Raw genomic sequence first — 50,684 nt, forward strand, 5'->3', positions numbered from 1 at the left:
CCTCGACTTCGCCGAGCCGCGAGGTGCGGTCAGGATCGAGGTGCAGGCCATGACGTTTCGCCGTGCGCACCGCCTTCGGGTGCACCCGCGGCGCGGGCTGCGTCCCGGCCGACGCGGCCGGGACCGTGCTGGCCGCCGACCACAACGCCGCCGCCAGCTGCGACCGGGCCGAGTTCGCAGTGCACACAAAGACCACCCGCCGCGGCGCGGACAACGCCGGGGAACGCAACGCCGACAGCGCTTGCGGGCGCAGCCGCACATACGTGCGCCGCCGGTCGGCCTCCGACCGTGACCGGCCGATCACCCCTGCGTCTTCGAGGACCTTGAGGTGATGGGCGACCAGGTTGGTCGGCAGCTCCAGCCGTGCGCCGATCTCGCCTGGGGACGCGTCCCCGGCAGCCAGGATGTCGGCGATGGCCAGGCGGGCCGGATCCCCCAGCGCCGCATGGATCCGCGCCCGCGCCGTCAACGAAAGCTCAGTACTCATTGAGTCAAAATGTATTGAGGTGATGCTCTACGGTCAAATGAACAACCACTGAACTATAGGTAGCATTACTACGTATCGGGTTGCTACGCTTTCCAGTGAGCGCTCGCGTCCACAGGGGGAGCCGATGAACACCATCACGATCTTCGGGTTGGAGATCCCGGACGCCGGGCCGGTGTTCCTGACCGCGCTGGCGTTTCATATCGCTGCTGGGCTGACCTGCGTGACCAGTGGGGCGCTTGCCGCCAGCGCACGTAAGCACCCCGGCCGTCATCCGAAGGCGGGCAAGGTCTACCTGTGGGGTATCGGCGTGGTGTTCGTGACGGCGTCGGTGATGTCGGTGATCCGGTGGCGGGAGAACTGGCACCTGTTCCTGGTCGCGCTTGTCGCGGCAGGGCTGGCGTGGTTCGGGTGGCGCTCGCGGGTGCACCGGCGGCCGGGCTGGCCGGTGCGGCATGCGATCGGGATGGGCGGCTCCTACATCGCGCTGCTGACAGGGTTCTATGTGGACAACGGGCCGCAGTTGCCGTTGTGGAAACGTCTGCCGCACTGGGCTTTCTGGGTGCTGCCCGCCGCCGTCGGCATTCCGCTGATCTGGTGGGCGCTGCGCCGGTTCAAGGCCGGGATCAGTACCCGGCCACGCGCAAGCGCCACAGGCGCCGCCACGCGGTAGCCGCAGCAGTCAGGCGCATCGCGCTCAGCAGCGCCGCGATGGCGACGATCGGCGTGCCGGCGAGCTGGCCGGCAGCCGCTGTCAGCAGGACCGCATCAGCCACCACACAACCCGCCGCCGCCAGCCGCGCCGCCCGCCAGGCCCAGACCACCGGCAGGACAGCCCGCAGCCTCCTGCGCCCGGCGGCAATCGCGAACACCGCGCAGGCGATGGTGAAAGCCAGCAGCAGCGGCAGCACCGGCGCCATGTCCAGCACCGAGACGATCCGGGCAGGCAGCCCCGGCCCGTGCCCGGCCGCGGCGAGCCATACGCCGCCGATCAGTGGCCCGGAAATGATCAGGCCCAGTCCGGTGCGGCGCGCCATCCCCGGCATGATCGCCGCGGCGAACTGCCCGGCCAGCAGCCGCGGTGTCCCGAACCGGGATACCGCGTCATGCGCGGCCAGCGCCGGTGAATGCCCTGCGGCTACAGCGGTTTCGACCTCGCAGGCCAGAGTGTCGGCGGTTTCGGTGAGGATGCGGGTGCGTTCCCGGCGTGGCAGCCGCAGCGCCGCGTCCAGTGTGGACAGATAGTCGGCCATCACCGATGTGGCTTCGGCGGGCAGGCCCAGTGTGGCGGTCAGTTCGCGGGAACCCATGACGTCTCACCGGCCAGAACCGCGGTGACCGCGCCAGAGAACCGCTGCCACCCCTGCCGGTGTGTGGCAAGAGCGGTTCGCCCGGGGGCGGTCAGCTGGTAGACGCGGCGTTTACGTTCCCCCGGTGGCTGGTCCCACGCGCTGGCCACCAGCCCGTCTTCCTCCAGCCGGCGCAGCGCCGGGTAAACAGTCCCGGTGGGCAGGTCGAAGGTACCGCCGCTGACTGATCGCAACACCTCGATCACCGCATACCCGTGTGCCGGGCCGGACTCCAGGACGGCCAGCAGCAGCCCGTCCAGATGCCCTTTCAGCGCCTCGGCCCTCATAGGTAGCAACACTACCCCTGGTGTGGGCGGTGCGGCAGGCTACGACCCTGACCTGGCCCACCGCCCAGCAGGGTCAGGCGGGTTTGACCGCGCGGACTATCGCGGCGTGCATGCCGTCGGCGACCTCGTGGGTGTATGTGATCTCCACGGCGGTGAACCCGGCCGCTTCCAGGTGCTGGCGGTATTCGGCCACCGACAGGGCTCCGGCGATGCAGCCGACCCAGCCGCCGCGTTCGGCGCGTTGTTCGGGGGTGAGGTGGTCGGCGGCGACGACGTCGGAGACGCCGAACCGCCCGCCGGGGCGCAGCACCCGGAAGGTGGAGGCGAACACGGCGGGTTTGTCGACCGACAGGTTGATCACACAGTTGGAGATCACCACATCGACGGCTGCGTCCGGCAGCGGGATGTCTTCGATCTGGCCTTCCAGGAACTCTACATTGGACACCTGCGCTTCGGTGGCGTTGCGGCGGGACAGTTCCAGCATCTCCGGCACCGCGTCCAGACCGTAGGCCTTGCCGCCGGGAGCGACCCGGCGCGCTGACAGCAGCACGTCGATACCGCCGCCGGAGCCCAGGTCCAGCACGATCTCCCCCGGGTGCAGATCGGCGACCGTCAGGGGGTTGCCACAGCCGAGGCTGGCCTCCAGTGCGGCAGCGGGAAGCCCCGTGGTGTCGGTGCCGCCGTAGAGGCCGGCACCGAAAACCGGTTCACTGCAACAACTCCCGGCCTCGTCCGCCGAGGATGGGTGAGTCGCGGGTTCGCAGCAGCCGGACGTGCCGCAGCAGGAACTCGTGGCATTTCCGGACAGCACGGTGCGGGCGGTAGCGGCGTAGGTGTCTCTGACCTGAGTGGCGATCTCTTGCGCGGTCGCAGCCGCCAGGACAAGCGGCGGATGGTTCGAGTCGGTGCCAGTGCTCATGATGGTCAACTCCCAGAACATGAGGGGAACCCGGCATCATGGATGCCAGGCAAGGGACCAGCGCGCTAGCACAACTATTACACAAACTCGTGTATTAGTGTAGGAGTGTGGGGATGGGCAAGGCAGACCAGCAGGAAAACGGCACACGAGCCGCCCGCAGGGCGCTGACCGTGCTGGATCAGCCGACGGGCAATCCGCCACTGGCCGAACGCCCCGTCATGGACCCCGCACGGGCCATCGGGATCGCTGCGCTGTTCAAGATCCTGGGAAACGACACCCGGCTGCGGCTGTTGCACGTCATCGCCCGCGAAGGCGAAGTCCGCGTCAGCGACATCGCCGCCCAGCTCGGCATGACCCAGCAAGCCGTCTCCAACCAGTTGCAGCGCTTGGCCGACCAGCGCATCATCGCCGCCCGCCGCGACGGCAACAGCGTCTTCTATCGCATCGTCGACTCCTGCGTCCCCGCGCTGCTTGACCTCGGCTGGTGCCTGCACGAGGCTACCTCCAGCAAACAGCACTAGGGCACGGCACCTGAGAAGGCTCAGTCAGGCAGCCCGCACAAAGGGCTGCTACTGCAGAATGCGGCAACCAGATCCCGCCTAACTCTGTGCCCGGCCCTCTCCCCGCCGGGCACAAACCCTTCACCTTTCATCCAGGCCTGATGGCTGGCCGCGCAGCACGCGCAGGCGCCGCTGATACTCCTCGTCATCGATCTCACCCGCAGCGTATCGGCGAGCCAGAATCTGTTGTGCCACATCCGGCATCACGGGGTTGGCGTGGCTGGTGGAGCGGACGGCCCACACCACGATCGCTGCCACGGCGGCGATAACCACAAGAATGCCCAGGCCCGTCCAAAACATCATGAGCATTCCGGTGCCGTGCATCATCATCTGGCACCTCCATCGAGGTTGGGAATGTTGAACCAGGCAAGCGGCTCGACGGTCAGGTTGCGCAGCACCACCGCGTACAGCAGGAAAAGGCCGACGTAGACAGCGATGGCTTTGCCGCCCGGTCTCCACAACGGCAGACGCCGGCCGCCGTAGGCCGCGGCAGTCCAGGCGATCAACGCGTAGAGGCCGTACAGGATGCCGATCAGGGCGGCGAGGTGGTGGCGTGCGGCCTGGATCAGGTTGCCGTGCAACAGATACCAGAACATACGGGTACCGCCGCACGTCGGTCCGTTGATGCCGGTGAGGGCATGCCATAGGCACGGCCCGGTGGGGTCGGCGATGCGGTCGGTGGGGTTGAACGCCAGCACCCACGCGCTGGCTGCGGCCAGCAGCAGCCATATCGCGGCGGGGCCGAGCCGCCACCACCACGGCCTGCGCGTCACGGGTTGCGCGTGCCAGGCAGTGTTCATGAGGTGGCCTCCAGCCTCGCCTGGTAGCCGACTTGTGCGATCGCGGCCACGATCGTGTCCACCTGCACGTGTTCGGCGGCGGTCACGGTGGTCTGTCCTTTGCGGACACTGGTTTCCGAGCGGGTGACGCCGTCGATGTCGTCTTCGAGGGTTTCGTCGATGAGCATGCCGCAGGAGGCGCAATGCATTCCGGTCACGGTGAACAGGTAGGTGGTCATGATGCCGCCTTGGTGGTGACGGTGAGTTTGCCGGTGTACATGCCCATGCCGCACGAGTAGGCGAGCCGGCCGGGTTTCAGGATGCCGAGGTCGATGCTGGTGTCGCCGTTGACCGGCAGGATCTTCTCCACTCCCAGGCTGGGGATGACAAACGAACGGATGCAGCCTTGTGCTTTCTGCGATCGCACGATCAGGGTGGTGGGCAATCCTGCTGCCACGTCAAGTTCTCCCGGTGCATAGGAGCCTTCGGTGGCTGTCACGATCACGGTCTGTTTCCCGTCGGCGACGGTGACGCGTTCGCGGGTTTCCGGTGTGTTGGCTGCGGCGGCGTCGTCGCCGGTCAGGCCGAGGGTGGAGGCGAGCTGGCTGGCGGCCAGTGGTGAGCCGGTCAGTTCCAGGCCTCCGTTGAACGTGTACGCCCCGAGTGTGAGCACGACCAGGCCGGTGGCCACGGCGAGGCGTTGACGCCACGGGCCCTGAGTACGGCGGGCGCGGGCAGCGGCATACCCGAGGAGGGTGAACAGTGGCGCGGTGCCGATGACGAAAACGGCCAGGATGAGCGCGCCCTGCCAGGGTGATCCGGACGCGACTGCCAGGGCCATCACCGACAGCGTGACCCCGCACGGGATCAGAATGCTCGACACCCCCAGCACCGCTGGGGCCAAAGCGGACTGGGACCGGGCCCGGCCACGCACCAGCCGGGTCCAGGAGGCGGGTGGGGTGAACACCAGGCCGGTGAAGCCGCGTACCCCGAGCTGCCCGAGCCCCATCACGATGATCAAAACTCCGGCGCCGAGTTGCACCATCGCCCGGATGTGCGCCGACAGTTGCACCGCCGTGCCGGCCAGGCCCAGCAGCGCACCGAGCAGGGTGTGGGAGACGAGTTTCCCGGCCAGGAACCCGCCGACCGGGGCCAGGTCATCGCCGAAACTCGCCGGCGGTGCTGGTGGTGTGCCTTTCCTGGCCCGGGGCCGTTTGCCCGAAACCGCGGTGGCGGGGGTGGGTTGCTGCCGGGACACCAGCCCGGCGAGGAGACCGCCTTGGACCGCGGCGCAGGAGACGCCGCCGGCCAGCAGGCCGAGCAGCAGAACAGAGATCAGACTCGTAGACACGTTTCAAGAAGCCTTTCGCACGAAGAGAAACAACCACACACAAAATCCATCCACAGTCGTGGATTAATCGGGGCGGTTTTCCCTCACGTGCGCGAAATACACAACTGCGCCAGCACCGGAGCCCGCACAGGCATCTCGATGGGGCGCAACAGCACCTGGCCCAGCCGGCGCAGCAGCCCGAGCAGCCTCAACGGGGAAGCCAGCACGATCAGCGCCGCGGCGAAGCTGGCCAGCACGCTGATACACAAGGCCGCCATCCCGGCGGGCATGCCCGGGTCAGGCTGGTCCGGGCTCGCATTTGCGGGCTGGGCGCCGTGACCGGTGGGCAGGTCGTGAGCCGTCATCGTGGCGGACATGGTGGTGGCGGCCATCGGGGAGGTCATCATCCCGTCGGTGCACTGCCATGCCTGCCACAGACCGAACCCAGTCAGCAGCAGCGCCACGATCAGGGCACGCAGCGGCATGCCCGCTGGTGTCCGCATCGTGGAGCGCATACCGGCCAGGATACGACACCAGCACGCGCCAAGGCCCAGCCGCGACCGCGACCCCGCAGCGAGGAACCCACCTACCCTTGGGCCTCCACTGGACCTGCCGCACAGATCTTGAATAGTTCAGCGATATCTGTATCATCGTGTTCGTGCTGAAAGCTGCGACACATCTTGACGCGATGGGACGGGTCGGCCGGGCGCTGGCCGACGAGACCCGCTGCCGCATCCTGGTCGAGCTCACCGCCCGGCCCGCCTATCCCAGTGAGCTGGCAGACCGGCTCGGCGAGTCCCGGTCGAAGATCTCCAACCACCTGTCGTGCCTGCGTGGCTGCGGCCTGGTCGTGGCGATATGGGAAGGCAAGAAGGTCCGCTACGAGATCGCCGATCCCCGCCTGACCCACGCCCTGGCGGATCTGCTCGGCATCGTTCTGGCGGTCGACTCGGATGCCGAGTGCGTCGAGGACCACGTGGAGCAGCCGGCATGAGCACCCCGACCGTTCTGACGCCGCAGCGCCGCCAGCAGCTCAACCGCCGTAGCCTGCATCTGGCGTATGCCACCGCCGGATACAACACCCTTGAGGGCATTGTCGCGATCGCCGCCGGTGCCGCCGCGTCTTCCACGGCGCTGATCGGGTTCGGGCTGGACTCGTTCATCGAGGTGTCCTCGGCGCTGGTGGTGATCTGGCAGTTCCGTTCGCGGCTGCCCGAAGCCCGCGAACGGCTGGCGCTGCGGCTGATCGCGCTGTCGTTCTTCCTCCTGGCCGCGTACATCGTGTTCGGATCGGGGCGGGCGCTGCTGTTGGGCGCCGAAGCCGAAACCTCCACCGTCGGGATCATCCTGGCCGCCGTGAGCGTGGTGGTGATGCCGCTGCTGGTGTGGGCCAAACGCCGCACCGGCCGCGAGCTCGGTTCGGCCACCGTGGTGGCCGACTCGACGCAAACCCTGCTGTGCACCTATCTGTCGGCGATCCTGCTGGTCGGGCTGGGATTGAACGCGTTGTTCGGCTGGTCGTGGGCCGACCCGGTGGCAGCGCTGGTGATCGCCGGTGTCGCGGTGAAGGAAGGCGTCGAAGCGTGGCGGGGTGAGCATTGCGCCGACTGCGCCCCGATCACCGGCGGGGACGGTGACAGCGGCTGCGCAGATGGCTGCTGCGACAACGCCCCCTCCCCCGCATCGTCTGCTGTGGACGGTGCCCGGTGAACCTGGCCGCATTCGCCCTGTATCTGGTGTTTCTGCTGGTGGCGTTCGGCTACCGCACCTTGGTGCAGTGGCGGCGCACCCGCGACACCGGGCTGCGCCTGGACGCCGGACCCGTCGGCGGACTGCGCTGGTGGGCCAAAATCGGCTTCCTGGGCGCGGTCGGCTTGTGCGCCGCCGCACCCGTGGCCGGGCTGGCCGGGCTCCAACCGTTGCCGCCACTGGACTTTCCCGTTCTGCGGTGGGCAGGGGTCGTGCTCGCCGTAGCCGGGATCGCAGCGACGCTGGCGGCGCAGCTGGCGATGGGTGACTCATGGCGTATCGGTGTCGATCCCGCCGAACGCACCGCCCTAGTGACCGGGGGCCCGTTCTCGGTCGTCCGTAACCCGATCTTCACCGCGTTCCTGGCCGGATGCGCCGGGCTGACCCTGATGACAGGAAACGTTGTTGCGGTGCTGGGTTTCGCGGCACTCCTGGCCGCGATCGAAGTGCAGGTCCGTGTGGTCGAGGAACCCTACCTGCACCGCACCCACGGCAGCGCCTACACCGCGTACACGACCCGCACCGGCCGGTTCATCCCCGGACTCGGACTGCTGCGCCACCGCTAAACGTCGAACAAGACTTCACCCCACGCGACGGCAGGGCTGGTCTGCCACGCCCAGAACCTGGAAGGACACAGCTGTGGGAGCCGGACACGGCCACGATCACGGCCATACACACGCGGTCACCACGACCGGGCAGCACCGCAAACTACTCGTCGCCGCGATCGCCATCAGCGGCACCATCTTCGCCGTCCAGCTGGCCGGGGCGTTCATCACCGGTTCGCTGGCCCTGCTCGCCGACGCCGGCCACGTTCTGGCCGACGCCGGCGGGGTCGCCTTAGCCCTGGGTGCGGCCCTGCTGGCCGCCCGCCCCGCAAAGGGAAAACGCACCTTCGGCTGGGCCCGCGCCGAAATCCTCGCCGTCGCGATCAACGGCCTGATCCTCACCGGCATGGGGGTCTACATCTTCACTGAAGGCATCCGCCGCCTCATCACCCCATCCGCCGTGCAGCCCGGCGGGATGGCCGTGTTCGCCCTCATCGGCCTTGTCGGCAACCTCGCCGCGGTCGCCCTGCTCTACCGCGCCCGTGACGCCAGCCTGAACATGAAAGGCGCCTTCCTCGAAGTCGCCACCGACACCGTCACCTCACTGGGCGTGCTGGCCGCAGCGATCATCATCGCCGCCACCGGCTACACCCGCGCCGACGCAATCGTGTCCATCCTCATCGGACTGATCATCGTCCCGCGTGCCATCAAACTGCTCCGCGAAGCCACCAACATCCTGCTCGAGGCAGCACCGGAAAACCTTGACCTGCAACACCTGCGCAACCACATCACACAACTCGACCACGTGCTGGACGTCCACGACCTGCACGTGCACACCGTCACCTCCGGCATGCCCGTGCTCTCCGCCCACGTCGTGGTCGAAGACGAATGTTTCCACGACGGCCACGCACCCCAGCTCCTCGACGCACTGCAAGCCGGGATCGCCGGGCACTTCGACGTCGAACACTCCACCTTCCAGCTCGAACCAGCCGGGCACGCCAGCCACGAACACCCCACCCACCCATGACCAGACACCTGGAAAGTCAAGCGCCCATAGGGTTTACCGCCGGGTGAGCCAGTCGACGATCACGCGGGTGGTCTGCTCGGGATGGGTCATCAGCCCGGCATGAGCCGCGCCGCCGATGACGGCGAACTCGCCTGCGGGCAGCAGCTCGGCCGCCTGCCGGCAGATGTGCGGCGGGAAATACAGGTCATGTTCAAACGAAGCCACCAGCACCGGCACCGTGATGTCCTTCAACGCCGGCATCCGGTCCGGGTCATGCAGCCAACCGTAAGACGCCGCCGACTGCCCGTTCTCCCCATCAACCGACGCCCACACATGTTCCTGCATGTCCAGCATTCCCAGCCACTGCGACACCGTGCCCGGATCGTCACGCAACATGGTGGGAGGCAGACCGGTCAGCAGTGTTTGCAGCTTGGCCGCCGCCGCCGGGATCCTCCCATATTCTCCGATGAGATCAGCCTCAATCTGCACCACCGCTGAAAGCAGCGGCGACATCGGCCCGGCACCGGCCAGCAACACCATCCGCGACACCAAGTCCGGACGCGTCCGGACCAGCCATTCGGCGGTGAAACTCCCCAGCGAATACCCGACAACCGTCACCTCGCCCAGGCACAACGCGTCGAGAATCCCCGCAGCGTCACCGGCCAGCTGCACAATCGTGTACGGGCCAGGTGGGGCCGCAGACGGCGCGACCCCACGGGCTGCATACGACACCACCTGAAACCTTTGCGCGGCAAGGGCGTCAACCAGGCCGCACATCTGCCACGCGATCGGCGGCATACCGGTCCCGCCCAACAGCAGCACCGCAGGACCGTCTCCCGTTCGCTCAACCCCCAACGTGATCCCGTTGACTTCCATGACCTGCACTGCGAACCCCCGAACATCGCGCAAATGGTGATCCGCACGGTAACCACCTCTGTCCAGCCACCACCCCAGGGCGGTTCGGGCGCTCCTCAGTCCCGACCTGGCGGATGCCTGCACCGCGAATATCGAAGGATCCTGTCGCACCCGGCTGCGAACATTGACCGGTGACCCTCGTCGTGCCAACGCCGACCCCCAACCCCACGCTCGACCGCATCCGGGCGTTGCAGCCACTCGCCCACCAGCACGTGGGCAAGCAGCACGTGGTCACCAAGGCCATCCTGAAGCGCTTCGGCAACCCTGTTCCTGTTGCGGGCGCCGCCAGGGGCCATCTGGCGGATTTCAACCTGGACTGGCCAGAGGCCACGATCAGATTCAAAGGACCCAAGGGGTGCGGCTACGTCAGCGACTTCGTGCGCTACGCCTCCGCCTCAATGGAGCAGGTATGGAAGGAAACTGAGGACCGGCTGCCCGCAGCCATCGACGCCTGCTTGACCCAGACCGCGTTGGCCGATCCCGCCACCGTCGAGGTGCTCAAGAATGCGATCGTCATGCATCACGTGCGCAGCGTGCACATCCGCGCCTACCTTGACGGGATCTGGGATGTACGGGTCACGCAGTTGCGCCACTCATTCCTGCACGAGCAACGAGCGGTCACCGAACGCGCCTTCGTCACACAGTTCCATGGGCTTGTCCCCGGCCCCGGGTGTCTGGAAGCCCTCATCGATGAGGCAATGGCCCCGCACCTCGCCCTGAAGGAACAGGACGCCTACTTCCGGGAGAGCCTGGAGCGTCTCTATCGTCTCGCCTCATCTGCGGTGACCGCCCACGGGCTCGAAATCAGCACCACCGACACCGGCGACTTCCTGATCTCCGACGCACCCGCACTGGCCATCGCCGAACACGGCCGCCTCGGCCTGCGCGATGGAGTCGGGTTGAAGGAGGCCATCACGGTCGCACTGCCGCTCACCCCGCAATGCCTGATCTCACTAGGCGACAACGACACCTACCTGACCCTGGATCGCCAACAAACCGACGCGATGAACTGGCACCAGATCCGCAGCGCCGCCCACCACGTGTACTTCAGGCCCGGCAGCGGGCTAGAGACTTTCATCCGCGCCAACCTTCCCGCACGGAGGTAGCCCGCCGTCCCTTGCGCCCAGCCCACGTCATGCCATCGGCCGAGGCCAGTCCAGAAGGTATGAGCTCGTTACTCACCTGACCGGCAACCCATCGCCCACCTGCCCACTGAGATCACCTTCGAGCAGTACGCGCTGCACGTGTGGCTGCCCAACCACGTCATCGAGGCCACCACCCGGCAGGGCTACACCTACCAGCTCCACGCCCACCTGATCCCCGTCTTCGGCCCGATCCTCATCCCCGAGATCCGCCGCCTGGACATCCGTCTGTGGGTCGCGGCCAGCACCAAAGCCGGCATCGCCCCCGCAACCCTGCGCGGGCTGAAGAATCTTCTGAGCGCCGTCCTGCAAGCCGCGGTGCTCGATGAGTTGATCGACCTCAACCCCTGCCGAGGACTGCGCACCCCGTTTGCTGGACCACCACCACTGCAGGTCCTCACCCCGCAGCAGTTCGACACCCTGGCCGCAGCCTTCACCAACCCCGTCGCCCGCCTGATGGCCGAAACCGCCGTGTCCACCGGACTGCGCTGGGGCGAACTCACCGAACTACGAGTCTGCGACTTCAACCCCGCCACCCGGATGCTGGCCATCGACCGCACCGTGGTCGTCGTAGCCCGCCAGTTCCACCCCGACGGCCAACGGTTCCTGATCAAGAACCACACCAAGAACCGGACCCGCCACCGCGTGAAGATCAGCGCGGATCTCGCCGGGAAACTTACCGAGCACATCCTCGCCCACCGGCTGCGTCGCAAGGACCTGCTCTTCCACGCCGACATGCTTATCATCACCCGGCCGAGACGCCGGAAAGAGCCAGGTCCACGCTTGGCCGACATACGGCGGCATGGCACCACCAGCGCCTACAGCTCCGGCTGCCGCTGCGACGACTGCCGCGACGCGATGTCCGCCTACCGCAGACGACGCCGGCAACTACGCCACGACCGGCCGACGAAGCCAACCAGCAGCGACGGGCACATCGAGGTCACGATCTTCCGCATCAACCACTGGCTTCCAGCACTACGGCGGGCCGGGCTGCCGTTCCCGGTCCGGTTCCACGACCTGCGGCACGCCCACGCCACCTGGCTGCTCGTCGGCGGCGCCACCGTCGCCGACGTCAAGAAGCGGCTCAACCAGGCCAGCATCCAGGCCGCCGAACGTTACCTGCACAACCTGCCCGACGCCGACGACCAGATCGTCGAGGCATTCGAGCGGGTCAGGACCCGAATCTCGCCCACAGGCGATCAAGCGTGGCAAAGATCTTGAAGGCGACGTCATCGGCGCGCCACAGACGATCGTCAATATGGCGTGTCCCGAAGATATTCGGAGGGATTGACAGTAGTGCCCACTCCAGCTCAGAGAAGAGAAGTCAAAGGTTTCCGAAGAGATCGAGACTTCTCGCTCAATGGTGCATCAAATGTGGAACATAGGTGGCAATGGATACCCCGCTGACACCCCGCCAACGATCAAGGGCACTTACCCAAGTGAATGGATAAGTGCCCTTGACCTGCAATTCCTTTGTAGCGGGGACAGGATTTGAACCTGCGACCTCTGGGTTATGAGCCCAGCGAGCTACCGAGCTGCTCCACCCCGCGTCGGCTTGTAAACCGTAGCCTGGCGCGGGGTGAAACCGCAAATCGAATCGCGCGCGTTTTGCGTCACCCGCCCGGGGAGGGTGTGGCGCTAGGGGCTGGTGTGGCCGCGGCGGCAGCCGCCTGAGCTGCTTGGAATTCCTTTATCGCCTCATCAAGCGCCTTCAGCGCCCGGCCCTGTGCCTCAAAATCACCAGACTTTTGAGCGGCCCGCAGATCCTCGATGGCCTTGTTCACCTTTTCAGCGGCAGCGGCCAGCGCATTACTGGAAGCGGGCGGAGGCGTTGTCGTTGGTGGTTTTTCCGTCACCGGAGGCGGCGGCGCGTTTCCTGTGAGCTGCGCTATGCCGTCGGCGATGGTGGTGGCAAAGGCCACGCGGTCGCCGTAGTTCATGAGCAGCCGCTGGAACTGTGGGAACGCCTGGTCGTTTGAGCTCTTGGTGTAGATGGGCTCGATGTAAAGCATTCCGCCGCCGTAGGGCAGCGACAGCAGGTTGCCCTTCACTAGACCCTGATCTCGCCAGAGTCCCAGCTGCGTCTTCACATCATTTGGCGAGCCCTCGATTTTCGCCGTGTTGTTTTCCATCCGCTCCTGAGCTTGGCCCGGCCCAGGAATGGGACTGTCCTTGCCCAGCTCCAAAACTTCCAGGACTTGCTTTCCGTCCACATAGGATCCGGAGATGATGGCCGCGAGGTTTCGCTTGTCCTTCGGGTTCACGGCGGCCACGAGCTGGAACCGCACCGAATCCTGCTCGGGGAGTTTCGTCAGCAGGTAATAGGGCGGCTGCTTGACGTTGCCCTTGGCCGGGTCATCGGGCACGGCCCAGAAGTCAGCCTCGGTGAAGAACTCGCCCGGGTTCGTCACGTGGAACTGTGCCAGCAGGTCACGCTGCACCTTGAAAAGGTCGGCCGGGTAACGGAAGTGGCTTTCGAGCTCAGACGGGATCGAACTCTTGGGCTTGACGAGGTCGCCACCAAAAGCCTTATTCCAAGCCTTGAGCACGGGGTCCTTGTCGTCGAACTCATAAAGCGTCACTGAGCCGTCATAGGCGTCGACCGTGGCCTTCACCGAGTTGCGGATGTAGTTGATTTGCTGGCGCGCGAGCTGGAACGTGCCGTCGCCGGTGAGCGCGTCGTTCGTCACCTCACGCAGGTCGACCCGCTTCGAATAAGGGAAGTTGGCTGACGTGGTGAAGCCGTCGATGATCCAGACGATCCGTCCACCTACGACAGCCGGATATGGGTCGCCGTCAAGGGTGAGGAACGGCGCGACTTTTTGCACCCGCGTACGCGGATCGCGCTCGTACAAAATCTTGGAGTTGTCGTTAATCGCGTCGGCGAGCAAGAAGTTGGACTCGGCGAACTTGATCGAGTAGAGCAGCCGCCGCCAGGTCGAGCCGATGTCCACACCGCCGGTGCCCTCGTAGGTGTGGTGGGCGTCGGTAGTTTCGCCCACGGGACGGTCATACTCCACATCCGGACCGCCGGGCACCTTGCCCACGATGGCGTATTCCTTCATTTGCTCGCCGTAATACACCCGTGGCTGCTTCTGCTCCGGCATCTCACCGGTGGCCGAGGCGCAACCGCCCAAAGTGGACCCTTCAGAGAAGAACCCTGACACGAACTTCGGCAGACCGTTGCCCGCGCAAACCTCGTTGGCAGGTGCGGCCACCAGACCGTACCCGTGGGTGTAAATGGTGTGCCGGTTGATCCAGTTGTTCTGCGTGCCCGTGAGCGCCTCGTAGGACAGTTCGCGCAACCCGACGACGTAGTCGCGGACCTTGCCGTCCTTGAGCGTGTAGCGGTCGATGTCGAGCTTGTCGCCGAAGTGGTAGAAGCTGCGCACCTGGGCTAGCTGCGTGTAGGCCTCGGACACCACGGCCGGGTCAAGCTGGCGGATGTTCGGCACGACGGTCTGATCGGTGGCGAGACTCGCCGGCGGAACAGTCACGCCAGAGGTGTAGTCCCGTTTTTGCGCGTCATCGATGCCGAAGCCGAGACGAGTTTGCCCGATGGCACGGGATATGTAATCGGCTTCCTTGGTGTTGCGGCTCGGGTCCACCTCGAACGTTTGCACGCCCCAGGGATAGATGCCGCCGATGGCGATCGCCGACACGAGCAGCAGTCCAAGCGCGACGGCAGGCCCGGTCAGGTTACGCATCACCGCGTTGGAGAAGATCAAGATAGCGATGGCCACGATAATGGAGATGTACATGAGCATCTCTTTGGCGGGCAGCAACGCGTTGATGTCGGTGTATCCGGCGCCGGTCAGCTTCGTCCCCGTGATGGTGTCTAGGAGCAAAGCGCGCTGATCGAACCAGTACGCGATCGCCTTGAGGATGACGAAGAACGCGACCAGGCTGGTCAGGTGAGCCCGTCCCGCGGTGGTCAGCCGCTCCCCCGGCCCGGACAGCCGCAGGCCACCGAAGAGGTAGTGCACCGCGAGCGATCCCAGCAGCGCCAGCACCACCACGGTGAAACCTGTGCTCAGCAGGTATTGCCAGAACGGAAGCCGGAACACGTAGAAACCGATGTCGATGCCGAACTCTGGATCGACCTCGCCGAAATCCACCGCGTTGCTAAACAGCATCCAGTCTTGCCAGTGGCCTTGTGCCGCGAGCCCGGCGAACAGCCCGATCACGGAAGACACGATGATGAACCAGCGGTTGAGCCGCGGCCCGAGCAGATACCGATACCGCTCTAACGCTTCCTGAGAATGTCCTGTGGGCGGCAAGAAAGGCCGCACGCGATAGGCGAGATAGAGGTTGCCGAAAATGAAGCCGCCGACGGCGAGCCCGGCGACGGCGAAGAGCGTGAGCCTGGTGCCCAGCTGCCCGGTGAAGACAGGCGTGGCCTTGAGTTCTTCGAACCAAAGCCATTCGGTCCAGGCCTCAACTACCCAGCCAAGGGTCGCGAAGAGGACGAGCAATCCGGTCAGGACGATGAGCCAGGCCCGGCTGCGACGGCTCATCCGGGGAAGCTGACTTGATCTGGTCACCACGGTGGTCCAGCCTACAGTCGAAATGAGCGCTCGGAGATGTCGCGCCTTCGGCCCACCACACACGACCGCTCACATCGATCGCTCCGCCGGCCATCAGCAGGACGGCAGCGGTGCTCCTGACGGCAAGGCGGCTAACGCGGCCATCGCGTCATCCAAGGTGGACACTTTGACGACCCGCAGACCGTCGGGCACGTTGCCGACGGTTTCGGCACAGTTGGCGGCAGGAGCGAGGAACACTGTCGCGCCCGCGGCCCTGGCGCCGTGGAGTTTCTGGGCGATCCCGCCGATCGGCCCGACCCGGCCTTCGTCGTCGATCGTGCCGGTGCCGGCGATGACCATGCCGTGGGTCAGATCCTCGGCCTTGATCTTGTCGATGATGCCGAGAGCGAACATCATGCCCGCGCTAGGCCCGCCGATTTTGTCCAGCTTGATTTTCAGCTGGTACGGATTCGGCTGTGTCGTCTTGATCGAGATGCCAAGTTTCGGGTTGCCGTCCTGGCCAGCCTTGGTGGTGATGTCCACTGTGGACTTCACTCCGTCACGGGTGTAGCCGACCTGGCGGACCGCTCCGGCCGGCTTTTCCGTCACGAGCTGGAGCAGCTTTTGCACCGAGCTGACCTCGACGCCATCGACGGTCTCGACGATGTCACCGGCCTGGAGTTTGCCGGCGGAGGCACCGTCAGCGGGGACTTCGGAGACAGCGACCTTGACGGGAAAGCCGAGATAACGCAGGGCGGCGGTTTCCGCGCTCGTCTGCGACGCCTCGAACTCTTGCCGGTTTTCTTCCTCGACCTGCTTCTCGTCTTTGTCCTCGGGATAGATCAGCGTGCGGGGAACAACCGCGTCCTCATCGGAGAACCAGCCCTTGATCGCCTCAAGCAGCGAGACGCTCGACGAGACCGAAACGGTCGTCATCCGCAGCTGGCCTTTGCTGGCAGACGTTTCGCCTCCGGTGATTTGAATCACCTCTTGGCACGAGTCAGAAAGCTCGGTGCAGGCCTGCCCGGACCCGTCAACCGCACCCAGCGTATTGACGGTTGGCCCTGGACTGAGCTCGACATAGGGCACCTCGGCGGTGCCCGCGAGCACAGCTAACACCAGCGTGATCGCGAAGCCGAGCATGACGGTCAGGCCACGGCGCCGGATTCCGAATGAACGCTTCGGGGGCGGCGGGACAAAAACCGGCTCGGTCATGGACCAAAGCGTAACGGTGAGCCCTGACATGAGTCAGGTCGGCTCAAGTTAGCGTAACGTGGAGTGGTGCCTGACACCCCGTTCGGCTTTGCCCTCCCGGGCGGCCAACCACCAGATCCCAATGACCCACAGCAAATGCAGCAATTCCTGGCCGGGTTGCAGCAACTCATGGCCCAGTCGCAAGGCGGCAGCGGTCCCGTGAACTGGGATCTTGCCCGGCAGGTCGCGACGACTTCACTCAACAGCGAAGGCGGCGACCCAGCGGTGACGCCTGCCGACAAGGCGGCCATTCAGGAGGCTCTGCGTCTGGCCGACCTGTGGCTGGAGCCGGTGACCGCGCTGCCCAGTGGCGTCGTCGTGGCCACCGCGTGGAACCGCAATGAGTGGATCTACAACACCATGGACGTGTGGAAGAAGCTCGCCGACCCGGTCGCCGAGCACATGGTCGCCGCTATGAGCGACCTGATTCCACCGGAGGCGCGCGCACAACTCGGGCCGATGTCCACCATGATCACCGCGCTTGGCGGCGCGCTGTTTGGCGGGCAGTTCGGTCAGGCTCTGGCCAAACTGGCGACGGAGGTCCTTTCCGCCGGCGAGATCGGCCTGCCGCTAGGACCGGCTGGCACGGCCGCGCTCATCCCCGCAAACCTCCGGGTGTACGGCGAAGGCCTCGACGTTGACCCCAACGAGCTGCGGCTATTCGTCGCTCTGCGCGAGGCCGCGCACCAGCGGCTCTTCGGGCACGTCCCGTGGCTGCGTGGGCACATCCTCAACACCGTCGATACCTATGCGCGGGGCATCCGCGTCGACCGGGAGGCGATCGAGGAAGCCATGCGGCAAATCGATCCGCAGGATCCGCAGTCGATGCAGGGCTTGCAGCTCGAAGGAGTCTTCGCCCAAGACGACACCGAGCAGCAGCGCGCGGCGCTGCGACGGCTGGAAACAGCTTTGGCGCTCGTGGAGGGCTGGGTCTGTCACGTCGTGGAGACGTCGGCCGAAGGCCGCTTGCCACAGGTTCAGAAGCTCGCTGAGGCGTTCCGGCGCCGTCGCGCGGCTGGCGGGCCCGCCGAGTCGACCTTCGCCGCTCTCGTCGGCTTGGAGCTGCGTCCCCGCAAACTTCGCGAGGCGGCCACGTTGTGGGCTGCGCTAACCGAGCATCGTGGCGTCGCCGGCCGCGACGCGCTCTGGGGTCACCCCGACTTGCTTCCGTCCGAAGAGGACTTCGCCGACCCGGCTGGATACGCACAGTCGCAGTTGGACTTAAGCGAGCTCGAAGGCTTCGGCGACCTCGACGCGAACGGCGGTTTCAAAACCGACCGTGATGAGAAGCCGGGGCCGGAGCAAGCCGAGCCGGGCGAGGACGACGGCGGCACTAGCCGACCGTGATCTGGGCCGCCGCGGCGATCCCTTCGAGGTAGCCGCGGGCCCGCTCCGTCTTGGGGTAACGCCCGACCAGCTCCCAGAAGCGAGCATTGTGGCCGGGCACGATAAGGTGCACCAGCTCGTGCAGCAGCACGTAGTCAGCCACCCAGCGCGGCATCTCGCGCACCTTGTCGGAAAGGCGGATCGTGCGGTCCGACGGCGTGCAGGAGCCCCAGCGGCCGTTCTGGTTGTGCACCCACCGAACGCTGGCCGGGATCGCGACATCGCCATATTCGGGCAGGTATCGAGACGCCAGCTGACGTGCCCGCTGCGCAAGATCAGCATCACTTCGGTGAATGCGCTGATCGCGGGCGGCTAGCCGGGCGAGCATCCGGTCGACCCATTCCGTCTCCTCGGCTCGCGAGAATTGGTTGGGGATCAGGACGACAACGCGTTCTCCGTCGCGGTAGGCGGACACCGTGCGGCGGCGGCGCTCACTGCGCCGCACTTCAACCACGGGCTTGCGCCCCGCACCGCTCACGGGAAGGACGCTAGCTTGCCCTGGCCAGGGGTCCGCAAGAGCCAATTTTCTGATCATCGCTAGATTTACAGCGATAAGTGGCTTTTGGCATATAAATTCAACGAGTCAGGGTGACCCGAATCTCTCTCATATCCGATACGCACGATAGCTCCGGCGTGTCCCGGCTTACCTGACTTGTCTGCTGAGTTCGGGCAGGCAGACTTCCACCGTCCACGGCGACAGTCGACGGCATCGAATTGACCATTGAGGAGGAATCGTGGCTAAGACCGAGACGTACAACGGCTACTGCGTGAAGTGCAAGGAGAAGCGGGACTTCGAAGGGACCGTGACCATCTCCAAGACCAACATGCGGATGGCCAAGGGACCCTGCCCGGTGTGCGGCACCACCGTGAACCGCATCCTCGGGAAGGCCGAAGCCAAAGCCTGAGCGCAGGCCGGGCTGGCCGGGGTTATTCGCGGCCCCGGCCAGCTAGATAACTAGATCGCTGATGTGGATAACTTGGGGATAACCCCGGTGATCATCGGGGATAGCCTGTGGATAACTCTGGGGATAGCTTTCTGATCACGCATTATTTGAAGCTGTGACCACGCTTTCCCGGCCCACCCTGCTCCCTGGCCTTCGCCCGCTCTGGCGTCATCAGCACGCCGTTCAGCTGGGCACCGACCCGGCCCAGGCGGTCGTGTTGGAGCTGCCTCACCCGGCCGCCGCCAAGCTGCTCGACCTGCTCGACGGGTCGCGCACGGAGCGGGTGATCATCGGGGAGATGAGCCGGATCGGGATGGCGGAACAAGACGTTGTCTCGACCCTCGCCAGCTTGGCCGAGGCAGGGCTCGTCGTGCCGGCGAACACGCTCTTGCCAACAGCCCTGGCGGCTGAGGAACGGCGGCGGATCATCCCGGAAGCCGCCGCCATCGCGGTCCGGTTCCGGGACCGGCCCGCCAGTCCTGCGGTCATCTTGAGGCGCCGCCAGCGGGCCAAAATCATCATCACGGGTGACGGAAGCATCGCCGATCACGTGACGACCGCCTTGCGCGACGCGGGAGTTGGCATCGTGACGAAGGCGACCGTGGCCGAAGCGACAGCAGCCCGTGGCGAGCACGTTTTCGTCGTCCACATTGGACTCGTGCGCCCGGTCCGCAGCAAGCTGCCGCACCTGGCGGTGAGTGTGCGCGACGGTGTCGCCATCGTCGGCCCATTGGTGCCAGCGGCGGCAGGCCCGTGCCTGTGCTGTCTGGACCTGCACCGCACGGACCGCGATCCGGTCTGGCCCCGGCTGGCCGAGCAGCTTTCTAGCGACGGGCCAGCACACGCCCCATGTCCATCGGCGACAGCGATGACCGCGGCAGGGTTCGCCGCCGCTGAGATTCTGGCCTATCTAGACGGTGCCCAGCCCTCCGCGATCGGCGTGACCGTCGAGATCAGCGGCACCGCGCCGTGGCGCAGACGCACCTGGACACCGCATCCCCAATGCGGCTGCACGCGCCGGCGCCGCCGAACCTTCACGCCTTCACCTCCGGAAAGGCCGCTCGGTCAGTAACAATGAGCCAGTGACCGACATCCCGCGGCGAGCCGTCGCACGCAGCGCCAAGCTGGCTTCGCTTCCCCTGAGCTTCGCCGGCCGCACGGTCCTGGGCTTTTCCAAGCGGATGACCGGTTTCGCTTCGGAAGTGATCTCGGCCGAGATCCAGGAACGCACCGCTGAGCAGCTTTTCAGCGTCCTCGGGCAGCTCAAGGGCGGCGCGATGAAACTGGGCCAGGCCTTGAGTGTGTTCGAAGCAGCGCTGCCAGAAGCCCTCGCGCAGCCCTATCGCGACGCACTGACGAAGCTTCAGGAAGCGGCTCCACCCATGCCGTCGGCGACTGTCCACAAAGTCCTGGCCGAGCAGCTCGGCCCCGACTGGCGCAAGCTGTTCAAGGAATTCGACGACACTCCCGCGGCGGCGGCCAGCATCGGCCAGGTGCACAAGGCGGAGTGGAAGGTGCCCCGCAAACGCACCGGTGTCCCCGTCGCGGTAAAGATCCAGTACCCGGGAGCGGGCGACGCCCTCATCGCCGACCTCGGTCAGCTGTCCCGCATGGCGGCACTGTTCAAGGTGATTCAGCCCGGGCTCGACGTCAAACCCCTCGTCGCCGAGTTACGCGAACGGGTCGTCGAGGAACTGGACTATCTCCTTGAGGCCGAAAGCCAGACCGCGTTCGCGAAGGCCTACGAGGACGATCCGCAGATCTTTGTCCCGCAAGTGCTCAAGGCGGGCAGCCGGGTTCTGGTGACCGAGTGGGTTCAGGGCACTCCACTGTCGACAGTCATCGGCTCAGGCACGGTCGCCCAACGAGACCGGGCCGGAGCGCTGATGGCCACGCTTCACTTTTCGGCCCCGCAACGGGCTGGGCTCCTGCACGCCGATCCGCATCCAGGCAACTACCGCTTGATGGAAGACGGCCGGCTCGCCGTGATCGATTTCGGTGCGGTGGCACGGCTTCCTGACGGTCTGCCCGAACCGGTCGGCCGGCTGACGCGGCTTGCCTTGGAGGGCAAGGCACAAGACGTCCTTGCGGGTTTACGCGAAGAGGGATTCGTCAAGCCAGACTTGGAAATCGACGCTGACGCCGTCTTGGAATACCTTCTGCCGATGCTCGATCCGCTCAAAGTGGACGAGTTCCGGTTCACCCGTGCTTGGCTGCGTGCTGAGGCGGCTCGGATCGCTAGTCCACGCAGCCCTGCGTACCAGCTGGGAAGGCAATTGAACCTGCCACCGTCCTACCTGATGATCCAGCGCGTGACGCTCGGGTCGATCGGGGTGCTGTGTCAGCTGGAGGCGAAGGCGCACTACCGCGCCATTGTCGAGGAATGGGTTCCAGGTTTCGCGCCATAGCAAGGCGAAAGCCGGGAGCTGGGGGGCTCCCGGCTTTCGCTATTGAAGTTTTCTACCGGCCGGAGCGAAGACGGCTCGCCATGCGGCGTGCGCGGACAGCGATCTGGCGTGCGGAACGGGAAGCCTCAGAGGAGATGGTCTGAGGCTCGTGCATTCGCGCTCGGCTCATAGCTTCATGGATGGTATACATCTCGATCAATCCGTTCTGTTCGATGTTCATTAGGTTTGTCCTTTGTGGTGGTACCTGCCGAAAGATCGGCTGGTGATTGGTTTACGGAACTTACGCTGCCAGCTGGACAGTGTCGCGGCCGATAACGGTCGCGGCCACCCGAGCCTCTGCCTCAGCCGCTAGAGCGGCCTCACGGGCAAGGTCGTCCTTACGTGGCCGGCCCCGAGGACGCTTACGTGCCACGACGGCACCACGCTCGAAGATCTCGCCACCCCAGACGCCCCAGGGCTCTTCACGGTCAAGAGCACCTGCAAGGCACTCAACCCGAAGCGGGCAGTCCCCACAGAGGGACTTTGCGAGCTCCAGTTCGGCTGGAGCGTCGGCGAACCACAGGTCCGGGTCGAACTTACGACAGGGCAGTTCCGCACCCAGTTCGAGGCTTACACCTACTGGGTCCAATACCAGAGTCATCTCCCGGTCACCTCTCTTTCGTTTCTCGATCTTGTGGATCGGTCTTCTGGTGCTGCCCGAATGGGGGTTCGGGCAAATAAGTAAGGCCGCGGATCCCGGTTTGCGGGTTCCGCGGCCTCGAAGGTGAGCCGGTGGTCTGGATCTAGTCCTAGACCGGCCTTCTTCGAGGCGGTTTTCCGCGGAATCCACCGAGCTTGTTGCTCGGACGGGTCTCAACGCCCATGTAGCCCCGCTTGACGCCAGACGCCAGAATTTGGGCCTGGTGCACCTGCGGCAGCTGAGCCACCACTGGCGTGGTGACGGCCGGAGAAGCCACGGCGAAGCGCGGATCCGGCGAAACAGTGCAAACGCCAGCGGCGGCGAATGCCGACACCGGCGTGTTGTTCTTCAACGTCATCTCCATCGGACTCGCCTCCTTCCGGCGCTTTAGTACGACCCCCAGCAAGGGTTCTTGCGGGTGTGACCAGAGGCTATGTCGGCCCCCGGCGAGAGCGCAAACGAATTACGCCTCTGTTGCCAAATCTTTTTCAAGATTTTTTTGCGCGGGTGTTTCATCGGCCCATTTTTCGACCGAATCCCCTGCTAGCAAGCCCCGCACCGCTTCACCATAGAGCTCAAGTTTCCGGCTGCCAATTCCCGCAATGGCCAAAAGTCCGGCATTGTCAGATGGCCGCCGCTCCGCCAGAGCGGTCAGTGTCGCGTCAGTGAACACCACATAGGCCGGCACTTTCGCCGCCGTCGCGGTGCGCACACGCCACTCTCGCAGGCGCTCGAAGAGGTCTTCGTCCATAGTGGACGGACACGTGGCGCAGCGGCCCAGTTTGCGGTCTATCCCAGCGAATAGTGTCGTGCCACACACTCGGCAGCTGACGATGACGGTCTTGCGACGGTCACTGCGCGCCTTGGGCGTTTGCTTGGACGGTGCAGACGGATTGCTGTTGAGCGCCGGCAGGAAGCGGCACGGGCGGCGCGCTCTGCCGCCCGGCGAGCGGGCCTCCCCAAGGCTGAGCCACAGCCACTGGCGCGCCCGCGTGATGCCGACATAGAGCAAGCGCCGTTCCTCTTCGAGTGCCTCGAAGGAGCGGGCATAACTGGTCGGCAAGGTGCCTTCGGCTAGCCCGACCAAGAAGACCGCGTCCCACTCCAGGCCCTTGGCCGAATGCAGGCTCGCCAGCGTGACCCCGGCCACGGTCGGCACGTGCTGCTGCTCGGCCCGCCGGGCGAGGTCGGCCACGAAACCTTCCAGCGACGCGGGCTGGAACGCGGACGCGAGGCGCACCAGCGAAGCGAGCGCCTCCCAGCGTTCGCGAGCCGCACCACCGGGCGGTGGGCGCTCGGGTTGCCAGCCGAGCCCGCTCAGCACCGAGCTAACGGTGCCGGGCAAGTCCTCGTCTTCGTCGCCGGACTCGGCTCGCGTCGCCGCCCGCAGCGAAGCCATGGCTTGCCGGATCTCAGCCCGCTCGAAGAACCTTTCGCCGCCGCGCAACACATAAGGCACCCCAGCATCTGCCAAGGCTTCCTCGTACGTCTCGGACTGTGCGTTGGCACGAAACAAAATCGCGATCTCTTGCGCGGGCGTCCCGGAGGCGATCAGCTCGGCACAACGCCGGGCCACGGCAACAGCTTCGGTCACCTCGTCGGGAAAGACGCGGATCTCGGGGTCGGGCCCAGGCGGCCGCTGCCCCACGAGATCGAGCCGCAGCCGCGACTCGGCGCCCCGCGCCTGCCCGATCACGGCGTTGGCCAGCCCCACGATCTGTGGCGTGGAGCGGTAGTCGCGCACGAGCCGCACAACAGTGGCGTCTCTGTAGCGGCGAGCGAAGTCGACCAAATAGGAGGAGGTGGCACCCGTGAACGAATAGATGGTCTGCGCCGCGTCACCAACGACGGTCAGATCACGGCGGCCGCCGAGCCAGGCATCGAGCAGCCGCTGCTGCAAAGGGTTGACGTCTTGGTATTCGTCGACGACCAAGTGGCGGTATTGCGCACGGATCTGCTCGGCGACGTCAGAGTGCTCTTCGATGCCCCAGCACATCGCGCGCAGCAGATCCTCAAAGTCGATCACACCGGCTGACCGCTTGGCCTTCTCGTAGGCGACGTAGACCGCCACGACCTGCTCTGGATCGAGCGGGGTTTCCCGGTTGGCCTTGGCCGCGGCCACCACATATTCGCCGGGCTCTACTAAGGACGATTTGGCCCACTCGATCTCCGAGGCGAGGTCTCGCGCGATGGTGCGGTCAGCGCGGACGCTCGCCTTGGTGGCGGCGAGCATGATGAGCCGGGTCTTGCTCTCGACCAGCTCGGGCACATCGCGCCCACTGAGCAACCGCGGGCCGAAGAAGCGCAGCTGACGCAAAGCCGCCGCATGGAACGTGCGGGCCTGAACCCCATGCGCCTCAAGGGAACCGAGCCGCTCTCGCAATTGCGCGGCGGCCCGTGAAGTGAACGTCACCGCGAGCACATGACGGGCTTGCACCTGGCCGGTGACGACACGATGCGCGATGCGGTGCGTGATCGCCCGGGTCTTGCCCGTGCCCGCACCAGCAAGGATGCAGACAGGACCGGGCGCGGCGGTGACCGCCGCCGTTTGCTCCTCGTCTAGCCCTCGCAAGATTGAGCCGCCCATCACAAAGCGACATCATTCCAGTAGCCACCGACGTTCACCGCAATAGAGTTACCGCGCGCCGTCCCGTAAAAGGAGCCACAAGCATGCTGACCATGTATTCGACGACCTGGTGTGGTTACTGTCACCGGCTTAAAAGCCAGTTTGACCGCGAAGGAATCGCTTACACGGTGGTCGACATCGAGCAGGATCTAGCCGCGGCTGAATACGTCATGAGTGTCAACGGTGGCAACCAGACCGTCCCGACCGTCCGCTTCCCGGACGGTAGCGCGATGACGAACCCCAGCATCATCGACGTGAAGCAAAAGCTCAGCTAAGCCACTTCGGGGCGTCAAGCCGGACGACTTTTACCCGCTGGCGCCCTGATCGCACCGCCCCCACAGACGCGAGAGCCCGGGCTAGCTGCAACGCTGAATCGAGATTATCGGCTTCGGCGACTTGGCGGCGCTGCTCCGGGCTCGTGCTCTCATCGCGCAGAGGGGCGTCGTCCAAAAAGGACGCTGCGACCTCCTCCGGCGCAAACGGCCGGACCTCGGTCCGGACGATGAGAAAACGCATGAGCAACCCGCTTCGCATGAGGTGTTGAAGCCACTCTGGGTCACAGCACACGGTGGAATCAAGAAAGTACCAACGAACGGACAACAGCCCCGCCTAAACGGGTGACTCAGCGTAATAGCAGTCCAATGATGCCGTAAGCGGTCGATTACTCACGGTGCCAGACTTGACGAAAGAGTTCTTTCGAAAGGTATGCTTCGACATGTGACCGAGATTCCGACCCGGAAAGTGACTGACCCGCTCATGCTGCGGGCCATGGCTCACCCCGTGCGGCTAAAGCTGATCAACGCGTTGATCCTGCTCGGCCCGTCGACGGCGACCGAGCTCGGCGAGCATCTCGGCGAAACGCCCGCCAACTGCTCGTGGCACCTGCGGCAGCTGTCGAAATACGGGTTCATCGAAGAGGCGACCGAGCTTCCCGCACACGGGCGCAACCGGCCGTGGCGATGGGTGCCCAAGGGAACGCAATGGGGCAGCCCAGAAGACTCGGCAGAGATGGCGATCGCCGGGCGTGAAGTCTCCGACGCGATGCTCGCCTTCGAGCTGTCGGAGCGAAACGCTTGGGAGGAACGCAAATCCGCCGAGCCGCTGGATTGGCAGACCGCTCCGTTCACCAATCAGAGCATCGCCTGGCTGACCACCGAAGAGCTGCAGGCTATCGACGACACGATCCGTGCGCTTTACCTGGACAACGCGGAACGGCTGACCGACCCTTCCACCCGTCCCGAAGGCGCCCGGCCGGTTCGGCTCGTGGCGTGGGGTGTCCCGGCCCGCTGACCCTCCAAAGGAGACTTCCGATGCGCAAGGTGATGCGCCGCCCCGAATTTCGCTGGCTGTTCGCTGGCATGACCTTCAGCATGATCGCTGAATCCATTCTGCTGCTTGCCCTCGCGGTCTGGGTGAAGACGCTGACCGGCTCAGATGGCATGGCCGGCGCGACGATTTTCGCGGTCGTCGCTCCCATGACGCTCGCGCCGTTCGTCGGTTACTTCGTGGATCGCTTCCCGCGCAAGCCTTTCCTCGTCTCGGCGCTGCTCGCTTCCGCCGTTCTGCTCACTCCGCTATTTCTGGTACGCGAACGCGACGACGTCTGGATCGTCTATGCGGTCTCGGTCGGTTACGGACTTTCCTACATCTCGGTCAGCTCCGCGCTCAACGCGCTGATCAAAGAAACGATCCCGGAAGATCTGCTGGCCGAAGCCAACGGCGCCCTGCAAACGGTCCGTCAAGGGCTGCGGCTCATTGCCCCGTTAGTCGGTGCGACCCTTTACGTGGCGACAAAAGGCTGGGGCCTCGCGCTCGCCGGCATCGGCTGCTTCCTGCTGGCCGCTTTGGTTACTTCATTTTTGACGGTACCCCGTAAGCCCGCCCCCACCATGGAAATGCACTGGCTGCGCGAGGTTGGTGCCGGGGTGAGCCACATCGTGCGCACGCCAGCGTTGCGCCGCATGACGATCGGCGTTACCGCGGCTCTCATCATGTTCGGCATGAGTGAGTCCGCTTCTTTTGCGCTCGTGGACAAAGGCTTGCACCGGCCACCGGAGTTCCTTGCCTGGTTCCTTAGCCTGCAAGGCATTGGCGGCATCATTGGCGGACTGACCGCCGCCAAAGTCGTCGCCAAGATTGGCGAGATCGCGACCGCCGCATTGGGGCTAGCGCTCTTCCTGCCACTGACGGTCGCCGCGCTCTGGCCGCAGCTGTGGGTGTTGCTGGCGACGTCGCTGATCGCCGGGATCGGATTGCCCTACATCATCGTTGGCTTGATGACGCTCATGCAGCGCCTGACGCCACACGAGATTCTCGGCCGCGCCTCGTCGGCTATGGACGCGATGCTCAGCGGCCCCCAGGCGCTATCGATCGGCCTGGGAGCCGTGCTGGTGGGGCTGGTGTCCTTCAAGACGTTGTTCGCCATCATGGCCGTCGTGGTTGGACTGTCCGCCCTCTACCTGTTTGCCGCTCGTGGGCTAAGCCCCCGCCGCCCAGCGGGTGACGAGGCGATAGGCGATGCTGCTGCGGTTCGGGAGCCGGAAGTCGTCTGAAACTCCCGCGATCACCGCATTGACTTCGGCCCGGGTGAACCAGCGTGCGTCGGCCAGCTCGGCTGGATCGGCGACTACCGGTTCGGCCGGGTCGGCTAGTGCGGTGAACCCGAGCATGAGCGAGCGGGGATAAGGATGCGGTTGACTGCCCACATAGGACACCTGGTGCACGTGCACTCCGGCTTCCTCAAGCACTTCCCGGGCGACAGCCGCTTCGGCCGTCTCCCCCGGCTCGATGAAGCCGGCGAGCGTGGAGTAGCGGCGGACGCCTTGACTGGGCGGCCACAGAGCTCCTGAGCCCATCAAGGCCTTGCCCTGCGGTCCGCTCACACCATCGTGGACGAGCATGATGACGGCCGGATCGGTGCGTGGGAAGTGCAACTCCCCGTTGGGTTCCCGGCGCACCCAGCCGCCTTGCTCCAGCACCGTGGGCTCACCGGTCATCGGCGAGAAGGTGTAATCCTTGTGCCATTGCACCAATCCGAGCGCCTGAGCGAACAGTTTCGCGTCACGCACGTTCAGGTCGGCGCCGGTTTCCCAGAGGTGCTTAAGCTCGGCGCCAGGTGCGGATCGCGGCGTGCCCGCGACGGCGAAATAGGGCGTGCCCGCCTCATCGACGCCTAGGAAAAGGCGGTCTCCAGCGAGGTCTTCAGGCGTGCTCAGCACCAGGCAGTCATCGGCGACCATGGCCCGGCCATCGGGCGCGATCACCACGACAAGGGCGCGTTCCCAAGCTTCTTCGAGCCATTGCGGGTCACCGCGCCGAAACGCCGCCCGGTCCAGCGGTGGATAGAGGGTGGTAGCGGCACCGGCCAGACCTCCCTGACCGGTGCCGGGGTGACCATTCGTCATGACGCGACCGGCAGGATCGCCGCCACTTCATCGCGGATCTTCGACGCGTCGCCGAGCACGACGACGGCTCCACGAGCCGGGGCAAGGTGATCGCGTGCCACGCGCCGCACATCGTCGAGCGTCGCCGCCTGCAACCGCGCCGCATGCTCGGCCAGGTAGTTCAGCCGCAGCCCGAATCCGGCGTAGGTGCTCGCGAGGCCAGCCAGACCAGCTTGTGTGGACATTCCTAATTGGAGTGTCCCCAGCGCGTATTGGCGCGCCTGCTCCAGCTCGGCTTCAGCCGGCGGCAGCGAGGCGAGACGGCCCAGCTCGTAGAGCGTCTCGACGAGCGCGGGAGCGGTCACCTCGGTGGCCACTTCCGCTGACACCACGAGCGACGATCCGGCGACCGAGTGCTCGATGCTTGAGTGCGGGCCGTAGGTGTATCCCTTGTCCTCACGGATGTTTTCGACCCAGCGCGACGAGAAGTAGCCGCCGAACACGAGGTTAGCCAGCTGCAGCGCCGCGTGATCGGGGTCGGTCCGCCGCACGGCCGGCAGGGCTATCCGCAACGAGGACTGAACCGCCCCCGGACGGTCCGCCAAAACCAGTGGCCCAGGCACCAGAGCAGGGGCGTCGGGCAGAACGAGCGGTGAGCCACCGCCATCCCAGGCGCCGAGGTGACGTTCCGCTGCCGCCAACGCTTCCTCTGGGTCGAGGTCGCCCACGATCACCAGCGTGGCACCGGCCGCCTTGACCCGCTGCGCGTGCAGGTTGCGCAGGTCTTGCGGCGAGACCGCCCGAACCTCTTCCACTGACGGCGTTTGCACCGCATAGGGGTGCGTGCCATACATCCGCTTGAGCAGCGCCACCCGTGCCAGGTGCGACGGCTGGCTTAGCGCCACCTGGATCCGGTCGGCGAGGCGGTCGCGTTCCGTGTCGACCTCGTGGTCGGGATAGGACGCTTCGAACAGCACCTCGGCGAGCAGCTCCAGTAGCCGGTCCACCCCGGTCACCAGCGCGTTGCCGCTGACCAGCAGCCGGTCGGGGTCTGCCGCCGCGTTCAGACCGCCACCGACAGTCTGCAACTCAGCGGCTATCTCGACGGTGGACTTCTTACTAGTACCAGAAAGAAGTGTTTGGGATATAAGAGAACTCGGCGCCAATGGTGTTTCGGCGAACGGAACCCGGAGCCGGACTTCAGCCAGTGGCACCGAACGCCGCTGGATCGCGATGATCGTCAGCCCGTTGGGCAAAGTCACTTCGGCTTGCAACGGCAGCGTGAGCGGACGGTTCTCGTCCAGATCCGGAAGAGTCGTTGTCATGACTGTCCGCCTCCTGGCATGACTTCGATGGAAGCCCGGCGGTTCGGGCGGAGCGCGGCCGCGGCCTGGCGGATCTGCTCCTCGGTGACCTCGGACAGCTGGTGCGGCAAATCGTTGAGCAGACCCGGATTTCCGCGCTGGAGTTCGAGAACGGCCATGCGCAGGGCGCGGCCGAGCACGGCATCGGTTTCCCGCAACAGGTGCGTGGCCATGCGGGCTTGCGTGCGGGCGAGTTCACCCGGGGCGAGTCCGTCGTTGGCGAGCCGGTCGAGCTCTTCGTCAAACGTCGCTAGCACCTTGTCAGCGCTGCCCTGCGGCGGCATGTGCGCTTGCAGCAACAGCGCGGTGGGGTCGCGTACCTCGAAGGGCTCACCCATGAAACCGAGGTAACCGCCGACGCTCGTGACCGACCGGTCTTTGAGGACCATCCGCTCGACGAGCCGTGAGGCTTCGCCATCGGTCAGGACTTCGGCCAGCACGACGTAAGGCAGGTACTCACCGAACTTCGTGATGGGGTTAGGCACCCGCCAAGCGGCCGCGATGGCCGGCAGGGGCGCCAGTGCGTCCACATAGGACTCACGGCGTTCCTCAGACAGATCCGGCTCGTCGAAATCAGGGCGCTGCGGAGCGGGCCGTGAGGGCACATCGCCGAAGTGCTTTTCAATCAGTTTCCGGGTCTCGTCAAGGTCGAGGTCGCCCGAGACGCTCAACGTCGCGTTGCCGCAGGCGTAGTAGCGGTCGAAGAACTCGGCGGCGTCACTAACCGTAGCGGCTTCAAGATCGGTGAACGAGCCGTAGCCATCGTGCGCGTTGGGGAAGGTATCGAACATGACCGGCGGGAGCTTCAGCCACGGGAACCCGCCGTAAGGACGGTTCAGGACATTTACCCTGATCTCTTCCTTAACGACATCGATCTGGTTTTGCAGATTCTCCTCGGTGAGCCGTGGCCCGCGCATGCGGTCGGCTTCCAGGAACAGCATCCGCTCCAGGGCGTTGCTCGGCACGGTCTCGAAATAGTCGGTGTAGTCGAGGTGGGTCGAACCGTTGAATGTCCCGCCAGCTCCCTGGACGTGCCGGAAGTGCGCCAGCTTCTCCAGATTGGTGGAGCCCTGGAACATCAAGTGCTCGAATAGGTGGGCGAAACCGGTGCGGCCCTCCGGCTCGGACCGGATGCCAACGTCATAGACAACCGCTACGCCGACAACCGGTGCACTGCGGTCCGGGCTAAGCACCACCCGAAGCCCGTTGGGGAGCGTAAATCGCTCAACCTGGTAATGGGTACGCGGAATCTGCACGGGACCACCCTAGCGCTCCGCCGGCGGACCGGCCCACAGGAACGAGGTGCTGGGCGAGTGCTCGCGCCTGTGCCCTGATCTCCGGTACGGCCGTCGTCTCCCACAGCGTGCCGCGCCGCGCCGGCCCCAAGGTGTAGATCTGTGCTGGTCGATGGGTACGGCCGAGGAGCGCACCGTGCTCGTCAGTGTCCAGGCCGAGGCCGTGCGGCCCCGAGCGCGCGAGCCCATCGGCGATCAGTGACCGGACGAGTTGATTCGTCGTCACGGGACCGGGGCCGGTGCAGTTGATGACCGCCGCGTAGTGGCCCGTGCTGATCCCTTCCGGCCCGCGCGTGATCACTTCGGTGCCGTTTACCCCGCAGACCTCGCCTTTCTTGACCGTCATCAAGCCGCTGACAGCGGAGGCCACCGCGGGTGCCATCCGGTGCCGGTGCACCTCCCAGAACCGGCTGACGTGGCGCAAGAATCGCTGCTGATCGGCAGGTGAGAGCCGCTGCCACAGATCGTTCCAATGTGGACGCAGGCCATCCATGACGGACTGCCAGTCATGGGGCACGCCGCGGATCTCGCGGAGCAGGCCGCTCAGGGTGCGGCTGCGAGGCAGGGGCACGGTCAGCGCGGCGTGTGGCGCGTGAACTTGGGGCAGCAGACCGTGCCGGGAGATCGCGGTGACAGCCCGGCCCAGCGTGAGGGCCACGTCGACAGCCGTTAGACCGGTGCCCACGAGCAGGATGTCGCCCTCGGGCAGATCGTCTAGAGCACCGGGCCGCCACGGATCCTTGATGTAGCAGTGCGCGTTCGTGACCGGGAACGGCTGCCGGGGCGGTGGGTTTCCCACGGCCAGCACGACTTTTTCCGCCGGGACGACGACGTCATCGGCCAGCAAGACGGTCAGCCCGCCGCCGTTGGCTTCGAAGACGCGTGCGACGTGTCCTCTGTGGACGGCCAGGTCACCCCAGCCGTCGGCGTCACGCAGCGATTCGCCCAGGTAGTCGCCATACCAGGCACGGGGCACGAAATCACCGGCCTGGATGAGCGGATCGCGCTCACGACACCAGCGCAAGAAGTGCAGCGGATCGTCCGGCTCGGCACTCATCGCGCTCACGGGCGAGTTGAGCAGGTGCCAGGGCGCTGCTGTGCCGTAGGCCAGACCCCGGCCAGGGCGGGCACCGGGATCGATGAGCACCACGAGCCAGCCCGCCCGGACCAGCTCACGTGCCGCGAACACCCCGCTACACCCAGCACCTACGACCACAGCACTCACGCCGAAGCCTCCCTTCGGTCAGCTTCGCCGCGAGGCACTAGCCACCCTGCAATCCCGATTCGCTCGGGCAAGCCCTCGCCCACGCCGAACACTCCCTCCGGTCGCGTTCGCCGCAGGAGCCCAAGTCGCACTGCAATCCCGATTCGCTCGGGCAAGCCCTCGCTCATGAACCCACCCTAAACCCGGTAATTCCTATCGGCAAGGTAGGCGATCGGATTAGCTCCGGCGAGACCGCCGGTAGGACCAGAAGGCGAACCCACCGAAGAACAACGCTATCGGGAGGATGACCAGCCAGCGCCGCCAGTCGTCGCTGTGCACGAGCGGGTTGGCGGTCCCCTTGGCCGCGGGAGCCTGGGGGGATTCGGAGCCCTTGGCCGTGGGCTTTGCCGTCGGAGCCGGGCTCGCGGAACCAACCTTTATCGCGTTGCTGATGTCAGCCTTGCCCGCTCCGAATTGGACATCCGGACCGGACGCTCCGGCATCGGTGGCAGAACGGCGCAGCAGCTGAACGACCTGATCCGCCTTGAGTTCCGGGAAGTTCGACCACACCACCGCTGCTACCCCGGCTAGCACAGCCGCTGCCGCTGCCGGGCCATCAGCCTGGCGGTAGCCGCCTAGCGGATGTGGAGCCATCAGGCCTTCACCCGGTACCGCGATGCCGGTTGTCCGCCCGCTTGAAGAAACAGTGCGCGTTTGGCCGGTGCTGTCGACCGGGATGGCGGTCAGCACTCCTGGATAAGACGCGGGCCACGGGCTGGCATCCGCCGTGACCACGAGCACGCCCTTGAGCACGGCGATCTCGATCGCGAACTGGAGCCGCTCACTGGGCACGCTCGCCCGCGCGACGCAGATGATGTTGGCACCACGGCTCACGGCCAGCTCAATGCCGGTGGCCAGCCGATCCGGGTCGCCACCGCTCTCACCAAAGGCCGGGGCGTAAGCGATCGGCAGGATCTTGACTCCGGGCGCGACACCGAGAATGCCCGCGTCAGTGCCACCCGAGCCGGACGTGTGCCCGTGCCCGGCGATCAGCCCGGCCAGCGCCGTTCCGCGCCCGTCCACATCGCTAGCTGGCGTTTCAGGGCCGCCCGGCAGCACCTGGCCGGTCAGATCCGGGTGTGAGGTGTCCACACCGGAATCGACCACGGCGACGGTCATCCCTTTACCGGTCGACTTTTTGTGCACCTCGGTCAGACCGAGGCTGTTGATCTGCCATTGGGACAGGCGGATCACATCCGGCTCAGCGGCGGCAGCCGCGCTGGGGCTGCCGGCGAGCAGGGCAGTGAGGAGTACTGCGGCCAATACGCGCACGGAGGGAACATACCCCGAGTTGCGGCTTGCGACGCAAAGAGGAGGTGAGACGATTTCACGCGCTGCCGCGGCCCGCGGCGTCACCGTGGGGGAAGCAATTCGATGACGGCGGCCGCTTCGGCCGGATGCCACGGGGCAAGCACGATGGCAGCGCCTGCGATCAGCGCGATTAGCGCCACCAGGCAAACCATCCCGAGTTCCCGCATCATGGCGCCGACCTTGCCTGGCCTAGCGGGTTAGCGCAATCAATTACCCGACGAGGGCAGCTCGGTAATCAGGGCAGACAGTTCCTCCGCCGAGAGCAGGTCGGCCGGCCGAACGGTGACATTTTGCCGCACATAGTGGAAGGCCGCGCTAACCAATTCCACCGGAATGTCCTTTAACGACGCCCACGCCAGCCGATAGGCGGCGAGCTGGATGGCGGCCGCGTTCGCCGCGGCACCGCTGGGCACCTGCCCGGTTTTCCAGTCCACGACCTCAAACCCGTCGCCCGAGGCGAAAACGGCATCCATCCGGCCTCTGACAACCACGCCACCCAAGTTCACGACGAACGGTGTCTCCACCGCGACCGGCACACGGTCAGCCCAGGCGCTCTCCTCAAAAGCGGCTTTCAGGGCGGTGAGCTGATCGTCGGGGGCTTCATCAACGTCACCGAACTCGTCTAGGTCGAACAACGTGGCCGCGCCATAGCGCTCTTCAAGCCAGCGGTGAAACGCCGTTCCCCTTCTGGCATAAGGATCTGGAGCTTGCGGAAGGGGACGGCGCAGCGAGCTGGCGAGCGCGACCGGGTCCTTGCGCAACGTCACTAGCTGCGACACCGATAGGTGCCCGGGCAACGGAACCTCCGTTGTCGCCGCTAGCCGTGCTTGCTCGGCTCGCTCGGCTAGCAGCAGATCGGCTTCGCGTGTCCACTTAGTCTGCCGGGGAGTCGCCGCCAGAACCCGTTGCGCGGCAAGGGTTACCGCCGGTCGCCGGTCGCCCAGCGGGTCGAACGGCCATACGATCTCGGCCGGAGCACTGGCCGGGTTGACCGCGTCCTCGGGTGGCGGCGGTGTCCATACGCTGAGGTATCCCTGGCCCTGCTCACAAACCGCGGCGATCTCCTCAAGCAACGGTGAGGCACCACGTGGCCTCTTGACCCCATCGCCCCACCAGTAACCCGAGGCAAACAGCCAGCTGCGCGGCCGCGTCACCGCGACATAAGCCAGCCGCCGCTCCTCGCGCTGATCGTGTTCACGCCACGCTTCCTCAAAGTCCTTGTAGGCCGCGCCAAGAGCCTTCTGGTCGTGCCCTTCGATGTTGAGGACAGGGAGCCCGGATCGGTCGCCACGCAACGGAAACGGCAAGACGCCCAAGCCCATCAGGTAGTGGTCCGAGCCCTGGGTGCGTCCCGGCCACACGCCTTTTGAAAGCCCGGCCACGGCCACCACATCCCACTCCAGACCCTTGGCCGCGTGCGCGGTCAGGATCTGCACCGCTCCCTCGGCGACGTCGACCTCACCCGGAGCCAGGCCACGCTCTTCGTTCTCGGCGGCGGCCAGATAGGACAGAAACGCCGACAGCGGCGCGCCATCGGTTTCCACGCCGAACCGGTAGCCGACCTCCGTCAGCGTGTCGAGGTGCGCCCGCGCCAGCCCCGCGTCGCCAGCTTGGGCCGCGGCACGCACGGCCACCTCCACGTCCAGGCCGATGGTCCGGGAGATGTCCGCGATGAGATCGCTTAGGGGCTGGTCCAGGCGCTGCCGCAACAAGTTCATTTCTCGCGCGTACGCCGTGAGCCGTGCGAACCCTTCAGCGGAGTAGTTCTCAGCGGACCCCAGGTTGTCCAGTGCCTCGCTCAGCGCCGCCTCATCGAGACGGTCCGCCATGGCTGGTTCTATTTCTGTCCGGCGCTCGCGGGCTAGCTCGCGGGACCTGCGGTGCAGGGCGACGAGGTCACGTGGCCCGAGCCGCCAGCGCGATCCCGTGAGCAACCGGATCAGGCTCGCCCCGTCGGACGGGTCGGCCAGGGCGCGCAGGGTGCACACCACGTCACGAACTTCAGGAGTGTCGAGCAGTCCCCCGAGCCCGACGACTTCAACCGGCAAACCCCTGGCACGCAAAGCGGTTTCGATCGGCCCGATCTGCGACCGGAGCCGGACGAGCACGGCTGACGTTGGCCGCCGCGTGAGCGGAATATGCGCCGGATGCTGATCGTCAGCCACCTTCGCGTGCGACCGCCAAGCCGTGACGATGTTGTCGGCGATCCACTCGGCCTCGTCGAGATAGGTCTCCAAAAGTCCACATTGGACGATGGCCGGATCTTCGCTGCCTGACGTGAGCGCGACCACGGACATGTCCCGCAGCGGGGCACTGACCGCGTTGGCCACCGCCAGGATCTCCGCCCGGTTGCGGAAACTCCGGCTCAGCGACAGCCGCAACGCTGGCGTCTCCACCCGCCGCAACTTGCCCTTACTTTTCCCCTCCGCAAGGGAGGTGGGCACATTGCGGATAGCTGGGAACTCGGTGGGGAAACGTTCGAGGGTGCCCGCGGAAGCGCCACGCCAGCCGTAGATGGACTGACACGGGTCGCCAACCGCGGTCACGGGATGACCTTCGCCGAACAGGGCGCGCAGCAACACCACTTGGGCGTGGCTCGTGTCCTGATATTCGTCGAGCAGCACGACTCGGAAGCGGTCCCGTTCGGCGGCACCAACTTCGGGATGGTCTCGTGCCACGCGGGCGGCCCGCGACATCTGGTCGCCAAAGTCCATGGCTTCTAAGGCGAGCTTCCTTTCGGAATACCCACGGACCAAAGGCAGCAACTGAAGGCGGGCCCGCTGCCGGCCGAGCAGCTTGACCACATCGGCCATCATCTTGCCCGGCTTGGCACTGACCGTGTGATGGAAGCGGCCCGTCCAGGCGGCCAGTTCATCAGCGGAGACAAGGTGTTCGGCCATTTCGCCGGCGAGGGCGAGGATCGCGGCGGCGACGGTCGAGGGAGCCGAATCGACCTGTGTCATGTCGCCGTCATAGCTGCGCACCACTTCGTCGGCGAGCTGCCAGCAAGACGCTTCGGTAAGCAACCGTGAGCTCGGCTCAAACCCTGACCGCAGACCGTGTTCGGTGACGATACGCGCACCGAAGGAGTGATACGTCGCGATCGTTGGCTCACCGTCGATCTCGCCGATGTGACGGCGCAACTGTCCTAACCGGACACGCACGCGGTGGGCCAGCTCGCCCGCCGCCTTTCGCGTGAACGTCAAGCCCAGCACGTGTTCCGGTTGCACGTAACCGTTGGCGACAAGCCATAGCACGCGTGCCGCCATCGTTTCCGTCTTGCCCGAACCCGCTCCGGCGACGACGAGCACCGGCTCCACGGGAGCGGCGATCACGGCCGCCTGTTCCGGTGTCGGTGGATGCAGCTTCAGCTTCGCGGCCAGCTCCGCCGGAGTCCAGCGGGGGCCTTCGGCGACAACGCTCACGGCTCCACCACCTGGCGGCCCTTGCCCGACACGGGACAGCTCGACTTGACGGGACACACGCGGCACGAGTCATTCGCTTTGGCGGCAAAGGTTGAGGCGGCCATGGTGTCCGCGGTGCGGTAAACCATCTCGTGTGCCCAGCGCGGATCCTCTGCTTGCCGCAACGGAATCTGCGACTGCTCCTTGGCGTCCTTGTGCGTCGTTCCTAATTGGACCAATGCGGCTCCGCCGCTGACGTCACCCTCGTCAAACGCGCCTTCTTCCACGGCGACCTGATAAGCCCCGAGTTGCGGGTGCTCAGGCAGCTCTGAAGCCGCGGCGGTGGTGGTCTTTCCCGTCTTCAGGTCGATAACGACGAGGTTGCCGAACTCGTCGACTTCAAGCCGGTCCACCCGTCCCGTCAGCTCGATCGGCGGCGTGGCGTCAAGGCGCACACTGAACTCGCGCTCGATATCGACCAGGCGGCGCGGGTTTTCGGCGAGCCAGCGGGTCAGCTTCGCGATCATCTGATCGGCCCGCTCGCGTTCCCGCCCGGTGAGCCACCGGGCGGCCAGTTCGATCGCGTCGAACCGCGCGGCCACATATTCCACCAGCGCGGTGGGATCTTTCGATGCCTCGTCGGCGAGCATCGCCGCCGCGTGAACGAGATTGCCCACGCCTTGAGCGGCCGTCGACGGTGCGGAGCCGCCATGCTTTTCGAGCAGCCACCGCAGACCGCAGCGCAGTGCACTCTCCATTGTGGACGGTGTCACGCGTACCGGCTCTTTTTCGTCGGCGCCACGCAACGGGCGGTCGTCGGACAGCTCCGGCAGACCCCACCATTGCGTAGGATGCGCGCCGGGCACCCGCTCTTGCGCGAGCCGGGCCAGCTCGGCGACGGCGTCCTCATCGCCGGCCACAGCCGCCACCCTTAGCTCAGCGACAAGGCCAGCCAGCGTCATCGGCCGTTGCGGGCGCGTCAGCGACAGTTCGCCATCGTCCACTTCGGTCAGCTCATGCAGGAAACGGCTCGGCCGGTCTTCGCCATCGGCCCCACCGACCGCACCCGAATCCACGGCAGTGATCAGAACACGTTGCCGCGCACGGGTTACCGCGACGTGGAAAAGCCTCCGCTCCTCACGCAACAGCGCGGTCGTCTGCGCGATCCGTTGCGCTGCTTGGTTGGGATTGGCCCGCTGCGACACCTCGTCGACGAGTTGTTCCGAGCCGAGCAAACTGCCGCGCAACCGCAGGTCGGGCCAAATGCCTTCCTGAACGCCAGCGACGACAACGAAATCCCACTCAAGCCCTTTAGCGGCATGGGCCGTCAGCAAACGGACCGCTTCGCCGCGCTCCCCTCGCCTTGCCCGCGAGTCGAAGGGCAGCTCTTCACCGAGCACGTGGTCGAGGAACGTTTCGATCCGGGCGCCGGGAAGCCGGTCGGTGAACCGTGCCGCGGCATCGAAGAGCACCATGATGGCGTCAAGGTCACGGTCGGCCGCTTCGGCTCGCCGTTGCTGATCGGGGCCGATCGCGGGCTTAGTCGCCAAGCCCGTCCACTTGTCAGCCAGTCCGCTTTGGCGCCAGACCGCCCACAGGACTTCTTCTGCCGTACCAACGGTTTCGCGAGCTGTTTTAAGAAGACCCGCGACGTGCACCGCAGGGGCGGCCCAGCGCCGGTCGAGGGCGACGAGTTCAGTGGGGTCTTTCAGCGCGTCGACGATAAGATCGCCACTGGCGTGTTCCGGCCCGGCCAGCGCCCGCAACCCTTGCCGCAACCGCCGCTCCCCCAACGGGTCAATGCCCCCGAGCGGCGAGTGCAGCAGTGTTATCGCGGTTTCTTCCGTCAGCTGGTCTGGGTAAAGCGCGCAGCGCAGCAACAGCAGGAACGGCTTGACCGCCGGTTGCTGGTGCACGGGAAAGTCTTCCGCGTGGATGACGGCAGGCACTCCGGCCTGCCGCAGCGCACGTTCGTAAGTGGATAGTTGATGGCTTGCCGCACGCATGATCACAGCCATCCGTGACCAGGGCACACCGTCGGCCAAGTGTGCTTGCCGCAGGCGTTGCGCCACATAGGCTGCCTCGCTCGCGCGCGTCCGCAGAGCAAACGTCTCGGTGACGGCGTCGCCGCGGTGTCTGGTGGTGAGCGCGGTCTGTTGCGCTCCCGGGAACTGATCCGCGAACGTGCGCACGATCGTGGGGTCAGCGCCCCGGAACGCGAAAACGGATGAGTTGGGATCGCCAAACGCTATGAGCGGCTTGCCATAGGCGATCCGCTTCAGCAACTCGATCTGCGCCGGGTCAGTGTCGGCCAGCTCATCGACATACAGGAAGTCGATCTGAGCCCGCTCGTGCTCCAAAACGGACGGTTCAGCGTCAAGCAAATGCACGGCCGCACGAACCAGCTCGGCCGGGTCATAGCCGATCGAGCCACGCGTCGACGCGTCGCGCAGCGCCATCGTTTCCTGGTACTCATTCAGAAAGCGCGACGCCGCGATCCAGTCCTCGCGGTGACGCCATAGCGGATCGTTCGGCCCGACGCCTCGCTCCGCCGCCCGCAGCAGCAAGTCGCGCAGCTGTTCGGCGAACGCCCTCGTCTCCAGGGCCGGCTGCAGCGCCTCCGGCCACTTGGCGGCAGGCCCGCCGGCGAGAAGCTCGCGAATCATCAAGTCTTGCTCGGGCGCTGAAAGCAGCCGTGGTGGCGGTTCGCCCAGGAGCACCGAGCTTCGCCTGAGCAGGCCATAGGCGTAGGCCGGGAAAGTCCGCACGACCGGCTCGGAACTGGCTTGGCCGCCGATCAGCCCTTCAATCTCCTGCCTCAAGGAGTCGGCGCCCCGGCGGCTGAACGTCAGGACCAGAATCCGCTGCGGATCGGTGCCTTCGGCGATGCGGCGGGTGACAGCGTGCACCAAAGTGGACGTCTTACCGGTGCCTGCCGCACCCCGGACCAGCAGCGGGCCACGCGTGTGCGCCGCGACCCGCTCTTGCTCGTCATCCAGGGTGAGCGGCGCCCTGTCCGGCCCGGCGGTGCGGACCAGCGTCCACCGGCGTGTCATTTCGTTAGCCGGTCAGCCTCAACGATGTGTTGCACAGCTTCTTCGATGTCATCGGTCACCAGCAAGATGTCTAGGTCCACTTCGGAAATCATCCCCTGCTTGAGCATGACACCCCGGATCCAGTCCAGCAGGCCACTCCAATAGTCCACGCCCATCAGCACGACGGGGAACCGGGTCACCTTGCCGGTCTGGACGAGCGTCATCGCCTCAAACAGCTCGTCCATGGTCCCGAACCCACCGGGCAGCACCACGAATGCCTGGGCGTATTTGACGAACATCGTCTTGCGGGCGAAGAAATAGCGAAAGTCGATGCCGACATCAACCCACTCGTTGATGCCCTGCTCAAACGGCAACTCGATGCCCAGGCCCACCGACAGTCCACCCGCTTCGGTGCACCCACGGTTGGCCGCTTCCATGACACCGGGCCCGCCACCCGTGATGACGGCATATCCCGCTCTCGCGAGCGCACCCCCGAGAGCTTGCGCCATCTCACATTCTGGTGACCCGGCTTTACTGCGAGCCGAGCCGAACACACTGACCGCAGGGGGAAGATCACTGAGGGTGTCGAAGCCTTCGACGAACTCGCTGAGGATCCGCAACGTACGCCAAGCGTCGCGAACTTTCCAATCCGGACGGCCGGCGGAATCAAGTAACGCCTGATCAGCGGTGCCGGAGGCAGAGGCCGCCTCGCGCCGCAACGTCACCGGCCCACGATGCCGTTCAGGCTTGTGATCGCGTTCAGTCACGCCATCACCTTAGCCCCGTTCAATCGTTTGGCCCGGCAACAACCTGGGTATCTAGCCGCACTCAGCTAATTCACATGCGCGAAGCGCAACCTTGCGGCAGGCTCAGGCGTCTTACCAACCAAATACCCGGTATGCAGCGCAACTGGCGGAGGAGGCGATCACCAATGAACACCCGCTCGGATCTTTACCGGCAACGGCAGGTCATGCGGCAGCGCATCCGTGCTGTCATCACTGCCCGGCGCATTGCTGTCGCCACGGCCCTTGCCGAGGCTGAGGTCTCCTCAGCCGACCAGCCAACGTCTTAGCACGTCAGCCCCGGATTCGATCAGGCTGATCTCCACGTGTTCCTCCTTGGTGTGCGCCAAGTTCGGCTCGCCAGGGCCAAAGTTCACGGCAGGAATGCCCAGTGCCGCGAAACGTGCCACGTCGGTCCAGCCAAACTTCGCACGCGGAGGTTCGCCCACGGCCGCCAGGAAGTCCTGCGCGGCAATGGATTCCAGGCCGGGTAGTGCGCCCGGCGCCGAGTCGGTGATCTCGATCTCACACCCGTCGAGCACCTCGCGGATGTGCGCCTCAGCCTGTGCCTCACTGCGATCCGGCGCGAACCGGAAGTTCACTTCGATCGTGCAGTGATCCGGAATGACGTTTCCGGCGATCCCCCCGTTGATACGCACCGCGTTAAGACCTTCGCGATAGGTGCACCCATCGATTTCAACATCCCTTGGGGTGTACTCCTTGAGCCTGCTCAAGACGGCACCAGCGGCGTGAATCGCGTTATCGCCCAGCCAAGATCTGGCCGAGTGAGCCCTGCGGCCGGTCAGCGTGACACGTGCCCGCATGGTGCCCTGGCATCCCGCCTCAACCAGGCCGCCGGTCGGTTCTAGGAGGATCGCAAGCCCGGCCTGCAGCAGCTCAGGACGGGTTGCCGCGATCTTGTTGAGGCCGTTACGAGCCGCCTCAACTTCCTCGCAGTCATAGAAGAAGTAGGTCACGTCGTGACGCGGCTCGCTGACCGTCGCCGCGAGATGCAACGCCAGCGCGGTCCCGCTCTTCATGTCAGAAGTGCCGCAACCCCAGATGCGCGTGTCGTCCACTGTGGACGGAAAGTTGTCAGCGAGCGGGACGGTGTCAAGGTGACCAGCTAAAACGACCCGTTGCTGGCGGCCCAAGTGCGTCCGGGCGATGACCGTGTTGCCGATCCGCTCCACCTCAAGATGACCGCGCTTGCTCAGCGCCTCTTGCGTGACGTCGGCGATTTCCTGCTCGTTGCCTGAAACCGACTCGATATCGACCAAGGCCCGGGTCAGCGCCACCGGATCCGCAAGCACAGCGTCAGTCAGCATGCCGATAACCTAGCTGGCATGCGTCTTGACCAGCCTGCCTGGGGCCATGGCCTCGCTACCATCACCGATAGCCAGACACTGGACGTCTGGTATCCGCACCTCGGCCTCGGTGAGGCCACGCCCGCACCCATCCTCAAGACGGCGACGCTGCCGTTGGAAGGTCTGCGGACCGAGCAGGTGACGACGGTAATCAGCTCACTGGCGGAGCCCCCGGCGAACACCGCCGACGCGTGGCTGCGCCTGCACCTGTTGTCAAACCGGCTGATCAAGCCACATGAAGCCAACCTTGACGGCATCTTTGGCCTGCTGACTAACGTTGCCTGGACCAGTGCTGGCCCGTGCCCACCCGAGCGGGTCGACGAGTTGCGGTTGCTGCAACGGTCCGCTGGGCGGCACTTGGCTGTCTACGGTGTGGACAAGTTCCCGCGCATGACCGATTACGTTGTCCCGTCAGGGGTTCGCATCGCCGATGCCGACCGGGTGCGCCTTGGTGCTCACTTGGCTACCGGCACGACGGTCATGCAGAAGGGCTTCGTCAACTTCAACGCCGGCACGTTGGGTACATCGATGGTGGAAGGCAGCATCTCGTCCGGAGTCGTTGTGGGCGAAGGATCTGACATCGGTGCCGGAGCTTCCATCATGGGCACGTTGTCAGGCGGCGGGCAGATCGTCATCTCCGTGGGCGAGCGCAGCCTCGTCGGCGCCAACGCCGGCATCGGCATCGCGCTTGGCGACGACTGTGTCGTGGAAGCCGGGTGTTACATCACCTCAGGCTCCAAGGTGCTGCTGACCGAGACCGGCGAAATCGTCAAGGCACGCGACCTATCCGGGGCGTCCAACGTGCTGTTCTTACGTAACTCCGTCACCGGGGCATTAGAGGCCCGCCCACGGACCGGCAAGGGCATCACCCTCAACGCGGCCTTGCACGCGAACGACTAAACACCCTCACCATTTCTGCGCATTTCCCTGGCAGACTGGCGCGCGTGAAACTCCTGAGCGGACTTGGGCACACAGCGCGCTACCTCGCAGGAGCGGCCGCGGCTGGCGTGGTCTACCTCGCCGAAGCGGCCGTCATCCTCGGCCTATACGCCTTAGTCGCCGGTGTCGTGACCGGCGAAGCGTTCGGCGTCTTGATCCTGCTTGTCCTCGGCGTAGTTGCGATGTTCCTGTTCGCGCTCGTCATGGTGACGTTCGTCCTGTTCCCAGCGATCTTGATCGGTGAGCTGACCGCCCGGCGGACATTCTGGCCCGCTGCCCCGTTGGTGGCGCTCGCGCTCCTGCTGCTGCTCACCTTCGCCGGATCCGCCGCGTGGGCGTCCCTCACCGGCACACCATTGCGCGACGCTTGGTTCGTGGGCTTGATCGCCTTGGCTGTGTCCATCCTGCCAGCGATCACGTTTGGACTAGCGACATATCCGACGGGCTGGATCCTGTCCCGCGTCCTCGGCCGCTTCCCGCGGCTGACCAGCTTCCTGCGGCGCTCGTTCCACTCCTTCGTCCGCCGTTTCCCCCGCCTGGCCACTCGTCTCCGCATCCCACCCGCCCCGCCCACGTCCCCTGCTTTCCCCGCCTCCCCACACACCGCCCCGCCCGCTTCCGTCCCCGCACGTGCCACGCCCGCTTCCCTCCCAGCACTCGGCACACCGGGAGCCGCTGCCGGCCCGCACGGAAACCCTGCCCTCTTCGCCGCCGGCACGCCCGCTTCCACCGCAGCGCCCGCAAACCCGGCCGCTGCCACTCCTGCCGCTGCCGCAAACGCAGTCCTGGCAAGCGGTTTGCCGTCGGGTGCGGATGGTGCTGGAAGCGCGGGGCTCACGACGGCTGCGCACGGGACTGCGGCGAAGAGGCCGGGCGGGCCTTATGCCGCAAGGGAAACTGGCACGCCAATTATCAGGCCGGCTGCGCCGCAGTCGGATGACGCTTCGCTCTACTGATCCACAGCCCTAAGTGTGATCCACATCCGCTGAGATGTGATCAAACCGCCTTTTGATCACGTCTCAAGGGATGTGGATCACGAGAAGGAAGGGCAGCCGGGATGTCGATCACGAAACGAGGCGGGCGGAGGGCTGTGGGCTAGAGCAGGACGCGCAGGTCGGGGTTGCGCAGGATGGCGAGCAGATCGGTTTCGCCCGCGAACACATGCTCCGCTCCCGGCGCCAAGGCATACCGCAGCATCGCCTGATGAACGTCGGCGAGCGGCTGCATGCGTACCGTCGCGATGTGTCTTTGCTGTTCTAGCCCATCTCCCACGCGATAGGCCGCATACCACGCCCGGAGTGCTTGCGCCGCAACGGTTCGCGCCTGCTGGCGGCCAAGCACCAGGACGGCCCGGTTGAGCCCCAGCACACTGATCGTCGACGTCCCCTTGTCGGTGCGCGGCCTGTACTCGCCGAGGCTCAGCGACAAAGCCAAATGATCGAACGGATCCTCAGCACTGGGGTCGATGAGCAACGGGTTACCCGAAGCGTCAACGGGAAACCGGCTGCCTTTCTGGCTGCTGTTGCAATACGAGCACGCGAGCAGATGGTTCAGCCAGTCGAAGGTGCGCAAGCGGTTGCGGGAGATGGGTTCCCAGTGGTCGACACTGGTGCCTTCGCTGTCGCCGCAATACATGCAGCGCTGGTGGCCGGGTGCCATCCGGTTGAGCACGTCGCGGATGCCCCGTCGCGGCAGCCGTGCCCGCCCCCAAAGGTCGCGTGCTTTGACCGAAGCCTGTGCGGCGAGCACACCCGTGAGCATGGCGAGTTCGTCTGCCAGAGGGGCTGGCAGAGGAATCCGTCGTATGTAGATCATTTTCGCCCGCGCCGGGCCTTCTCTTTTTGCAGCCGGTCGGCGATTTCCAGCGCGCGGGTCGCGGGCGAGCTCACCAACAGCTCTTGCAGCTCGCGATAGCGGGCGAGCTGCACCTCATTGGCCAGGCCATCAAGCACCTTGATCTCCAGGTCGACGAGTTCCTGACGCAGGCGCTGGGCGCTAGCAGTGTAGGGACTGTCCAATCCAAACAGTTCCGACAATGCCGCATCGTCACCGCTGCCGAAGACAATGCGATCGTACAGATCGCCGTCAATGATCCGGGCCTGTGCCTGTTCTTGCGCGGCGGGCAGGAGCACAAGCCCGTGCGGGTCGGCGGCCTGGCACACATAGGGACTGTTGGTCGTCACGATGAACTGAATCGCCGGGAAGTGCTCCTTGAGCCAGCCACCGATCCACTGTTGCCACGCGAGATGCAGGTGTGTTTCGACCTCGTCGATGAGCACGACGCCCGGCGCCGAAAGCGATGGTGCCCCGTAGGCCGCGTGTATGTGCCGCAACAGGTCGACGATGAGACCAACCGTGCTCCGGAAACCGTCGCCCAGCTCGCGCAAGGGATGGCCGTCCATATAGAGCGCATCACCCTCGAAGGTGAAGTCGCCCGGCAAGAGCCCGTCGGAAAGCAGCGAAACCACCGTGTCCCGCAACGGTTGCGGGACTCCTTCGGGCAACACGGTCTGGTCGCGGAACAGTCCGCTCAGGCGGGCTTGCAAGCGCGGGCCGGTCATCACGGCGGTGCCGCTCGGACGCCGGAACGCGCCATAGCCGACCGCTAGCCAGCCGGAAGGGTTGTCCTGCCACGGACCGTTGCGCCCCACGTTGCTTTCAGCGGAGATGCCGCCTGACGTCAGCACCAGGTCGGCGAAGACGTGCTCTTCTGGAGGCACGAAACCGCGCGTGAACGGATCGTCGGGCGCGGACACCAGGTCGAGCTCGATGCCGCCCTGATCCTTGCCGTGTGACACCCAGGCCGCTGATCCGGACAACAGCGCGGGAGCGACGGACGGTCCAGCGATCGCCAGCGCGAGCGCCCGCAAGAAGGTCGAACGGCCCGATCCAGACGGTCCCGTCACGACAGTCCACCCCGGATACGTGCCGTCTGGCCGGGCTAGATCAAGGTCGACCTTGCGTGCGTCGTGGAAGCCGCGGATGTTCTCCAGCTTGACTTTCGCGACGTACATTCGCCCACCCCTAAGCCAGCCGGTCTGCTGCTTCCGAAGCCTGTTCCGTGGTCACGGTCAATGCTACGCGGACGTGCCGCTGCCCGGACGGTCCATAAAACGATCCGGCCGACACCAAGATCCCGTGCGAGGCGAACCAGTCGGCTTCTTCCCAGCAGTCTTTCCCGCGCGTCGCCCACAGGTAGAGCCCGGCTTCCGAATGGTCCACGGTGAAGCCAGCTTTTTCCAGAGCACCAAAGAGGATCTCGCGTCGCGCGGCATAACGGGCCCGCTGTTCGTCCACATGGGACTCGTCGCCGAGCGCGGCGACCATAGCGGCCTGCACCGGAGCGGGCATGATCATGCCTGCGTGTTTACGTACCGCCAGCAGCTCGCCGACCAGCGCAGGATCGCCGGCCACGAACCCAGCGCGATACCCCGCCAGGTTGGACCGTTTCGACAACGAGTGCAGCGCGAGCACGCCGGTGTAGTCACCGTCGCAAACGGACAGGATCGAGACCGGGGTCTCGGTCCACGGCAGCGTGAGATAACACTCATCGCTCGCGACCACCGTCCCTCGCTCACGGGCCCAGTCAACGACTTTGCGCAGGTGAGCCGGTGGCAGCACGCGTCCTGTGGGGTTGGAGGGCGAGTTGACCCAGATCAGCTTGACCGGCTGGGGTCCCAGCGCCGTCAGCGAATCACTGCGCACAGGTGTCGCCCCGGCCAGCCGGACCCCGACCTCATAGGTGGGATAGCCGATCTCCGGGATGACGACGGTGTCTCCTGGACCGACGCCCAGCAGGGTCGGCAGCCACGCCACGAGTTCCTTGGAGCCGATGCTCGGCAGGACGCCCGCACCCGGCGCGTCGCAGTGCGACTCCACCCACGCCCGCATGGCCTCCCGCAGGGCGACACTGCCCATCGTGAGCGGATAACCGGGCGTGTTGGTGGTCTGCGCCAGGGCGCGCTGAATCAGCTCAGGGACCGAGTCAACCGGCGTCCCGATCGACAGGTCGATCAGGCCACCCGGATGCGCCGCGGCCTTCGCCTTCGCGGGCTCCAGAAGATCCCAGGGGAAATCCGGGAGCCCCTCGCTCTTTCTCAGTGCTCTGTTTCCTTCGGCGGGAGAGCCGCGACGAAGGATGCGTCCGCATCGATCTTGCCGACCTTCGACGCACCACCGGGCGAGCCCAGGTCGTCGAAGAAGCGGTAGTTGGCGTCAGTGAAGTCTTTCCAGTTCTCCGGGACATCGTCCTCGTAGAAAATGGCTTCGACTGGGCACACCGGCTCACACGCCCCGCAGTCCACACACTCATCGGGGTGGATGTAGAGCATCCGGTTGCCCTCATAGATGCAGTCGACCGGACATTCCTCGATACAGGCCTTGTCCAGCAGATCCACACAGGGCTCGGCGATGATGTATGTCACGGGTCTTCCTTCCACGCGTGCTAAGGATTGCAAGCCTAATATCTCGGGGCGGGAGGGTGGTACTCAGTGTTAGGTAATAGCGATCTCGGCGCTCGTGTCGTGGTCAGGCGCCGGGTTTTCGCTGATGGTCGCAGCAAGTTCACCGACCTCCTGGGCGTGCTGACCGAACTCACCGAAAGCTATCTGACGGTGGCGACTCTAAGGGGTGAGATTCGGGTGCCGCTAGATGAGATTCATCGCGCTAAACGGGTGCCTGATGTCGCGGGCCTGGAACGGGCGGCCGCTTTGGCCATGCCAGCTCCAGATACGGCACACCTCGGCGACTGGCTTCTGCGTGCCGCCGAGGGATTCACCGGGCGGGCCAACTCGGTGCTGCCGTTAGGCGATCCCGGAATGCCGTTTTCTTCCGCACTCGCCCAAGTCGAAGAGTTCTACGCCTCGCGGGGCCTGCCGCCCTGGATCGACGTGCCGTTGCCGCTCATGCGGCCAGTCGCTAGAGCACTGGAAACCAACGGCTGGAAGCCGCTCTGCACCGTCCTGGTGCGGGTCATCGAAATGCCAGCACTATTGGCGGCCACGCCGCCGGGCGAAGGCGTCACCTTCTACACCGAGCCGACGCCCGAGATGCGTTCGATGATCAAGGGCAGGCGCGGTGGGTTCCCGGCCTCCGCCGCCCACGTCCTGTCCGCCGTTCCCCTTTTGACCTATGGGGGGTACTCAGTGAGCTCGCACGTGGTCGCGATGGCCCGCGGCACGGTCACCAATGGCTGGCTTGGCTACACGTTCGTCGAGACCGATCCCGCCGCACGACGCCGTGGCCTGGCACGTGAGGTCATGGGCGCGGTGGCCCGCTGGGGTGCCGAAAACGGGGCACGGCGAGCTTTCCTACAGGTCCAGGACGACAACACGGCCGCCCTGGCCCTCTATGACTCGATGGGCTTTCAGCCACACCACTGGTACACGCGTTACAGCAAGCCCTAGACGCGGCGGGGCTGGGCCTTAGTCCGCTCAGCGAAGTTCTTGAGCTGCTTGGCCCGGTAGTCAGCGCCGAACGCGATCAGCGCGATCAAGCCCAGGCCCACGCCCGCGATCGCCAGTCCGCCCAGGATCCAGATGTTGGCGAAGAAGGCTCCCCAGCCAGCGTCAAACGGGCTGTCGCCAACGACCAGCGGCGAGATGAACATGTTGAGCAGACAGGCCGCCGCCGCCGGGAAGCCAACGCTCATGGCCACTTTGGCGATCGACCGGCTCCGGCCCCACGCGAGCGTCACACCGAAGAACACGAGAAACAGCACGCCCATGGTGATGAAACCCAGCAGGGATTGCTTCTTTTCGAGCTCGACCTCGGTCGCGGCTTTGACCACTTTGGCGGCGATCCGGCCGCCGACATTGATCGCGAAGAGGACCAGGGTAAGGATGATCCCTTCCCGCCACTTCAGCAGTAATGCCTTCATCGTTTGGGTACTCCACAGATCACGGTTGGCTCAGCATCGTAGCGCCAGGTGAACTTCTCCCGCTTAACCTCTTGGCCGTCTTTGTGGATGATTCGCCAGGCGTCCTGAGTAAAACCGCTACTCCCGCTTCTGGCAATACATGACGGACCGTCAGGCACAGTGATCGGCTTGGGGCTCGTCCAGTTGCGCTTCTCGCTCCACTCGGTCTTGACGCTGTCATAGACCTTCGTCGACCACATGCTCACCGTGATGGAGTCGTTGGTGTAACTCGTGTCGATGAGGACGCCATAGGGAGTGTCGTTCTTGAACTGCAAGTCCAGTGTCGGATAGAAGATCGTGGACTCCACGACGCTGGGATAGGTCGAGAAGTAGATGCTGTGCGGGTGGTGCTCCACGTCTTCGAGACCCGCGTAATAGGCCGCGTTGTAGAGCGTTGTCGTCAGCTGCGACATGCCGCCGCCCACGCCCGGGGTCAGCTTGCCGTTCATGATGATCGGAGCGTCCTTGTACCCCTCGGCGTAGCCCCGTGGTCCGGTAAAACCGTTGAGGGAGAACGTTTCGCCGGGCTTCACCATCGCACCATCGATCTTGTTAGCACCCGTGATGATGTTGATGCTGCGCGGCGACGTGAGCCCGCCGGTGAAGTAGGTAGTGAACGTGCTGACCTGTTCCTTGATCCCCAGCTCCGACAGGTGCCCGGTGGTGGTCGCGGGTTCCGTGGGCTTGATGGTGGCCGTGAGCGTCCGCTCAGTGGCTTTGGGCAGCACTGGCAACAAGTCCTCGGCAAGCGTCGTCGTGTCCACGAGTTCACCGGGCTGACTGGCCACGATCTGTCCATCCCCGACAGTCGCGTTCTTCGGCTGCACCTCGATCTTCTCGAGATCGGCCTTAAGCGCCTCGCGCAGTTTTGCCTCGTCCACGTGCGGACTCAGCTTGCCCTTCTCGTCGGAGTTGATGACGAGACTGCTCGCGATGCCTTCTGGTGTCAGCGTGAATTCGCCCTTGGGCGTGGTCACCAGAACCGGTGCCGCGACGGCTGGCACGGCCAGCTGGGTCACCATCGCGTCAACGTCTTCTTTGGAACTCTCCGGCACGATGTCCACGATCGGGATGACAGTCTCCTTGCGCAGCCAGGTCTCCGTCAGCGCCTTCGCGGCCGAGGCGGGCTCCAGACCGTGGCCGGTCACGGGATAGGTAGGCTTAGGGGTCAAGCCTTCGTAGACGATCCCGGGCAGCGTGGCCGGGGTGCCCAAGCCTTCTGCCGTGGGCTGCAACGCCTTCACCAAACGGGCACTATCCACATTGACCACTGGCTGCATGTCCGTTTTGCCGAACACTTTGAACGGGTTAGCCCGGCGCTTCGCGGCCTTTTCCACAGTGGCGTCCACATCCACGGCCAGGCCGACGTCCTGAGGCTGAATCGTCGCCTCACGTCCCTCAATGCGGACTGTGACCGGATGCGCCAACTCCTCCGCGCGTCCCGCCAGCCCCTGCCGTAACGCGGTGCCCGCTTGAGCCTTGCTCTTGCCGCCGATCTTGATCCCGAGAACGGTAACTTCACGTGGGATATCAGGCGCCACCGCGTAAACCGTCGCCGCGCCAACCATGCCGAGCACCAAGGCACCCGCCACACCCACCGCTATCCACTTAGCCCGTTCCATAATCAGCGAGGTTAGCGGGATATATCGGACACGCCTATTTTGCGCCGCTCCGGTGTGGCCTCGATCATGACCGCCTCCCGCCGTCCTCCCGCCCTCCTCCCGCCCCTCCTCCC

At 65.5% G+C, this 50,684-nt stretch carries 52 protein-coding genes and 1 tRNA gene (1 of these 53 running past the window's edge); 19 read left to right on the forward strand and 34 right to left on the reverse strand.

Features of this window, described 5'->3' with window-relative positions; translation table 11 throughout:
• Positions 1-487, reverse strand: the 5' portion of a protein-coding gene (locus tag A3E1_RS0133865) for an arsenate reductase/protein-tyrosine-phosphatase family protein (RefSeq protein WP_020525272.1). 188 nt of this gene lie to the left of the window's left edge; only the first 487 of its 675 coding nucleotides appear in the window; its start codon is at positions 485-487; its stop codon lies off the left edge, out of view.
• 124 nt (positions 488-611) lie between these two features.
• Here A3E1_RS0133865 and A3E1_RS43540 point away from each other — a divergent pair, with 124 nt between their 5' ends.
• A complete protein-coding gene (locus A3E1_RS43540; RefSeq protein WP_020525273.1) occupies positions 612-1,157 on the forward strand; it encodes a hypothetical protein in 546 nt (181 codons plus the stop codon).
• On the opposite strand, the gene A3E1_RS0133875 is transcribed toward A3E1_RS43540, so the two are convergent.
• The 3 genes from A3E1_RS0133875 to arsM form a co-directional block, all read right to left on the reverse strand.
• On the reverse strand, positions 1,111-1,794 hold the full coding sequence (locus A3E1_RS0133875; RefSeq protein ID WP_020525274.1) for a hypothetical protein: 684 nt from the start codon (positions 1,792-1,794) through the stop codon (positions 1,111-1,113). The two genes, A3E1_RS43540 and A3E1_RS0133875, sit on opposite strands and share 47 nt — an antisense overlap.
• On the reverse strand, positions 1,776-2,120 hold the full coding sequence (locus tag A3E1_RS0133880; protein WP_020525275.1) for a PadR family transcriptional regulator: 345 nt from the start codon (positions 2,118-2,120) through the stop codon (positions 1,776-1,778). Before A3E1_RS0133880 ends, A3E1_RS0133875 begins: the two co-directional genes overlap by 19 nt.
• Before the next feature lie 73 nt (positions 2,121-2,193).
• On the reverse strand, positions 2,194-3,039 hold the full coding sequence (arsM, locus tag A3E1_RS0133885; protein ID WP_051105235.1) for an arsenite methyltransferase: 846 nt from the start codon (positions 3,037-3,039) through the stop codon (positions 2,194-2,196).
• Positions 3,040-3,152: 113 nt separating this feature from the next.
• Here arsM and A3E1_RS0133890 point away from each other — a divergent pair, with 113 nt between their 5' ends.
• Complete coding sequence (locus tag A3E1_RS0133890; RefSeq protein WP_020525277.1) at positions 3,153-3,560, forward strand: ArsR/SmtB family transcription factor; 408 nt, start codon at positions 3,153-3,155, stop codon at positions 3,558-3,560.
• 120 nt (positions 3,561-3,680) lie between these two features.
• Here A3E1_RS0133890 and A3E1_RS43545 read toward each other — a convergent pair whose 3' ends face one another.
• The 5 genes from A3E1_RS43545 to A3E1_RS0133915 form a co-directional block, all read right to left on the reverse strand.
• Positions 3,681-3,929: an SHOCT domain-containing protein gene (locus A3E1_RS43545; protein WP_020525278.1), complete on the reverse strand. Its 249-nt coding sequence runs from the start codon at positions 3,927-3,929 to the stop codon at positions 3,681-3,683.
• Complete coding sequence (locus tag A3E1_RS0133900; RefSeq protein ID WP_020525279.1) at positions 3,926-4,399, reverse strand: DUF2752 domain-containing protein; 474 nt, start codon at positions 4,397-4,399, stop codon at positions 3,926-3,928. The genes A3E1_RS43545 and A3E1_RS0133900 overlap by 4 nt, the downstream gene beginning before the upstream one ends.
• Positions 4,396-4,617 carry a heavy-metal-associated domain-containing protein gene (locus A3E1_RS0133905; RefSeq protein ID WP_020525280.1) on the reverse strand — a complete coding sequence of 74 codons (222 nt, stop codon included), beginning with the start codon at positions 4,615-4,617 and terminating at the stop codon, positions 4,396-4,398. Before A3E1_RS0133905 ends, A3E1_RS0133900 begins: the two co-directional genes overlap by 4 nt.
• Positions 4,614-5,729 (reverse strand): sulfite exporter TauE/SafE family protein, encoded by a 1,116-nt coding sequence (locus A3E1_RS0133910; RefSeq protein ID WP_020525281.1) that lies wholly within the window; start codon positions 5,727-5,729, stop codon positions 4,614-4,616. The genes A3E1_RS0133905 and A3E1_RS0133910 overlap by 4 nt, the downstream gene beginning before the upstream one ends.
• A gap of 83 nt (positions 5,730-5,812) precedes the next feature.
• On the reverse strand, positions 5,813-6,223 hold the full coding sequence (locus A3E1_RS0133915; protein WP_026209091.1) for a hypothetical protein: 411 nt from the start codon (positions 6,221-6,223) through the stop codon (positions 5,813-5,815).
• Between the two features lie 173 nt (positions 6,224-6,396).
• On the opposite strand from A3E1_RS0133915, the gene A3E1_RS0133920 reads away from it, so the two are divergent.
• The 4 genes from A3E1_RS0133920 (at position 6,397) to A3E1_RS0133935 (ending at position 9,029) form a co-directional block, all read left to right on the forward strand.
• Entirely contained in the window at positions 6,397-6,702 is a 306-nt protein-coding gene (locus A3E1_RS0133920; protein WP_040392707.1) for an ArsR/SmtB family transcription factor, read from the forward strand.
• Positions 6,699-7,418, forward strand: coding sequence for a cation diffusion facilitator family transporter (locus tag A3E1_RS0133925; RefSeq protein ID WP_020525284.1), 720 nt, complete (start codon positions 6,699-6,701; stop codon positions 7,416-7,418). Before A3E1_RS0133920 ends, A3E1_RS0133925 begins: the two co-directional genes overlap by 4 nt.
• Positions 7,415-8,023 (forward strand): methyltransferase family protein, encoded by a 609-nt coding sequence (locus tag A3E1_RS0133930; protein WP_020525285.1) that lies wholly within the window; start codon positions 7,415-7,417, stop codon positions 8,021-8,023. Before A3E1_RS0133925 ends, A3E1_RS0133930 begins: the two co-directional genes overlap by 4 nt.
• Before the next feature lie 73 nt (positions 8,024-8,096).
• Positions 8,097-9,029, forward strand: coding sequence for a cation diffusion facilitator family transporter (locus A3E1_RS0133935; protein WP_020525286.1), 933 nt, complete (start codon positions 8,097-8,099; stop codon positions 9,027-9,029).
• A gap of 33 nt (positions 9,030-9,062) precedes the next feature.
• Here the strand turns inward: A3E1_RS0133935 and A3E1_RS0133940 are convergent, their stop codons facing one another.
• The gene (locus A3E1_RS0133940; RefSeq protein ID WP_169454489.1) at positions 9,063-9,917 is read right to left on the reverse strand and encodes an alpha/beta fold hydrolase; all 855 of its coding nucleotides are present in this window, start codon (positions 9,915-9,917) and stop codon (positions 9,063-9,065) included.
• A gap of 137 nt (positions 9,918-10,054) precedes the next feature.
• Here A3E1_RS0133940 and A3E1_RS0133945 point away from each other — a divergent pair, with 137 nt between their 5' ends.
• Together A3E1_RS0133945 and A3E1_RS43550 are read left to right on the forward strand one after the other, a co-directional pair.
• Positions 10,055-11,029 (forward strand): DUF4238 domain-containing protein, encoded by a 975-nt coding sequence (locus A3E1_RS0133945; RefSeq protein ID WP_020525288.1) that lies wholly within the window; start codon positions 10,055-10,057, stop codon positions 11,027-11,029.
• Between the two features lie 138 nt (positions 11,030-11,167).
• Complete coding sequence (locus tag A3E1_RS43550; protein ID WP_020525289.1) at positions 11,168-12,286, forward strand: tyrosine-type recombinase/integrase; 1,119 nt, start codon at positions 11,168-11,170, stop codon at positions 12,284-12,286.
• A 255-nt stretch (positions 12,287-12,541) separates the two neighbouring features.
• Here the strand turns inward: A3E1_RS43550 and A3E1_RS0133955 are convergent.
• From A3E1_RS0133955 to A3E1_RS0133965, 3 genes are all read right to left on the reverse strand, one after another.
• A tRNA-Met gene (locus A3E1_RS0133955) sits at positions 12,542-12,615 on the reverse strand.
• A 63-nt stretch (positions 12,616-12,678) separates the two neighbouring features.
• The gene (locus tag A3E1_RS0133960) at positions 12,679-15,582 is read right to left on the reverse strand and encodes a UPF0182 family membrane protein (RefSeq protein WP_020525290.1); all 2,904 of its coding nucleotides are present in this window, start codon (positions 15,580-15,582) and stop codon (positions 12,679-12,681) included.
• 123 nt (positions 15,583-15,705) lie between these two features.
• Positions 15,706-16,758, reverse strand: coding sequence for a YlbL family protein (locus A3E1_RS0133965; RefSeq protein WP_026209092.1), 1,053 nt, complete (start codon positions 16,756-16,758; stop codon positions 15,706-15,708).
• Positions 16,759-16,872: 114 nt separating this feature from the next.
• Between A3E1_RS0133965 and A3E1_RS0133970 the strand changes: the two genes are divergently transcribed.
• A complete protein-coding gene (locus A3E1_RS0133970) occupies positions 16,873-18,192 on the forward strand; it encodes a zinc-dependent metalloprotease (protein ID WP_026209093.1) in 1,320 nt (439 codons plus the stop codon).
• Here the strand turns inward: A3E1_RS0133970 and A3E1_RS0133975 are convergent.
• Positions 18,179-18,709: a M48 metallopeptidase family protein gene (locus A3E1_RS0133975; protein ID WP_020525293.1), complete on the reverse strand. Its 531-nt coding sequence runs from the start codon at positions 18,707-18,709 to the stop codon at positions 18,179-18,181. The genes A3E1_RS0133970 and A3E1_RS0133975 overlap by 14 nt on opposite strands.
• A gap of 256 nt (positions 18,710-18,965) precedes the next feature.
• On the opposite strand from A3E1_RS0133975, the gene A3E1_RS47545 reads away from it, so the two are divergent.
• The 3 genes from A3E1_RS47545 to A3E1_RS0133990 all read left to right on the forward strand — a co-directional run bounded on the left by A3E1_RS47545 (position 18,966) and on the right by A3E1_RS0133990 (position 21,583).
• Positions 18,966-19,136 (forward strand): DUF5679 domain-containing protein, encoded by a 171-nt coding sequence (locus A3E1_RS47545; RefSeq protein WP_020525294.1) that lies wholly within the window; start codon positions 18,966-18,968, stop codon positions 19,134-19,136.
• 154 nt (positions 19,137-19,290) lie between these two features.
• Positions 19,291-20,247, forward strand: a complete 957-nt coding sequence (locus tag A3E1_RS43555; RefSeq protein WP_020525295.1) for a hypothetical protein — start codon at positions 19,291-19,293, stop codon at positions 20,245-20,247.
• Positions 20,248-20,257: 10 nt separating this feature from the next.
• Positions 20,258-21,583, forward strand: a complete 1,326-nt coding sequence (locus A3E1_RS0133990) for an ABC1 kinase family protein (RefSeq protein ID WP_020525296.1) — start codon at positions 20,258-20,260, stop codon at positions 21,581-21,583.
• Positions 21,584-21,863: 280 nt separating this feature from the next.
• Here the strand turns inward: A3E1_RS0133990 and A3E1_RS0133995 are convergent, their stop codons facing one another.
• The 3 genes from A3E1_RS0133995 to A3E1_RS0134005 all read right to left on the reverse strand — a co-directional run bounded on the left by A3E1_RS0133995 (position 21,864) and on the right by A3E1_RS0134005 (position 24,849).
• Positions 21,864-22,223, reverse strand: coding sequence for a WhiB family transcriptional regulator (locus A3E1_RS0133995; protein ID WP_020525298.1), 360 nt, complete (start codon positions 22,221-22,223; stop codon positions 21,864-21,866).
• 148 nt (positions 22,224-22,371) lie between these two features.
• Positions 22,372-22,626: a hypothetical protein gene (locus A3E1_RS0134000; RefSeq protein WP_020525299.1), complete on the reverse strand. Its 255-nt coding sequence runs from the start codon at positions 22,624-22,626 to the stop codon at positions 22,372-22,374.
• Between the two features lie 99 nt (positions 22,627-22,725).
• Positions 22,726-24,849, reverse strand: coding sequence for an ATP-dependent DNA helicase UvrD2 (locus A3E1_RS0134005; protein ID WP_020525300.1), 2,124 nt, complete (start codon positions 24,847-24,849; stop codon positions 22,726-22,728).
• 83 nt (positions 24,850-24,932) lie between these two features.
• Between A3E1_RS0134005 and A3E1_RS0134010 the strand changes: the two genes are divergently transcribed.
• Positions 24,933-25,163, forward strand: a complete 231-nt coding sequence (locus A3E1_RS0134010) for a mycoredoxin (protein ID WP_020525301.1) — start codon at positions 24,933-24,935, stop codon at positions 25,161-25,163.
• Here A3E1_RS0134010 and A3E1_RS0134015 read toward each other — a convergent pair.
• On the reverse strand, positions 25,156-25,404 hold the full coding sequence (locus tag A3E1_RS0134015; protein WP_026209094.1) for a hypothetical protein: 249 nt from the start codon (positions 25,402-25,404) through the stop codon (positions 25,156-25,158). The two genes, A3E1_RS0134010 and A3E1_RS0134015, sit on opposite strands and share 8 nt — an antisense overlap.
• 201 nt (positions 25,405-25,605) lie before the next feature.
• Here A3E1_RS0134015 and A3E1_RS0134020 point away from each other — a divergent pair, with 201 nt between their 5' ends.
• Together A3E1_RS0134020 and A3E1_RS0134025 are read left to right on the forward strand one after the other, a co-directional pair.
• Complete coding sequence (locus A3E1_RS0134020; RefSeq protein ID WP_020525303.1) at positions 25,606-26,178, forward strand: winged helix-turn-helix domain-containing protein; 573 nt, start codon at positions 25,606-25,608, stop codon at positions 26,176-26,178.
• A 20-nt stretch (positions 26,179-26,198) separates the two neighbouring features.
• Positions 26,199-27,440 (forward strand): MFS transporter, encoded by a 1,242-nt coding sequence (locus A3E1_RS0134025; RefSeq protein WP_020525304.1) that lies wholly within the window; start codon positions 26,199-26,201, stop codon positions 27,438-27,440.
• Here A3E1_RS0134025 and nudC read toward each other — a convergent pair.
• From nudC to A3E1_RS0134070, 9 genes are all read right to left on the reverse strand, one after another.
• Positions 27,366-28,292 (reverse strand): NAD(+) diphosphatase, encoded by a 927-nt coding sequence (nudC, locus tag A3E1_RS0134030; protein WP_020525305.1) that lies wholly within the window; start codon positions 28,290-28,292, stop codon positions 27,366-27,368. The genes A3E1_RS0134025 and nudC overlap by 75 nt on opposite strands.
• Complete coding sequence (locus tag A3E1_RS0134035) at positions 28,289-29,596, reverse strand: M16 family metallopeptidase (RefSeq protein ID WP_020525306.1); 1,308 nt, start codon at positions 29,594-29,596, stop codon at positions 28,289-28,291. Before A3E1_RS0134035 ends, nudC begins: the two co-directional genes overlap by 4 nt.
• Entirely contained in the window at positions 29,593-30,891 is a 1,299-nt protein-coding gene (locus A3E1_RS0134040) for a M16 family metallopeptidase (protein WP_040392558.1), read from the reverse strand. The genes A3E1_RS0134035 and A3E1_RS0134040 overlap by 4 nt, the downstream gene beginning before the upstream one ends.
• Positions 30,860-32,155: an FAD/NAD(P)-binding protein gene (locus tag A3E1_RS43560; protein WP_083929752.1), complete on the reverse strand. Its 1,296-nt coding sequence runs from the start codon at positions 32,153-32,155 to the stop codon at positions 30,860-30,862. The genes A3E1_RS0134040 and A3E1_RS43560 overlap by 32 nt, the downstream gene beginning before the upstream one ends.
• A 216-nt stretch (positions 32,156-32,371) precedes the next feature.
• Complete coding sequence (locus tag A3E1_RS0134050; RefSeq protein WP_020525309.1) at positions 32,372-33,466, reverse strand: S8 family serine peptidase; 1,095 nt, start codon at positions 33,464-33,466, stop codon at positions 32,372-32,374.
• A gap of 80 nt (positions 33,467-33,546) precedes the next feature.
• The gene (locus A3E1_RS48885) at positions 33,547-33,675 is read right to left on the reverse strand and encodes a hypothetical protein (protein ID WP_020525310.1); all 129 of its coding nucleotides are present in this window, start codon (positions 33,673-33,675) and stop codon (positions 33,547-33,549) included.
• Positions 33,676-33,711: 36 nt separating this feature from the next.
• The gene (locus A3E1_RS0134060; RefSeq protein ID WP_020525311.1) at positions 33,712-36,930 is read right to left on the reverse strand and encodes an ATP-dependent helicase; all 3,219 of its coding nucleotides are present in this window, start codon (positions 36,928-36,930) and stop codon (positions 33,712-33,714) included.
• A complete protein-coding gene (locus tag A3E1_RS0134065; RefSeq protein ID WP_020525312.1) occupies positions 36,927-39,965 on the reverse strand; it encodes an ATP-dependent helicase in 3,039 nt (1,012 codons plus the stop codon). Before A3E1_RS0134065 ends, A3E1_RS0134060 begins: the two co-directional genes overlap by 4 nt.
• Positions 39,962-40,711, reverse strand: a complete 750-nt coding sequence (locus tag A3E1_RS0134070) for an LOG family protein (RefSeq protein WP_020525313.1) — start codon at positions 40,709-40,711, stop codon at positions 39,962-39,964. The genes A3E1_RS0134065 and A3E1_RS0134070 overlap by 4 nt, the downstream gene beginning before the upstream one ends.
• A gap of 164 nt (positions 40,712-40,875) precedes the next feature.
• On the opposite strand from A3E1_RS0134070, the gene A3E1_RS47550 reads away from it, so the two are divergent.
• A complete protein-coding gene (locus A3E1_RS47550) occupies positions 40,876-41,016 on the forward strand; it encodes a hypothetical protein (RefSeq protein ID WP_157631908.1) in 141 nt (46 codons plus the stop codon).
• On the opposite strand, the gene dapE is transcribed toward A3E1_RS47550, so the two are convergent.
• The gene (dapE, locus tag A3E1_RS0134080; RefSeq protein WP_020525314.1) at positions 40,993-42,054 is read right to left on the reverse strand and encodes a succinyl-diaminopimelate desuccinylase; all 1,062 of its coding nucleotides are present in this window, start codon (positions 42,052-42,054) and stop codon (positions 40,993-40,995) included. The two genes, A3E1_RS47550 and dapE, sit on opposite strands and share 24 nt — an antisense overlap.
• An 18-nt stretch (positions 42,055-42,072) precedes the next feature.
• Between dapE and A3E1_RS0134085 the strand changes: the two genes are divergently transcribed.
• Complete coding sequence (locus tag A3E1_RS0134085; RefSeq protein WP_020525315.1) at positions 42,073-42,993, forward strand: DapH/DapD/GlmU-related protein; 921 nt, start codon at positions 42,073-42,075, stop codon at positions 42,991-42,993.
• Between the two features lie 44 nt (positions 42,994-43,037).
• A complete protein-coding gene (locus A3E1_RS0134090) occupies positions 43,038-43,988 on the forward strand; it encodes a hypothetical protein (RefSeq protein WP_026209097.1) in 951 nt (316 codons plus the stop codon).
• 139 nt (positions 43,989-44,127) lie between these two features.
• On the opposite strand, the gene A3E1_RS0134095 is transcribed toward A3E1_RS0134090, so the two are convergent.
• Genes A3E1_RS0134095 through fdxA form a run of 4 tightly spaced genes read right to left on the reverse strand, consistent with a single transcriptional unit; the run spans position 44,128 to position 47,456 of the window.
• Entirely contained in the window at positions 44,128-44,847 is a 720-nt protein-coding gene (locus tag A3E1_RS0134095; RefSeq protein ID WP_020525316.1) for an HNH endonuclease, read from the reverse strand.
• On the reverse strand, positions 44,844-46,046 hold the full coding sequence (locus tag A3E1_RS0134100) for an AAA family ATPase (protein ID WP_020525317.1): 1,203 nt from the start codon (positions 46,044-46,046) through the stop codon (positions 44,844-44,846). Before A3E1_RS0134100 ends, A3E1_RS0134095 begins: the two co-directional genes overlap by 4 nt.
• Positions 46,047-46,056: 10 nt before the next feature.
• Entirely contained in the window at positions 46,057-47,172 is a 1,116-nt protein-coding gene (gene dapC, locus A3E1_RS0134105) for a succinyldiaminopimelate transaminase (protein ID WP_407637407.1), read from the reverse strand.
• A complete protein-coding gene (fdxA, locus tag A3E1_RS0134110) occupies positions 47,130-47,456 on the reverse strand; it encodes a ferredoxin (RefSeq protein ID WP_020525319.1) in 327 nt (108 codons plus the stop codon). Before fdxA ends, dapC begins: the two co-directional genes overlap by 43 nt.
• A gap of 66 nt (positions 47,457-47,522) precedes the next feature.
• On the opposite strand from fdxA, the gene A3E1_RS0134115 reads away from it, so the two are divergent.
• A complete protein-coding gene (locus A3E1_RS0134115) occupies positions 47,523-48,437 on the forward strand; it encodes a GNAT family N-acetyltransferase (protein ID WP_026209099.1) in 915 nt (304 codons plus the stop codon).
• On the opposite strand, the gene A3E1_RS45405 is transcribed toward A3E1_RS0134115, so the two are convergent.
• Positions 48,434-48,910 (reverse strand): hypothetical protein, encoded by a 477-nt coding sequence (locus A3E1_RS45405; protein WP_020525321.1) that lies wholly within the window; start codon positions 48,908-48,910, stop codon positions 48,434-48,436. The genes A3E1_RS0134115 and A3E1_RS45405 overlap by 4 nt on opposite strands.
• Positions 48,907-50,571: a VanW family protein gene (locus A3E1_RS0134125; protein ID WP_157631909.1), complete on the reverse strand. Its 1,665-nt coding sequence runs from the start codon at positions 50,569-50,571 to the stop codon at positions 48,907-48,909. Before A3E1_RS0134125 ends, A3E1_RS45405 begins: the two co-directional genes overlap by 4 nt.
• Positions 50,572-50,684: the final 113 nt, after the last annotated feature.

Origin of the sequence: Catelliglobosispora koreensis DSM 44566 (assembly GCF_000379685.1) — a bacterium.
Taxonomy (GTDB): Bacteria; Actinomycetota; Actinomycetes; order Mycobacteriales; family Micromonosporaceae; genus Catelliglobosispora; species Catelliglobosispora koreensis.

Coding starts and splice junctions, on each gene's coding strand:
- A3E1_RS43540 (WP_020525273.1), top strand. CDS start 612: ATGAACACCATCACGATCTTCGGGTTGGAGATCCCGGACGCCGGGCCG.
- A3E1_RS0133875 (WP_020525274.1), bottom strand. CDS start 1,794: ATGGGTTCCCGCGAACTGACCGCCACACTGGGCCTGCCCGCCGAAGCC.
- A3E1_RS0133880 (WP_020525275.1), bottom strand. CDS start 2,120: ATGAGGGCCGAGGCGCTGAAAGGGCATCTGGACGGGCTGCTGCTGGCC.
- arsM (WP_051105235.1), bottom strand. CDS start 3,039: ATGAGCACTGGCACCGACTCGAACCATCCGCCGCTTGTCCTGGCGGCT.
- A3E1_RS0133890 (WP_020525277.1), top strand. CDS start 3,153: ATGGGCAAGGCAGACCAGCAGGAAAACGGCACACGAGCCGCCCGCAGG.
- A3E1_RS43545 (WP_020525278.1), bottom strand. CDS start 3,929: ATGATGATGCACGGCACCGGAATGCTCATGATGTTTTGGACGGGCCTG.
- A3E1_RS0133900 (WP_020525279.1), bottom strand. CDS start 4,399: ATGAACACTGCCTGGCACGCGCAACCCGTGACGCGCAGGCCGTGGTGG.
- A3E1_RS0133905 (WP_020525280.1), bottom strand. CDS start 4,617: ATGACCACCTACCTGTTCACCGTGACCGGAATGCATTGCGCCTCCTGC.
- A3E1_RS0133915 (WP_026209091.1), bottom strand. CDS start 6,223: ATGCGCTCCACGATGCGGACACCAGCGGGCATGCCGCTGCGTGCCCTG.
- A3E1_RS0133920 (WP_040392707.1), top strand. CDS start 6,397: ATGGGACGGGTCGGCCGGGCGCTGGCCGACGAGACCCGCTGCCGCATC.
- A3E1_RS0133925 (WP_020525284.1), top strand. CDS start 6,699: ATGAGCACCCCGACCGTTCTGACGCCGCAGCGCCGCCAGCAGCTCAAC.
- A3E1_RS0133960 (WP_020525290.1), bottom strand. CDS start 15,582: ATGAGCCGTCGCAGCCGGGCCTGGCTCATCGTCCTGACCGGATTGCTC.
- A3E1_RS0133995 (WP_020525298.1), bottom strand. CDS start 22,223: ATGACTCTGGTATTGGACCCAGTAGGTGTAAGCCTCGAACTGGGTGCG.
- A3E1_RS0134000 (WP_020525299.1), bottom strand. CDS start 22,626: ATGGAGATGACGTTGAAGAACAACACGCCGGTGTCGGCATTCGCCGCC.
- A3E1_RS0134005 (WP_020525300.1), bottom strand. CDS start 24,849: ATGGGCGGCTCAATCTTGCGAGGGCTAGACGAGGAGCAAACGGCGGCG.
- A3E1_RS0134010 (WP_020525301.1), top strand. CDS start 24,933: ATGCTGACCATGTATTCGACGACCTGGTGTGGTTACTGTCACCGGCTT.
- A3E1_RS0134015 (WP_026209094.1), bottom strand. CDS start 25,404: ATGCGTTTTCTCATCGTCCGGACCGAGGTCCGGCCGTTTGCGCCGGAG.
- A3E1_RS0134025 (WP_020525304.1), top strand. CDS start 26,199: ATGCGCAAGGTGATGCGCCGCCCCGAATTTCGCTGGCTGTTCGCTGGC.
- nudC (WP_020525305.1), bottom strand. CDS start 28,292: ATGACGAATGGTCACCCCGGCACCGGTCAGGGAGGTCTGGCCGGTGCC.
- A3E1_RS0134035 (WP_020525306.1), bottom strand. CDS start 29,596: ATGACAACGACTCTTCCGGATCTGGACGAGAACCGTCCGCTCACGCTG.
- A3E1_RS48885 (WP_020525310.1), bottom strand. CDS start 33,675: ATGATGCGGGAACTCGGGATGGTTTGCCTGGTGGCGCTAATCGCGCTG.
- A3E1_RS0134065 (WP_020525312.1), bottom strand. CDS start 39,965: ATGACACGCCGGTGGACGCTGGTCCGCACCGCCGGGCCGGACAGGGCG.
- A3E1_RS47550 (WP_157631908.1), top strand. CDS start 40,876: ATGAACACCCGCTCGGATCTTTACCGGCAACGGCAGGTCATGCGGCAG.
- dapE (WP_020525314.1), bottom strand. CDS start 42,054: ATGCTGACTGACGCTGTGCTTGCGGATCCGGTGGCGCTGACCCGGGCC.
- A3E1_RS0134085 (WP_020525315.1), top strand. CDS start 42,073: ATGCGTCTTGACCAGCCTGCCTGGGGCCATGGCCTCGCTACCATCACC.
- A3E1_RS0134095 (WP_020525316.1), bottom strand. CDS start 44,847: ATGATCTACATACGACGGATTCCTCTGCCAGCCCCTCTGGCAGACGAA.
- A3E1_RS0134100 (WP_020525317.1), bottom strand. CDS start 46,046: ATGTACGTCGCGAAAGTCAAGCTGGAGAACATCCGCGGCTTCCACGAC.
- A3E1_RS45405 (WP_020525321.1), bottom strand. CDS start 48,910: ATGAAGGCATTACTGCTGAAGTGGCGGGAAGGGATCATCCTTACCCTG.
- A3E1_RS0134125 (WP_157631909.1), bottom strand. CDS start 50,571: ATGGAACGGGCTAAGTGGATAGCGGTGGGTGTGGCGGGTGCCTTGGTG.